We start from the raw sequence: 56,917 nt of genomic DNA on the forward strand, positions 1-56,917 counted from the left end.
TTGAAGCCTTCGAGCCGGTCGCCCCAGATGATGTAGGCGAGCATGGCGAGGCCGAGCGGCCAGAACACCATGAAGCCGATCACCATCAGCGCGATGGTCGCCGGCGTCCAGGCCGGACGGATCAATGCGGTTGTGTTCATTTTCTCCCAATCCTTCCGTTGGAGACAGCCATTCCGGCTGCGTGGAATCGAAATGGGAAGGCGAAATCGGCGATTCAAGGCAAGTTCGGCCAAAACCGGCGAAGAGCCTGAAATGATTATCGCTTTTTGAGTTTTTCCAGGAAAAGCACGACCATTCCGGCGACCAGCCCCCAAAACGCCGCGCCGACGCCGAACATAGTGAGCCCCGAGGCGGTGACCGCGAAGGCGACCGTGGCCGGCATGCGCTCGCCGGCGTCGTGAAGCGCGATGGACAGCGCGTTGGCTAAAGGCGCCGTCAGCGCCAGGCCGGCGACCAGCACGATCAGGCTCTGCGGCAGGACGGCGAAGATTGCCACCAGCGAAGCGCCGAAAATGGCGAAGACCAGATAGGCAAGTGAATAGAACGGCCCCGTCTTCCAGCGCTCGGCAGGGTCGGGATGAACATCCGGGCCGGTGCAGATCGCCGCCGAGATCGCCGCCAGATTGGTGGTCGAGGCGCCGAACGGCGCCGAAAGCAGCGAAAACAAGCCGGTGACGCCGATCAGCGGGGCGGGTTCCGGGTGATATCCGGCGGCTTTCAGCACGGCGAGGCCGGACAGGTTCTGCGAGGCCATGGTGACGAGGTAGAGCGGCAAGGCCAGGCCGATGATCGCCGAGGCGCTGAACTGAGGCATGATCAGCGTCAGCGTCGACAGTTCCGGCGCCGGCAGGCCGCCGACGCGGCCGGTGAGGAAGGCGGCAAGGCCGCCGCCGATCAGCACCACCAGCACCGAGACCGCCGGGTTGAACAGCCGGATGACGAAGAAGGCGGCGATCAGCGGCAGGATCAGCCATGGATCGGCTGGAACGGCCTTCACCGCATTGATGGCGAAGCCGACCAGGATGCCGGCCAGCATGCCGGACGCGACCGAGGCCGGAATCTGCGCGATCAGCCAGGTCAGCGGCTTGAACAGGCCGGTGGCGATCAAGAGGATGCCGGTGACGACAAAGGCGCCGACGGCTTGCGACATGGTGAAGCCGCTGGAGGCGGCGATCAGCGCGAGGCCGGGCGTCGACCAGGCCGTGATGACCGGCATCTTCGTGCGCCATGACAGCCACAGGCATTCGATGGCCATGGCCAGGCAGATCGTCGTCACCCCGCTCGCGGTCTCGATCTGGGTCGCGCCGACCGCCTTGGCGGCGGCAATGACGATGGCCAGCGTGCCGCCAAAGCCGACGATCGCCGCGACGAAGGCGGATATCGGGATGGAAACGCGCATCGTCAGGCGGCCCGCCGAACCATGTCGGCGACAGCGCGCCTGAGCATGTCGAGGTCCTCGGGGCGGGACAGGCGGTGGTCGCCGTCGGGGATCAGCGACAGCGTGACGTCGTCGGCCGGCAAAAGGGCGGCGAGCTTCAGCGCATGGCCCGACGGCACGTCGGGATCGGCCAGGCCCTGCAGGATATGCACCGGGCAATGGGTGTCGATCGGCCCGGCCATCACCCGGTTCGCCCGGCCGTCCTCGATCAGCGCACGCGTGTAGATATAGGGCTCGTCCGAATAGTCGGACGGTTCCTCAAAATATCCCTTTTTCGAAAGGTCGCGCTTTTGTGCCTTGGTCAGCACCGGCTCGATCAGTTCGACGGTGAAATCAGGCGCCGGCGCAAGCAGCACAAGGCCGACGACGCGGTCGTCGCCGGCCTTGCGCAATTCCTGCACCATGCGCAGCGCGATCCATGCTCCCATCGAGGAGCCGACCAGGATCTGCTTGCCCTTGCTGAAACGCCGCAAGACGGCGAGGCTCTCGGCCAGCCATTTCGAGATGGTGCCATCGGCGAAATCGCCGCCCGATTCGCCATGGCCGGAATAGTCGTGGCGCAGATAGGCGCGGCCTTCGCCGCTCGTCCAGGCCGACAGCGCCTCGGCCTTGGTGCCCAGCATGTCGGACTTGTAGCCGCCCAGCCAGACAATGCCAGGCGCTGCGCCCGGCGCCTGCCTGACGGCGATCGCCGAGCCGTCCACATTGATGAAAACTGGCGCGCTGACGTTCATGACCTCATCCCTTTCAGGCCGGTCTTTTGACACAACCGATGGTTCGCCGAAAAGTGCTCGCGACGTTTCTTCGCTTGGTACAGGCAATAGCAAGCTTTGAGGTGATTTCCTGGCGAGGCTGTGCTATTGACTCCGGCCGCGCGCTCACCACATAGGCGCGTCCAAGCAATTGAACTCAAAGAAACCCTGAACGAAACGGCCGAGGAGACCACGACCATTCGCAGACCTTTCAAAGCAGCGGCACCCACCAAGGACGGTCCGCGCTCCAACCGAGACATCCGGGTGCCCCGGGTCCAGCTCATCGACGCAGACGGCCACAATCGTGGCGAAGTTTCCATCAACGACGCATTGCTGCTTGCCGAAGAGGCGGGGCTCGATCTTGTCGAGATATCGCCCAACGCGCAGCCGCCTGTCGCCAAGATCCTCGATCTCGGCAAGCTGAAATACGCCAACCAGAAGAAGGCGGCCGAGGCGCGCAAGAACCAGAAGGTCATCGAGATCAAGGAGATCAAGATGCGCCCGAACATCGACAGCCATGACTACGAGACCAAGATGAAGGCCGTGCGGCGCTTCTTCGAGGACGGCGACAAGGTCAAGCTGACGCTGCGCTTCCGCGGCCGCGAGATGGCGCATATGGAACTCGGCATGCAGCTTCTGAACAAGGTGCGCGAGGAAGTCGCGCCGATCGCCAAGGTCGAGGCGGAGCCGAAGCTCGAAGGCCGCCAGATGATGATGGTGCTGGCGCCCCGCTGACAGCGGGCGCCCCCTACCTCCCCGACGGATGGCGACGAACTGCGAAACCCGGTTCTGCCCATCACGGTTTCGAGAAGGCGAATTGACCAGCCCCCTCGGCATCGTGCTCTAAAATCCGCCTGAATTGCGGAGCACGGGCGTCCGGACGATCGGCGGGGCGCCTATCCGATCGCCGGCAACTCTCGACGATCGGACTGCAATCATGGTCGATGAAGTCAAATTCGCGAACGACAACCCGCCCGCCGGGTTGGGCGGCTACCAGCAAATGCGCCGGATCGTGCTTGCGGTGCTGATCGCGGTGCTGTTCGCGGCATTGCTGTTCGGCCAGTCGACCTTTCCGCCGGATACGCCGGTCCACGAGTCGATCGAGATGTTCGGCGTGCTGCTGATCTTCCTCGGCGTCGTCGGACGCCTTTGGTCGACGCTTTATATCGGCGGACGCAAATCCTCCGAAGTGGTTACCGGCGGACCTTATTCGATCACCCGCAATCCGCTCTATGTGTTCTCGACCGTGGCCGCCGCCGGCGTCGGCGCGCAGATCGGCTCCTTCAGCGGCATCGTCCTGTTTGCGCTTCTATGCGCCGGCGCGTTCCACATCGTCATCCTGCGCGAGGAGAAGTTCCTCAAGCAGGCCCTCGGCGCCCCTTACGAGGCCTATCTGGCGCGCGTGCCGCGCTTCTTTCCGAAGCTCTCGCTCTATCAGGAAGGCGACACCGGCAGCTTCAAGCCGCGCCTCTTGTTGAACACGCTGCTCGACGGGCTGGTGTTCCTGGTGGCGCTGCCGGCCTTCGAGCTGATCGACGGGGCGCAGCAGTCGGGGATGCTACCGGTGTGGTTCAGGCTGCCTTAGGAGCGGATCGAAATTCAGGTGATGCCGGTCTGCAAATGGCGACTTCCTGCGCTTCCGGTGCTCACGTACTTCAAGTACGCTCCGCTCCGGTTCTCGGAAACCACCGTTTTCGACTCGGCCTGACTTGAATCTCAATCCGCTCCTGTCGGCGGCTGCTTTGCGTGCAGTCGGGACAGAGCGTCGCACGGCTTGAGGTGTTGCACGCGCGCCGTCTTTGATCTATAGGACCGCCGTTCTAAGAAAACCGCCCGGCAGGGCATGCCGTGGCGGTTTCATTTGCTTTTCGGGCTTTGGTCGGCCCGAAGCGAACAAGAAGCGCGATGGTGCGCCCACATTACGGAGTAGCAAAATGCCCAAGATGAAGACCAAATCGGCCGCCAAGAAGCGGTTCAAGATTACTGCCACCGGCAAGGTGCTGTCGGCTGCCGCCGGCAAGCGCCATGGCATGATCAAGCGTTCCAACAAGTTCATTCGCGATGCCCGCGGCACGATGGTTCTGGCTGAACCGGACGGCAAGAAGGTCATCAAGAATTTTCTGCCGAACGGCCTCTAACCCCTCGGCCTGGATAGCGTTTTAAGGAGATCATGACATGGCACGCGTAAAGAGAGGCGTCACCGCCCACGCCAAGCACAAGAAGGTCCTGAAAGCCGCCAAGGGCTTCTACGGCCGCCGCAAGAACACCATCCGCATCGCCAAGCAGGCGGTGGAGAAGTCGCTGCAGTACGCCTACCGCGACCGCAAGAACCGCAAGCGCTCGTTCCGCGCGCTGTGGATCCAGCGCATCAACGCGGCGGTGCACGAGCACGGCCTGACCTATGGCCGCTTCATTGACGGCCTCAACAAGGCCGGCATCGAGATCGACCGCAAGATCCTTTCGGACATGGCCATCCACGAGCCGCAGGCTTTCGCCGCGCTGGTCGCCAAGGCCAAGGTCGCGCTCGAATATCTGAAGAACACCACGCCGAATGCTTTTGAGAGCGCTGTCGCCTAAGCCAGCGCTTCCCAAGCATTCGCAAATCTGATTTTGGGGAACCCGCGCTGGCACGGCTGGCGCGGGTTTTTCTTATGCCTGATGTAACCAAAATGGTGACGCACCGAACGCAGGTGGTTACCCGATCGAGAGAGTTTCGCCGTGAACGCCACCGCTGGAAATCTTGAAACCCTTGAAGCTTCATTGCTTGCCGACATCGCGGCCGCATCCGACGAGCAGGCGATCGAGGCGGTGCGCGTCTCGGCCCTGGGCAAGAAGGGCTCGGTCTCCGAAATGCTGAAGACGCTCGGCGCCATGAGCGCCGAGGAGCGGCAGGTGAAGGGCCCGGCGATCAACGGCCTGAAGAACCGCGTCACCGACGCGCTGACGGCGCGCAAGGCGGAACTGAAGGATGTGGCGATCGCCGCCCGGCTCGCCGCCGAGACGGTCGACGTAACGCTGCCGGTGCGCCAGTCGCCGGCCGAGCGCGGCCGCATCCATCCGATCAGCCAGGTGATCGACGAGATCGCGGCGATCTTCGGCGACCTCGGCTTCTCGATCGCCGAAGGCCCGGACATCGAGACCGACTACTACAATTTCACCGCGCTCAATTTCCCCGAGGGACATCCGGCGCGCGAGATGCATGACACCTTCTTCTTCCAGCCCGACGAGAAGGGCGAGCGCAAGCTTTTGCGCACGCACACCTCGCCGGTGCAGATCCGCACCATGGAGCGGCAGAAGCCGCCGATCCGCATCGTCATTCCCGGCAAGACCTACCGGCAGGATTCGGACGCCACGCACTCGCCGATGTTCCATCAGGTCGAGGGGCTGGTGATCGACAGAACCGCCAACATCGCCAACATGAAGTGGGTGCTGGAGGAGTTCTGCAAGGCCTTCTTCGAGGTGCCGAGCGTGAAGATGCGCTTCCGGCCGTCCTTCTTCCCGTTCACCGAGCCCAGCCTCGAGGTCGACATCCAGTGCGACCGCTCGCGGCCCGGCGAAGTGCGCTTCGGCGAAGGCTCCGACTGGATGGAGATCCTGGGCTGCGGCATGGTGCATCCCAACGTGCTGCGTGCCGGCGGGCTCGATCCCGACGAATACCAGGGCTTTGCCTGGGGCATGGGCATCGACCGCATCGCCATGCTGAAATACGGCATGCCGGACTTGCGCGCCTTCTTCGACGCCGACGTGCGCTGGCTGTCGCATTATGGCTTCAGGCCGCTCGACCTGCCGACGCTGTTCGGGGGGCTTTCGACATGACGGCCCCGCACACCGGCGGCTGCCGCTGCGGCGCGGTGCGGTTCGAGGCGTCAGTCGAGCCGCACCACATCAGCTATTGCCATTGCAGCGATTGCCGGCGCGCCAGCGGCGCGCCGGTGTCGGCCTTCGTCGGCTTCATGACCGACCAGATCGCGCTCGAGGGCAAGGCGCTGAAGACGTTCGAGAGCGGCCCGGTGACGCGCTCGTTCTGCGGCATGTGCGGCTCGCCGATCGCCTATGCCGACAAAAGGCTCAACGGCCACATCTATTTCACCCTCGGCTCGATGGACATGCCGGCCTATTTCAAGCCGACGCTGCATGCCCATGTGCGCGAGCAGCTTCCCTTCCTGCATATGCCCGACGACTTGCCGCGCCATCTCAGGACCAGCGTGGCCAGGCCTGACGGGCAGAGACCAACCGGAACACAGTCATGAAATTCACCCTCTCCTGGCTCAAGGACCATCTCGAGACCGACGCCTCGCTTGCCGAGATCGTCGAGCGGCTGACCGCGATCGGCCTCGAAGTCGAACATGTCGACGACAAGGCAGGGCTGAAGCCCTTCGTCATCGCCAGAGTGCTGACGGCGGTGCAGCATCCCGATGCCGACCGGCTGCGCGTGCTGACCGTCGACACAGGCGACGGCAAGCCGCCGGTGCAGGTGGTGTGCGGGGCGCCGAACGCGCGGGCCGGCCTGATCGGCGCCTTCGCGGCGCCCGGCACCTACGTTCCCGGCATCGACGTGACGCTGTCGGTCGGCAAGATCCGCGGCGTCGAGAGCCACGGCATGATGTGTTCCGAGCGCGAGCTGGAAATCTCCGACGAGCATAACGGCATCATCGACCTGCCCGAAGATGCGCCGATCGGCACCAGCTTTGCCGCTTACGCGCATCTCGACGATCCCGTGATCGAGATCAACCTGACACCGAACCGTCCCGACGCGACCAGCGTCTACGGGATTGCGCGCGACCTCGCGGCAAGCGGGCTCGGCCGGCTCACCGGCGGCGCGATCATGCCGCATGCCGGCGAAGGCATGTGCCCGGTCAAGGTGAAGATCGAAGCGCCGGAACTCTGCCCCGGCTTCGCGCTGACGCTGGTGAGGGGCGTGAAGAACGGCCCGTCGCCGAAGTGGCTGCAGCAGCGGCTGCTTGCCATTGGCCTGCGCCCGATCAGCGCCCTGGTCGACATCACCAACTACGTCACCTTCGACCGCGGCCGGCCGCTGCATGTCTTCGACGCCGCGAAGGTTAATGGCAACCTCACCGTGCGCCGCGCCAGGGACGGCGAAAAAGTGCTGGCGCTCGATGGCCGCGAATACACGCTGACGCCGGAAATGTGCGTGATCGCCGACGAGGACGGCGTCGAGTCGATCGCCGGCATCATGGGCGGCGAGCATTCCGGCTGCGACGAGAACACCACCGACGTGCTGATCGAATCGGCGCTCTGGGACCCGATCACGACTGCCCGCACCGGCCGAGCGCTCGGCATCATCAGCGACGCGCGCTACCGCTTCGAGCGCGGCGTCGACCCCGAATTCATGGTGCCGGGCGTCGAGCTCGCGACCAAGCTGGTGCTCGATTTCTGCGGCGGCACGCCGACGGAAATCGAGGTCGCCGGCTATAACGGTCACAAGCCGATGATCGTGTCCCTCCCACTGTCGGAAGTGAAGCGGCTGACCGGCATCGAGGTGCCGAAGGAAGAAGCGCTCGGCATCCTGACGCGGCTCGGCTTCGAGCCGCAAGGGTCAAGCGACGTCGTCAAGGTGACGGTGCCGCCCTGGCGGCCGGATATCGACGGCAAGGCCGACCTCGTCGAGGAGGTGATGCGCATCCACGGCGTCGACAACATCGCGCCGCAGCCGCTGACCTCGCACGACGCCGTCAACGGCAAGATCCTGACCACGCTGCAGATCCGCACCCGCGCGGCCAAGCGCGCGCTTGCCGTGCGCGGCATGATGGAGGCCGTCACCTGGTCGTTCATCCCGGCCAGGCACGCCGAACTGTTCGGCGGCGGCCAGAGCGCGCTGAAGCTCGCCAATCCGATCGCCGCCGACATGTCCGACATGCGGCCTTCGCTGCTGCCGGGGCTGATCACGGCCGCGCAACGCAATGCCGACCGCGGCATCGGCGATGTCGCGCTGTTCGAGGTCTCCGGCACCTATGAAGGCGACCTGGCCGACCAGCAGCGGCGCGTCGCCGCCGGCGTGCGGCGCGGCACTGCCAAGCTCGACGGCTCCGGCCGCAGCTGGTCCGGCAATTCGGCACCCGTCGGCGTGTTCGACGCCAAGGCGGACGCGATCGCAGCGCTCGAAGCCTGCGGCGCGCCGGTCGACCGGCTGCAGATCGAGCCCGGCGGCCCGGCCTGGTATCATCCCGGCCGCTCCGGCACGATCAAGCTCGGGCCGAAGACCGTGCTCGGCACATTCGGCGAATTCCATCCGAAGACGCTCGAAGCGCTCGACGTCTCCGGGCCGATCTGCGGCTTCGAGGTCTATGTCGACGCCGTGCCGGAGCCGAAGGCCAAGCCGACACGCACCAAGCCGAAGCTCGAGCTGTCGCCGTTCCAGGCGGTGAAGCGCGACTTCGCCTTCGTCGTCGACAGGACGGTGGAAGCCGGCACGCTGGTGCGTGCGGCTTTGGCCGCCGACAAGAAGCTGGTCACCGGCGTTTCGGTGTTCGACGTCTTCGAAGGCGCTTCGCTGGGGGCGGCCAAGAAGTCGATCGCCATCGAGGTGTCGATCCAGCCGGTCGAAAAGACGCTGACCGACGAGGATTTCGAGGCGCTCGCAAAACGCATCGTCGAGAACGTCAACAAGCAGACGGGCGGCGTGCTGAGGGCTTAGCGAGGTTCTGTTTCCAACGCAATTCCGGACGGAAGACCGCCACGCGCTTTTCCTGGAATTGCTTCTTGGGATTGCCGGAGCATGGCGAATCGCCGTCCAAAGGGCGATGGACCATCTCCGCTATTCCGGCCTTGCCTTCGAGGAGCAGCGCGCGGCGTTCCTCGCTATCGTCGCGGCCGACCCGCTGCTGGCAGAGACGCTGGCGCGTGTGCGTGACCTTGCCCTGCCGGACTGGCTGGTGGTTTCCGGCGCGCTCTACAACAGCGTCTGGAACCACCTGACCGGAAAGCCATCGGGCTACGGCATCAAGGATGTCGACCTGTTCTATTTCGACGACGCCGACCTTTCCTACGAGGCCGAGGACGCGGTCATCCGACGGGCGGCGCGGCACTTCGAAGGGTTGCCGCTGCCGGTCGAGGTGCGCAACCAGGCGCGGGTGCATCTGTGGTATCCGCAGAAGTTCGGCCAGCCCTGCCCGCGCTATACGAGTTCCAGCGAACCCATCAGCTATTTTGCTTCGAAGACGCATGCGGTCGGGGTTCGATACGATGCTGACGGGCAGTTGGAGCTGGTGGCGCCGTTTGGGCTGGACCATATTTTTTCGTTCCGCATCGTTCCCAGCCGAGTGATGGACAATCGGCGCACGCATGAGGCGAAGGGCGCGCGAGCGAAGGAATGCTGGACGGAGATTGAGGTGGTGCCTTGGTAAGAAATGCCGGTGCGAGGCGCCCCTCTGCCCCGCCAGCCTCTCGCACTTTCAGGGCCGCACCGCGCAAAAAAGGGGCGCCGCGGCGCCCCTTTTTGCCTAGCCATTCACCAGCGCAAGCAGCTCCTCGGTGTAGCGCTTGCCGACCACCTTGTCGGGCGACAGCGCATCGCCGATCGCCGCCACCTCGGCTGGGCTCAGCTCGATCCCGGCCGCCGCCGTGTTCTGCTCCAGATGGCGTATCTTGCGCGCGCCGGGGATCGGCACGATGAAATCGCCCTGGTGCAGCACCCAGGCGAGCGCCAATTGCGCCGAGGTCACGCCCTTTTTTGCCGCCATCTTTTCCAGCACGGCGATGACGGCGTTGTTGGCTTCCATGGCTTCGGCCTGGAAGCGCGGCAGGCCGAGGCGCCAGTCGCCGACCCCGAGGGCGTCCGGCTTGGCGAGGGTGCCGGTGAGCAGGCCGCGGCCGAGCGGGCTGTAGGGGACGAAGCCGATGCCGAGCTCGCGGCAGACGGCAAAGACCTCGTCTTCGGGATCGCGGCTCCACAGCGAATATTCGCTCTGCACGGCGGCGATCGGATGCACGGCATGCGCCCGGCGGATGGTCGCAGCACTTGCCTCCGAGAGGCCGAGCGCGCGCACCTTGCCCTCGCGCACCAGCTCGGCCATGGCGCCGACCGTGTCCTCGATCGGCACGTTCGGATCGACGCGATGCTGATAGTAGAGGTCGATGACATCGGTGCCGAGTCGCTTCAGCGAGGCTTCCGCCACCGCCTTGACGTGCTCGGGACGGCTGTCGACGCCGGCCATGCGGTCGGTGCCGGTGCCTTCCTCGAGGATCTTGAAGCCGAATTTGGTGGCAATCGTCACCTGGTCACGGACCGGCTTCAGCGCCTTGCCGAGCAGGATCTCGTTTTCATAAGGGCCATAGACTTCGGCAGTGTCGAAAAAGGTGACGCCGATCTCGACGGCGCGCCGCAGCGTAGCGATCGCCTCCGCTTCCGGCTGGCCGCCATAGCCGAAGCTCATGCCCATGCAACCGAGGCCGACGGGCAAGACTTCGAGTTCAGTTCCGAGTTTGCGGGTTTGCATGGCGCGTCTCCTTGTTGCGATGAGGGAGAGATAGCGTCTTGCAGCGCGTTCGATAATTCTGTCTATTTTGCACGGGTTGCTCTATAAAATAGATCAATGAATCGAATGAACCTCTCTCAACTCGCGGTGCTCGCCACCGTCGCTCAATGCGCCAGCTTCCGTGGCGCCGCGCGCGAGCTCGGCATCGCACCGTCGGCGGTCAGTCATGCGGTGTCCAGCCTCGAGGCGCGGCTTGGCGTGCGGTTGCTCGCGCGCAGCACGCGCAGCGTCGCGCCGACCGAGAAGGGCGCGCAGCTGCTGGAGCGGCTGCGGCCGGCGCTCTCCGAGATCGACCTGGCGCTGGAAACGGCGGTCGAGGCGCGCGACCGGCCGGCCGGCAATCTCAGGCTCAGCGTGCCGCGCACCGCCGCGCATCTGGTGCTGACGCCGCGGCTCGCCGCCTTCACTCATGCCTATCCCGACATCGTGCTGGAGATCGTCATCGAGGACCGCTTCACCGATGTGGTCGAGGGCGGCTTTGACGCAGGTGTGCGGCTCGGCGAAAGCCTGCAGCGCGACATGATCGCGGTGCGCATCGGGCCCGACATCCGCGGCGCCGTGGTCGGCGCGCCGTCCTATTTCGCGGCGATGCCGAAACCGCGCCATCCGCGCGATCTGGCCGACCACCGCTGCATCCGCTTCCGTTTCTCCAGCGGCATCCTCTACCGCTGGGAATTCGAGAAGGACGGCGAGGAAATAGAAATCGCCGCGCAAGGGCCACTGATCCTCGACGAGGACCATCTGATCGCCCAAGCGGCCGTCGACGGCGCGGGCCTCGCCTTCGTCTTCGAAGCCTATGTGCGGGCGCCGCTCGCCGACGGCAGGCTGATCCGCGTGCTGGAAGACTGGTGCCCAACCTTCGACGGCTTCTTCGTCTACTATCCGAGCCGCCGCCAGATGCGGCCGGCGCTCCGGGCCTTCGTCGATTTCTTCAAGGTGAGCGGGTAGCGGAGCCCGGAAGAAAGCCGGAAGCGGGAGCGTTTGCGCACCATGCAGTCATCCATCACCAACACCGCGACCCGCTATGGCTGGGCGATGATCCTCCTGCACTGGCTGATCGGGGTCATCTTCATCGGCCAGTTCGTGCTCGGCTTCGTCATGATGCGGATCGAAAGCCAGCGCACCGCCTTCGAGCTGATCCAGTTGCACAAGTCCTTCGGCTTCCTGCTGCTTGGCCTGATCATCCTGCGCGTCGCCTGGCGGCTCGGCAATCAAGCGCCGGCATTGCCGCCTTCGGTCGGAGCCCTGGAGCGGCGGGCGGCGCCGCTGGCGCATTTCGCGCTCTACGCCTTCCAGATCGCCCTGCCCTTGTCCGGCTGGGCGCTGGTTTCGGTCTCGACGCTGGAAATCCCGACCATGCCGTTCAACCAATTCGTGATGCCGGACCTGCCGCTCGCCGAATCCGATGCCGCGGAGAGTTTCTGGACGGCGGCGCACTGGTATCTCGCCTATGCCGGCATCGCGCTGGTGGCGCTGCATGCGGCGGCGGCGTTGCGCCATCATTTCCTGCTGCGCGACAACGTGTTCAAGCGCATGATCACGCCTTCGTCAGGCGGGGAATAGAACTGCTCCATCATTCGTTGGTGGGGCGAGAACGCAAAAGAATGCGTGTCCGGAAGGAACAAACTCATGAAACCGCGCATCCTCGGATTGGCGGCATTTGCCGCTTGCCTTGCCATGCCTGTCTACGCGGCGGTCGCTCTCAGCGACGCCGCCGGAAGCTACACGATCAGCCCGTCGGGCTCCTCGATCCGCTTCACCATCGGCAAGGCCGGTGGCGGCGGCTTCGACGGCGCCTTCGGCCGCTTCAAGGGCACGATCCGCATCGATAACAGCGATGTCGGACGCTCGAGGGTCGACCTCACCATCTATCCCGAGAGCGTCGGCACCGGCCAGGGCCGCATCGACTCCTTCCTGCGCTCCGACGCGGTGTTCGACAGCGCCAACAATCCGGAGATCCAGTTCCGCTCGACCAGCGTCACCCGCACCGGCGACACAACCGCGCTGGTGACCGGCAGGCTGACCGCGCGCGGCAAGACGTTCTCGGAAAAGTTCAGCGCCGAGCTCGATGGGCTGAAGTCCGGCACGATCAAATTCCACGTCACCGGCAAGGTGCTGAGGTCCCGCTACGGCATGGATGTCGGCACGCCGCTCTATTCCAACGTCGTCGATTTCGACATGACGCTGATGGGGAAGAGGGGCTGAGGCGCGGCGCCTTTTCCTCTCCCCCGCAACGCTCGGGCGAAGCCGAGACGGAGCGGGGGACGCCCTCCACGACGGCAAGGCCCTTTAAAGCTGGTGGTCATAAAGCAGCTTCGACTCCCAAGTCGGCGCTCTACGAAGCCCCCTCTCCGTCCCGGCTTCGCCGGGCCACCTCTCCCTACTTCGTGGGGCGAGGAAGGGAGCTTCTCTTTCATTGGCTTTTCCATCGATTTCGGGCAAACCTCGTCGCCTGTAAAACCGACGTGGAGAAGCACAATGTTCCGATGGGGTGTTCTGTCGACGGCCAAGATCGGCCGCGAGCAGCTTTTGCCGGCAATCGTGGAGTCGGAAAACGGCGTGCTGTCGGCGATCGCCAGCCGCGATCTTTCGAAGGCCCGCGCGCTGGCCGACCGCTTCGGCGCCCGCCATGCCTTCGGCTCCTATGAGGAGCTGCTTGCCTCGAAGGAGGTCGACGGCGTCTACATCCCGCTGCCCACCTCGCAGCATGTCGACTGGACGGCAAAGGCGATCGAAGCCGGAAAACATGTGCTGGTCGAGAAGCCGCTTGCGCTCGACGCCAAGGACATCCCGCCGCTGATCAAGCTGCGCGACGAAAAGAAGGTGCTCGTCTGCGAGGCCTTCATGGTCGTCTACCACCCGCAATGGATCAAGGTGCGCGACCTCATCGCCAGCGGCGCCATCGGCCGGCTGCGCCACGTGCAGGGCGCGTTTTCCTATTACAATGTCGACCCCAACAACATGCGCAACCAGCTCGACCTCGGCGGCGGCGCATTGCCCGACATCGGCGTCTATCCGACGGTGTCGACGCGGTTTTCGACCGGCAAGGAGCCGGTCCGCGTCCAGGCCAGCATCGAACGCGACAAGACTTTCGGCACCGACATCTACTCCTCGATCCGAGCCGATTTCGGCGACTTCGAGCTGTCCTTCTACCTCTCGACGCAGATGGCGGCGCGGCAGGTGATGGTGTTCCACGGCGAGAAGGGTTTCATCGAGGTGTTTTCGCCCTTCAACGCCGGGCTCTACGACCACCACCGCGTCGAGCTGCACAACCAGAACCACACCGAGGCGCAGGTGTTCCGCTTCCCCGGCACGCAGCAGTACCGGCTCGAATGCGAGGCCTTCGTGCGCGCGGCCCAGGGTGGCAAGGACCGCGTCTTCACGCTGGAGGAATCGGTGCTCAACCAGAAGGTCATCGACGCCATCTTCCGCGCCGGCGGCAAGGACGGCTGGGAGCCCGTCTGAGACGTCGCTGGTATCTTTGAGGGGGAGGAGAAGATGGCTGACGCGGACATCATCATTGTCGGTGCGGGGCTGGCCGGCCTCGTCGCCGCAGCCGAGCTGGCGGAGGCCGGCAAGAAGATCATCATCGTCGACCAGGAACCTGAGCAGTCGCTGGGAGGCCAGGCCTTCTGGTCGTTCGGCGGGCTCTTTCTCATCGATTCGCCCGAGCAGCGGCGCATGCGCATCCGCGATTCTCACGACTTCGCGCTCGAGGACTGGATGGGCACCGCCGCCTTCGACCGTCCGGAGGATTTCTGGCCGCGCAAATGGGCGGAGGCCTATGTCGGCTTCGCCGCCGGCGAGAAGCGCTCTTGGCTGATCGAGCGCGGGATAAAGTTCTTTCCGGTCGTCGGCTGGGCCGAGCGCGGCGGCGGCAACGCGACCGGCCACGGCAATTCGGTGCCGCGTTTCCACGTCACCTGGGGCACCGGCCCCGGCGTGCTCGAACCTTTCGTGCTGCGTGTGCGCGAGGCGGAGAAGCGCGGGCTCGTCCAATTCAAGTTCCGCCACCGGGTCAACGAGATCACGCGCACCGGCAAGACCGTGACCGGCGTGCGCGGCGACGTTCTCGAGGCGAGCAGCGTCGAGCGTGGCCGCAAGAGCTCACGCGAGATCGTCGGCGATTTCGAGCTGCGGGCGCAGGCGGTGATCGTCGCTTCCGGCGGCATCGGCGCCAACCACGAATTGGTGCGCAAGAACTGGCCCGAGCGCCTGGGCGCGCCGCCGAAGCGCATGATCACCGGCGTGCCTGACCATGTCGACGGGCGCATGCTGGCGATCACCGAGCAGGCCGGCGGGTCGATCATCAACCGCGACCGCATGTGGCACTATGTCGAGGGCATCAAGAACTGGGCGCCGATCTGGACGGAGCATGCAATCCGCATCCTGCCCGGGCCATCGTCGCTGTGGCTCGACGCGCGCGGAAAACGGCTGCCGGTGCCGCTCTATCCGGGCTTCGACACTCTTGCCACGCTCAGCCACATCATGAGCACCGGCTTCGACTATTCCTGGTTCATCCTGACCAAGAAGATCATCCAGAAGGAGTTCGCGCTGTCGGGCTCCGAGCAGAACCCCGACCTGACTGGCAAAAGCTGGCGGCAGGTGCTGGGCCGCGCGACGTCTGGCATTCCCGGCCCGGTGAAGGCCTTCATGGAGAAGGGCGAAGATTTCATCGTCGAGGCCGACCTTTCGAGGCTGGTGGCGCGCATGAACGCGCTGGCCGGCGGCGAGCCGCTGCTCGAGGTCGCCCAGGTCGAGCGCGAGATCCGCGCCCGCGACATGCAGCTCGACAACCCGTTCTCCAAGGATGCGCAGGTCACCGCGCTGCGCGGCGCGCGCGCCTATCTTGGCGACAAGCTGATCCGCACGGCCAGGCCGCACAAGATGCTCGATCCGGCGAACGGCCCGCTGATCGCGGTGCGCCTCAATATCCTGACCCGCAAGACGCTTGGCGGGCTGCAGACCGATCTCGACAGCCGCGTGCTCGACGCCGAGGGCCAACCGGTGCCGGGGCTTTATGCAGTCGGCGAAGCTGCCGGCTTCGGCGGCGGCGGCGTGCACGGCTATGCGGCGCTGGAAGGCACCTTCCTTGGCGGCTCCATCTTCTCCGGCCGCAGCGCCGGGCGGGCCGCGGCCAAGGCGGTCGGCTGACGACGAAGTCCGGCGATCGATCGCCGCATCAGACACGCCCTCATCAAATGATCGTGAGGTCGCCTGACCGTCACGGATCGGCCATCAGAGCAGCAGCATAGGGCTCGCGGAATTCGGTCCAGCTCCGTTCCGACACGCCCGGCCAAGCCGGTCGGCCACGAGGGGACAACTGGTCCGACATCATCAACTTATTGTCTTTTACAATCACGGCATGTGCGAGCGAATACGAGCTCGCGGGGTCCCCAATGTCTGTCACTGAAGCAACCAAGCCCATCCGGCAAAACTCCCGCCTGGCCAAGGCAACGGCAGGATCGCCCGCCCGCCACCAGATCCTCATCGGCGCCGATTTCATCCAAAAGGGCGAGCCGCATGAGCGGCTCGACCGCTTCTTCGGCGATCTGGCGAGCCGTTTCGATGCCGCGCCGGCGGTCATTTCCCACGGCCGGCCCTGGTCCTATCGCGAGCTGAACAACCGCGCCAACCAGTTTGCGCATCTGTTGATCGAGCGCGGCGTGAAGCCGGGCGACAGGATCGGCCTTCTGCTGGACCGCTCCGCCGAAACCTATATCGCCATGCTGGCGGTGCTGAAGGCCGGGGCGGCTTTCGTGCCGCTCGCCACCGCGTTCCCCGAAGATCGCATGGTGATGATCATCGAGGACGCCAATGTCACGATGGTGATCAGCGTCTCCGGCTATGCGGCGCGCGTGGCGCGCCTGCCGGTTCCGCATATCTCGATCGACTCCGCGGAATCAGAAATCGCGCTTCAGCCGGAAACGGCGCCCTTGCCGGATACCAGCCAGGATCAGACCTGCTACATCCTTTACACGTCGGGCACCACGGGCAAGCCGAAGGGTGTCGTCATCACCCATCAGAGCTTCTGCAACTTCATCCGCGTCGCCGCGGCGTCCTACGGCTACCGGCCCGGCGACCGGGTGTACCAAGGCATGACCATCGCCTTCGACTTCTCCTCGGAGGAGATCTGGGTGCCGTTCGCCGCCGGCGCGACCGTCGTGCCGGCGGCCGGCCAGCAGCCTCTCGTGGGCGAGGAGCTGGCCGGTTTCCTGCGCGATCATGACATCACGTGCATGGCGTGCAGCCCGACGCTGCTGTCGTCGATCGAGAGCGACGCGCCAAGCCTGCGCGCGATCCTAGTCGGCGGCGAGGCCTGCTCGCACAAGCTCGTGGTCCGCTGGGCCAAGCCCGGCCGCCAGATCCTGAACACCTATGGCCCGACGGAAGCGACCGTCACCGCGACCATGGCCTTGCTGACGCCAGACGAACCGGTGACGATCGGCCGGCCGCTGCCTACCTATTCGATAGCCATTCTCGACCCGAAAAAGCCGCAGGTGCTCAGCGGCGATGAGCTCGGCGAAATCTGCATCGGCGGCATGGGCGTGGCGGTCGGCTATCTCAACCGGCCGGAACTGACCGACGAGAAATTCATCCCTGATTTCATCGGCGTGCCGAACAATCCAAGCGGCCGTATCTATCGAACGGGAGACCTTGGCCGCATCAACGACAAAGGCGAGATCGAATATCACGGCCGCATCGACACACAGGTGAAGATCCGCGGCTATCGCATCGAGCTGGGCGAGATCGAGGCCGTGCTGCTGGATCAGCCGGGCATCGCGCAAGCGGCGGTCACGACATGGGAGATCGAACCCGAACGCACGGAGCTGGTCGGCTACTACGCACGCAAGAGCGGCGCGGAGGCAGTGGATCGCACAATGCTCGTGCAGGAGCTGAAGCGACGGCTGCCCGACTACATGGTTCCGGCCTATCTGGAACAGTTGCCCGCCATCCCGATGACGGTCTCTAACAAGGTCGACCTGCGGAAATTGCCGAAGCCGACCAGCGCGCGCGTCGCCGCCGGCCATGCGATGATCGACCCCCGCAACGAGGACGAGAAGTTTCTCGTCGACACGCTGGCGGACGTGCTGAAATTCGAGGACATCTCCATCGAGGACCACTTCTTCGACGATCTCGGCGCGAACTCGCTTTTGATGGCCCGGTTCTGCGCGCGCATCCGTTCCCGCACGACCTGGTCTACGACCTCCATGCGCGACATCTACCTGCACCCCACGGTCGCGAAGCTCGCCGATCACCTGCGCGCGCCGCAGATGGCTGCGGTTGCCGCAAGCGAGCCCATGCTGACGCATCGCGCCTCCAACCTTGCCTATTGGGGGACGGGGTTCGGCCAGCTGCTGTTTTACGCGGTCTACAGCTATGTCGCGCTGTGGGTGATCAATGACGGCCTCAACTGGGTCTATGACGCGCTTGACGACCCGCTGCTCCTCTATCTGCGCTGCGTTCTTCTATCCGCCGGCGTGTTCTTCGGGCTCAGCGGCTTCGCCATCGTCGCCAAATGGCTGCTGGTCGGCCGCTGGAAGGCCGAGACGTTCCCGATCTGGGGCTGGCGGTACTATCGCTTCTGGATCGTCAAGACGCTGGTCCGCTCGGCGCCGGTCGTCCTGTTCCGCGGCAGCCCGCTCTACAGCCTCTATCTGCGCCTGCTCGGCGCGCGGCTCGGCAATCGCACGGTCATCGAATGCCGCTCGGTTCCGGTCTGCACCGACTTGATCACGATCGGCGACAACTCGATCCTGCGCAAGGATTCGATGATCCTCGGCTTCCGCGCCCAGGCCGGCTACATCCATACCGGCGCCGTCGACATCGGCAACGACGCTTTCATCGGCGTCGGCTCGACCCTGGACATCGACACGCGCATGGGCAACGGCGCGCAGCTCGGCCACGCCTCCTCGCTGCATCGCGGACAGGTCATTCCGGCCGGCGAACGGTGGCACGGATCGCCGGCGATCCCGACCGAGGCGAACTATTGCACGGTCCCCAATGTCCCGCTGTCGAGGGTGCGCCGGTTCATCTACGAGGCGATCCAGCTCTTCATCCTCTTCGCTGTTGTCACGCCGTTCCCGCTCCTGTTCCACACCTACTGGGAAAATGTCGGCGACGACTACCAGGAGACCATCGGCATCGTGGCGATCGGCACCACGGTCACGGTGGCGGGCTTCATCATCGGCGGCGTGCTGTTGGCGGCGATCGTGCCGCGGCTGTTCAACCTGATGCTGAAGCCCGGCCGAAACTATTCGCTCTACGGCTTTCACTACTGGCTGCAATCGATGCTGGAGCTGGTCAGCAACGTGCGGCTGCTGAACGTCCTGTTCGGCGACAGCTCGGCCGTCGTCTACTATCTGCGCGCCATCGGCTGGCGGCTGAACAAGGTGGATCAGACCGGCTCGAACTTCGGCACCAACCAGCGGCACGAGAATCCGCAACTGAGCGAGATCGGCTCGCATACGATGGTGTCCGACGGCCTGTTCATGGTCAACATGCAGAAGTCGGCCAACTCTTTCCGCCTCGAGCACACGCGGGTCGGCGAACGCAACTTCTTCGGCAACAACATCATCTATTCACCGGATTCGCGCACGGGCGACAATGTCCTGCTCGGCACGAAGGTCCATGTCCCGGTGGATGGCCCCGTCCGGGAAAATGTCGGGCTGCTGGGCTCGCCGCCCTTCGAAATCCCACGGATGGTCAATCGCGACAAGGAACTTCTCGGACTGATTTCCGACAGGGAGCGCCACCGCCGCCTGCCGCTGAAGAACCTCCACAATCTGGTGACCGCGCTGCTGTTCGTGGCCGCGCAATGGCTGATCCTGTTCCTGACGCTCGCCATCTGGGACCGGGCGCTGAACTACTATAGCGAGTGGGCTCAGACCGCCCTGTTCGTGGCGGTGGTGCTGACCTCGGTCATCGCAATTCCGTTCTACATCTTCCTCGAACGTGTCAGCCTCGGTTTCCGCCGGCTGAAGCCGCGAATGGCCACGATCTACGACCCTGTCTTCTGGCGGCACGAGCGCCATTGGAAATTGTCGGATTCACCGATCATGGGCCTGTTCACCGGTACCCCGTTCAGGCCGCTCATCCTGCGGCTGATCGGTGTGAAGGTCGGGCGGCGCCTCTATGACGGAGGAAGCATCATAACCGAACGGTCGCTGGTGGAGATCGGCGACGACGTGACGCTCAACGAGGGCTGCGTCATCCAGGCGCACTCGCTGGAGGAAGGGGCATTCAAGTCCGACTACATCCGCATCGGCGACGGCTGCACGCTCGCGCCGGCCGCCTTCGTCCACTACGCGGTGGTGATGGGCAAGGGATCCGTCGCGGATGTCGACTGCTTCGTGATGAAGGGCGAAGTGCTGGAACCGAACACGATCTGGCGGGGCAACCCGGCGAAGCTCTATGGCGTCGTGACGCCGATCGATGCCGGCGCGATCAAGATTGGGCAGGAACGGTGACGCCTGCCGCATGGACGCGCGACCCGTCGGTGGTCCTGGAACCCGTCGGCGAGGGTAACCGGCGGGCGGTCCAGGAGCTAGAGCTGCTGCCTGAGCAGCAAGACTTTGTCGCCTCCAATGCCGACTCGCTTGAAGAAGCCGAAGAGGACGACGAAGCCATTGCCCGCGCCGTCGTCGCGGCCGGACACGTCGTCGGATTCCTGATGTACAGCGCCCCGGACGACGATGACGAGGCAACCATCTACCGCTTCATGATCGACCGCCGCGAGCAGGGCAAGGGCCTGGGCCGTGCCGCGGTCGCCAAAGTGCTGGAACAGATTGCGCGCCTTGGCCATATCCACCGCGTTGCGATTTGCTACGAGCCGAACAATGAGGCCGCTCGTCGCCTTTATGCCGGCTTCGGTTTCGTGGAGCAGGGATTTGACGAGGACGACGACATGATCGCCGTGCTTGAATTGAGCCGATAGCGCGTGCACGCCCGGTCGGACAGCACGCTGCTTGCCATCGCCGTGGATCGGGCGCTGGTCAGCTTTGCGCCACCCGGTCTGCTGACCGGCTGCCGTCGCATTGAGATGGGGGATGAACGATATCTCGTGCCGGCGGAACGCGCCTCAATCGCCACACGCGAGCACAAAGCCCGCGCTGCCAGCGGAGCGGGCCGCAGGATCGCGCACGAATTGCTGGGACGTTTGGGCTCTGCCGATATCGCGGTGTCGCGCGGCGGCTTGGGAAATCCGATTTGGCCGCCGGGCACCGTCGGTTCGATCGCGCATGACGACGAGATGGCCGTGGCGGTCGCCGCGCGCACGGATGCGATGAGAAGCGTCGGCGTCGACATCGAGCCTGCCTTGCCATTGCCTGCCGACCTGCGGCCCATGGTGGCCGCGCCGCAAGACCGCCTGGGCGATCTCGACCCGGGCATCGGCAGCCGCATTCTGTTTGCCGCCAAGGAAGCGGTCTACAAGGCGTCGTTTCCGCTCGACGGCCGCGTGCTGGGCTTTGAGGACATCGCCGTCGATTTCGAATCGGGCGAAGCCGTCACGTCATCCGGCCGGCGGCTGACGGTGCGTTTCACCGTCTCCCCAAGAATCCTGACGCTGGCTTATCCGGCGCGCTGAGAGTTCCCGCCGAGGCGCGTCGCCCTGTCGGGCTCCGAGCAGGACCCGGACCTCTGGGAAGAAGCTGGCTGCAGGTGCTGGGCCGCGCCACGTCGGGCATTCCCGACCTGGTGAAGGCGTTCACGGAAAAGGGCGAGGATTTCATGTCGAGGCCGAGTTGCGAAGGTCGGTGGCTCGCATGAACGCGCTGGCCGGGGGCGAGCTGTTGCTCGATGCGGCGCAGGTCTGAGCGTGAGATCCGCGCCCGCGACATGCAGCTCGACGGCGCGGCGCGGCGCGCGCACCTAACTCGGCGACAAGCTGATCCGCACGGCCAAGCCGCACAAGATGCTCGATCAGGCGAACGGCCCGCTGATTGCGCTGCGTCTCAATATCCTCGCCCGCAAGACGTGACGATGCGCGGAGACTCCTACGGGGCCGCCTCCGGCAACTTTGGACACTTTCCTTAAGCAAGACCGCCTCATGCCGTGGGTACCCACGCGCTTTAACAGATGCTAATATTCTCCGTTACTCGGGAACGTCGCAATGTCCAAGATTTGCTTGTTGTGCGCGTGCCTTCTTTTTCTGGCCGGCTTGTCGACACCGGCTGCCTCTGAAGCCCAAATAGGTCAACGCAGCCACAGATATGCACTTGTGATCGGCAACTCCGCCTACCGCTATGCGCCATCGCTCCCTAACGGGGTGAATGACGCCAAAGCGATCGCTCAGGTTTTGCGAGAGACAGGTTTTGAGGTCACCCTCGGATTGGACGCTGAGGCATCAACGTTCAGGCAACTCATCGGAAAATTCAGGCGAAACTTGCAGCCGGGTGACGTCTCCCTTTTTTACTACGCAGGACACGGGCTCCAAGCGAACGGCGAAAACTACTTATTGCCTGTTGATGCCGCCCTTCAACGTCCCGCCGACTTGGCTCTGGAGGCTGAGCGCCTGCAAGACATTATCGCCGTCATGACGGCCGAGGAAAATACCGCAATCGTCCTTCTCGATGCCTGCCGGGACAATCCTTTCGTCAAACAATTGAGTGGACAGGGTCAAAGTCGCGGCCTTGCCATAGGGAAGGGGCTGGGAGCCCTGGATGCTGGCAGGGGAGTCTTTATCGGCTTTGCAACACAGCCCGGCAACGTCGCCCTCGATGGGGCCGTCAATCATAGCCCGTTTGCAGACTCTCTCGTGAAGCGCATAAAAACTCCTTCGATCGACATTGAAATCCTTATGCGTCGCGTCCGGTTGGACGTCATGAACGCCACCTCTGGGAAGCAGGTGCCCTGGAGCAACTCATCCCTGGTGGAGCCGGGGTTCTCATTCAACCCAGATGCCGCGTCTAGTCAGTCTCCGGCAGAACCCTATCAGCCACACATCAACACGGCGACGGAGCTCGAATTTTGGAAATCGATCGAGGATACATCCGATGTCTCGATGTATCGCGCCTATCTAGCGGCATTTCCGAATGGGGCATTCATCGAAATTGCAAAGAGCCGAATTGCCAAGTTCGAAGCACCTGCGCCGCTACGCAAAAAAATCCTGCCGAAGAAAGTCAGTCGCAAACCGCTAACCTCGTTGCCTGTCAATGAACCCTCCGCCAATCGTTCGGCGGAAACGACCGCACCTGCTAAACCAGAATCCATTGGCCGATGCAGGGATGGCAACAAAGAGAGATGTCGCCAGAGATGCCGTGAGGGCGCAAGGCGTGCCTGTCGTAAGCTGCAACAGCTAGGGGGTTAACAACGCCGACGACCGCCTCATGGGGCGACTGAGGGCGCGTCGCGGCGGGCGTGGTTGACCCGCGATCCGACGACACGATGTGAGGGTATGCCGCCAAACTATCTGCTGGCAAGCATCATGCGGTTGCCTTCGCTGTCGCGGAATTCGGCCACGGTGCGGCCCGGCTGCCACGGCGCTTCCTGCGGTTCCGTCACGATCTCGACGCCTTTGGCCTTGAGCGACGCGCCCGTTGCCTCGACATCATCGTCGACCAGGACGAGCACCGACTCGGCGCTCGGTACCGCATTGGCGCGCCTGATGAAATGCAGATTGGTGACCGCGAAGGGAAAAGCCACCTCGACCCAGCGCCAGCCACCATCGCCCATCGGGTGATCGGCAATGACCTGGCACGCAAGGTTTTCGGTATAGAACGCCTTGGCGCGGTCCTGGTCAGCTACGGGCAATTCGGCAAACTGGATATGCACAATGTCTCTCCTCATCGCGGCCGCGGGCGCGGCCTCTACGCGTCAAAGACGTTTGCCCCGAGCAAAAAGATTCGCGAGCCGATGAGAATCTTTTCGGCGGCACGAAGCGTCTTGCTCACGTGGATACGTCAAACAGGAGACGACAAATGAACTGCAACCTTATCCGCTACGGCGTGAAGGACACCAGCATCGCCGAGAACCGGGAGATGGTGGCAAAGGTGTTCGAGGCGCTCGATGAAGCGAAGCCGCAATCGGTCCGCTATCTTGTCCTCGAACTGGAGAACGGCGAATTCGTCCATCTCGTCGGCTATGACAAGGACAGTTCGGAACTGACAGGGCTCGAAGCGTTCAAGGCCTTCGTGGCCGATCACGCCGGGCGGCGCTCGACACCGCTGGCCAGGTCGCCGGCGAAGGTCATCGGCAACTATCATATGCTGTCGAATGCCGACGAGGCCGTGCCGGCCTGACCGGCGTGGTATGGCCCAGTAGCGGCGGATGCGAGAAACGAGAACGATGAGCACAGCGAAATTCGACCGGATGGCGCTTGAAGCGATGCTCGTCAGCCTGCGTCCTAGACTGCACCGCTACGCCGCCCGCATGGCCGGCTCGACGGTCGAGGGCGAGGACATCGTGCAGGAGGCGGTGGTGAAGGCGCTTGCTGCGCATGACGGCGGCGCCACGGTCGAGCGTCCCGAACAATGGCTGTTCCGCATCGCCCACAATGCGGCGCAGGATCATCTGCGCCGCCGCCAGCGGGAGCGCTCGCGCATGAGCGAGGCCGACATGACCGGAATAGAGGACCTCTCCGCCGGCGCGGAGACGCGGCTTGCGGCGGCGACCAGCCTGCGCAGCTTCATGCAGCTTACACTGGCGCAGCGCAGCGCGGTGATCCTGGTCGATGTGCTCGGCCTCAACTTGCATGAGACCTGCGAGGTGACGGGCGCGACGCTTGCCGCCACCAAGGCGGCACTGCATCGCGGCCGAGCCGAGCTGAAGGCACTGTCATCGGCGCCGGACGACGTGGCTATCCCGAAGCTCTATCCGGAAGAAGAACGCCGGCTGCGCCGCTACATCGATCTCTTCAACGGCCGCGACTTCGATGGCGTCAAGGCGCTGATTGCCGAAGACATCCAACTCGACGTCGTCAACCGCATCCGCCTGCGCGGCAAGAGGGAGGCCTCGACCTACTTCGGCAACTACGACCGCGTCAGCGACTGGGCGCTGTCGCTCGGCTTCGTCGACGGTCAGCCGGCGATCCTGATCAACAACCCGCAGGCGGACGATGCTGTGCGCGGCTTCGTGCTGATCGACTGGCGCGGCGATGAGGCAGTCCGCATCCGCGATTTCCGCTATGCGCCTTATTGCGTTGCCGATGCAGACATCCGCTTCGTTGCAGATTGAGCCGAGGTGGTGCGAGCAGGTGCCGCACAGCGCTTGCTGACAGGGATCGGCAGGCGCTTACCGGGGGGCATCCTTGGGCCGCCCCATGGATACGACAGACGTCTAGCTCTCGCTCCTCGCCGTCGATTCCCTCTTTTTAACGAAAAATAGTTCGGCTATTGTGACGACCATGAAGCTCAAGGACGAGAAAAAACTGGATGCCGTTATTGCCGCGACCTGTCGCCTGGCGGCTGAGCGCGGGCTGTTCGGCCTGACCCTGGCCGAAATCGCCAAGGCGGCCGGCATCGGCACCAGCACACTCTATGTCTATTTCGCCGACAAGGAGGCGCTGTTCAACGAGGTCTTCCGCCGCGCCAAGCGCGACGCGGTGGATTTCTATGGCGGCGAAGTCGACGCCACGGCGCCGCTCAAGGCAAGAGTGCGCAGCGTATGGGCCAGAATGCTTGATCATCGCCTGCGTCGGCACGACGAGGTCAGCTTCATGGAGCAATTTGTCGGCTCTTCCTTCATGAGCGATGAGACCCGCGACTACAGCTCGCGGCTCAGCGACGGGCTGATGCAGATCGTCACCGAGGGACAGGGAGCGGAGCTGCTAAAAGATGTGCCGGCACCTTTCCTGACCTCGCTGTTCATCGGCTCGGTCCGCGAGACGGCGCGGCTGATTCGCGCGGGGGCGATCACCGACACGGACGAAAGCCGTGCCATAGCCTTCCAGCTTTGTTGGGATGGCATCCGGTCCTGACCATCTTTTTTGCTTGTTAAGCGAATAAATTTTCGGTAATGATTGGCGAATAAATTTTCGCCAAAGGAGCAATGTCATGTCTGTTGAAGGTTCTCCCGTCGTCCTGATCACCGGTGCCTCGACCGGAATCGGCCACGCCGCCGCGCATCTCTTCGCCGAACGCGGCTGGCGCGTCGCCGCCACCATGCGGAACCCTTCCGCCAGCGCTGCGCCGGCGCAAGATCAGCACGTTGCGGTGCTGCCGCTCGACGTTACCGATCCTGCTTCGGTCAAGACGGCGGTTGCGGCGACGTTGGAGCAATTCGGCCGGATCGATGTCGTCGTCAACAATGCCGGCTATGGTCTGTTCGGCCCGTTCGAAACAGCGAGCGACGAACAGATTCGCCTGCAGTTTGCCACCAATGTCGATGGCGTCTTCGCCGTGACCCGCGAGGTCCTGCCGGCAATGCGGCGTCAGGGCAGCGGCACGATCATCAATGTCGCCTCGCTTGGCGGTCTGATAACTCTTCCCTTTTTCTCCCTCTATCATGCGACCAAATTCGCAGTGGTCGGCTTCACCGAGTCCTTGTCCTTCGAACTCGCGCCGCTCGGCATCCGCGCCAAGGTCATCGCGCCGGGCGGGGTGGCCACCGATTTCGCAGGTCGATCGCTCGCACAGACATTCGCAGAGGGTGAGCATGCCTATGGCAACACCCTGTCCAAGGTCATGGCGGCAATGACCGCGCGACGCGGCAATTATTCCAGCCCCAAGTCAATCACCGAGACCATTTTCACGGCGGCGACCGACGGCACCGGCCGGGTTCTGTATCTCGCCGGTCCCGATGCCGAACAGGCCTTCGCACTGCGCCAAAGCTTGTCGGAGGCGGAAAGGCTGGAAATGGTCAGGCAACATTCCGGCCTGTGACGGGCGCTCGCCGCCTCCCATGACGTGCCAACCGAGCGCTGGGCTCGGCCATAGTCGCCGGCGCCGGAGCCCAGCGATCGCTCCCACCGAGAATCGCGGTTTTCTACGATGGTAGTGGCCATGGCAGATGCGCGTGGGTTCGAGGTGATCATCTACGGCATCCTTGGCCATAGGGCCGGCTGATCGCCGCGCGTCTGCTGAAGACCCATGGTGCTTCCGGCAATCTGGCCGGGCCATGGCCGAGCGCAGCGCGGCTTGATTGACGCCCCAGCGGCGGTGAAGACGCTGCAGGCACGTGACGGCGGCGCAACGCTCGAACGGCCCGAGCAGCTCTGCGGCGCTCGCGCGCACGCGCTGCCATGCGCCGGCTTCGCGATGGCTCGCACCACCCTCTGAGTATCCCATGGCTCCCGCCCGCAAAGAACACAGATCGCGCCATGCATTGCCATCAAGATAGATGTTTGAGACATCAATCCTTGACGATAGAACCTTTTAATGTATGCTGTAGCGTGTAGACCTCATATCTCAGAACTGATCAAAAGAGTCGCCGGTGATAACCGCACCGCAGTTGCGCGCCGCCAGATCGCTGCTTGGCATCGACCAGCGCCGGCTTGCCGAATTGTCCGGCCTGTCGGTGCCGACGATCCAGCGCATGGAGGCCAGCGGCTCGATCATCCGGGGCAATGTCGATTCGCTGATGAAGCTGATCGCCGCGCTTGAGGTGGCCGGCATCGAATTGATCGGAGAAGGCACGGTCAGCCAGGGCGGCGGTCGCGGCGTGCGGCTGAAGGTCGGTTTCGGCTCGGCCAGGGCATCCGATGCCGACGATGCCGGGTCCGGCGGGAGCCTGCCGTGATCTCGACCATTGCCCTTTTGCTATGCGGTCCTGCGGCATTCCTGGCAACAGCCATACTGGCCGGAACCGTCGGCCGGCGCGCCTCGGCGACGCGCCTTGTCTATGGCGCGGCGCTCGCCATTTCGATCGCCCTGCTCGTAATCGTCGCAGGGCATCTCGCGGGCAGTCCAGGCGCGGTATCCACCATCACCTTGCCGCTGGGGCTGCCGTGGACCGGCGCCCGATTCCGCCTCGACAGCCTGTCGGCGTTCTTTCTCGTCGTCGTCAACCTGGGCGGCACCGTCACCAGCCTCTATGCCCTCGGCTACGGGCGGCACGAACTCCAGCCGCATCGCGTGCTGCCGTTCTATCCGGCCTTCCTCGCCGGCATGAACCTCGTCGTGCTGGCCGACGACGCCTTCAGCTTCCTGTTGTCCTGGGAATTCATGTCGCTCGCTTCCTGGGCGCTGGTCATGGCGCATCACCGCGACGAGGCGAACAGGCGGGCCGGCTACATCTATCTGGTGATGGCAAGCTTCGGCACGCTGGCGCTGCTGCTTGCCTTCGGCCTGCTGGCCGGACCAGCGGGAAACTATGCGTTCGACGCGATGCGGGCGGCAGAGCCAGGCCCGCTCGCCGCCGGCGCGGTGCTTGCCCTCATGCTGCTCGGCGCCGGCTCCAAGGCCGGCCTCGTGCCGCTGCACGCCTGGCTGCCGCTTGCCCATCCGGCGGCGCCAAGCCACGTCTCGGCGCTGATGAGCGGCATCATGACGAAGGTCGCCATCTATGGCTTCATCCGCGTCGTGTTCGACCTGCTAGGCGCGCCGGCTTGGTGGTCGGGCGTCGTCGTCCTTCTTATAGGCGGCCTGACGGCGGTCCTCGGCATCCTCCACGCGCTGATGGAAAAAGACCTCAAGCGGCTGCTTGCTTACTCGACCATCGAGAACATCGGCGTCGTCTTTGTCAGCCTGGGCCTGGCGCTTGCCTTCAAGGCGAACGCCATGCCGTCGGCCGCGGCGCTGGCCTTCACCGCCGCGCTCTTCCACGTGCTGAACCATTCCTTCTTCAAGAGCCTGCTGTTTTTCGGCGCCGGCGCCGTGCTGACGGCGACCGGCGAACGCGACATGGAGAGGCTGGGCGGCCTCATCCATCGCATGCCGTTGACCAGCTTCGTTTTCCTCGTCGGCTGCGTCTCGATCTCGGCGCTGCCGCCCTTCAACGGCTTCGCCTCCGAATGGCTGGCCTTCCAGGCCATATTGCAGAGCCCCGACCTGCCGCAATGGGGGCTGAAGGTGATCGTGCCTGCCGTCGGCGGCATGCTGGCGCTGGCGGCGGCGCTTGCCGCGGCGTGCTTCGTCAAGGCATTCGGCATCACCTTCCTCGGCCGGGCGCGATCGACGGTGGTGGAAGAGGCGCATGAGGTCGACCGCTGGTCGCTCGCGGCGATGGCCGTGCTTGCCGTCTTGTGCCTGCTCGCCGGGATTCTGCCGGGCTTCGTCATCGACAGCCTGTCGCCGGTGACGCTTACGCTCATCGGCGACCGGATGCCGGTGCAGACAGCCGATCCCTGGCTGTCGATCGTGCCGATCGCCGAGAGCCGCAGCTCCTACAACGGCCTCTTGGTGTTCGTCTTCATCACCATCTCGGCATCGCTCGCGGCCTTCGTCATCCACCGCTTCGCCTCGCATGCGCTGCGCCGCGGCCCGGCATGGGGATGCGGCTTCGCGGACGCCGCGCCCGCCGCGCAATACACGGCCGTCAGCTTCGCGCAACCAATCCGCCGAGTCTTCGGCAGCTTCGCCTTCCGCGCTCGGGAAACGGTGGAAATGCCGGCGCCGGGCGCGCTGGAACCGGCGCGCCTCAAGCTGGACATGCACGACGTGGCCTGGGAGACGTTCTACCAGCCGATCTCCGGGGCGATCGACTATGCCACCGAACGGCTGAACCACCTGCAATTCCTGACCATCCGCCGCTATCTGACGCTGGTCTTCCTCTATCTCGTCATCCTGCTTCTGGTGCTTGCGCTATGGCCGTGATCTTCGAGCTGGCCGTGCAGGGCGCGCAGATGCTGCTGGTGCTTTTGCTGGCGCCGCTGCTGATCGGCTTCGTGCGCAAGGTGAAGGCGAGGCTGGTCAGGCGGCAGGGACCTTCGCTGATCCAGCCCTATCGCGATCTGATCCGGCTGATGCGCAAGGAGGTGGTGCTGGCGGACAACGCATCCTGGCTGTTTCGCGTGACGCCCTACCTGATCTTCGCCGCCACCTGGGTCGCGGCGGCGCTGGTTCCGACATTCGCCGCCGGCCTCCAGTTCAGCTGGACCGCCGATCTCATCGTCATCGTCGCGCTGCTCGGCAGCGCGCGCTTCTTCCAGGCGCTGGCCGGAATGGACGTCGGCACCAGCTTCGGCGGCATCGGCGCCAGCCGCGAGGTGATGATTGCTTCGCTGGCCGAACCCGCGATGCTGCTCATCGTGTTCAGCCTGGCGCTGGTGGCCGGCGCCACGCAGCTTTCGACGGTCGCCGCCTTCATGAGCTCGTCCGAGGTCGGGCTGCGCGTGTCGCTCGGCATGTCGCTGATCGCCCTGGTGATGGTGGCGATCGCCGAGAACGCGCGCATCCCGGTCGACAACCCCGCCACGCATCTGGAGCTCACCATGGTGCATGAGGCGATGATCCTGGAATACTCCGGCCGCCATCTGGCGATGATCGAGCTCGCAACCTTCCTCAAGCTGCTGCTCTATGTGTCGCTGATCTCCTGCGTCTTCCTGCCGTGGGGGCTGGCGAGCGTCGGGGCGGGGCCGGAAGCGCTGGCCTTCGGGGCCGCCGCCTATCTCGGCAAGCTTGCGGTCCTTGCCGTCCTGCTCGCCGTGTTCGAGACGGCGGTCGCCAAGATGCGCGTCTTCCGCGTGCCGGACTTCCTCGGCGCGGCGCTGATGCTGGCGCTGCTCGGCACCCTCCTGCTGTTCGTCTCACGGAGCCTGTGATGAACGGTCTCACCTTCGACATCGCCCATCTGCTCGCCGGCAGCCTGGTGCTGGTCTCCTTCATGATGCTCTACCAGGACCGGCTGTTCGCGCTGATCAACGTCTTTGCGCTCCATGCCGTCGTGCTTGCGCTCTCGGTGGCCTGGCAGGCCTATATCCAGGACGCGCATCATCTCTACATCACCGCTGCAATAGCGCTTGTCTTCAAGGCGATCGTCATCCCCGTCGGGCTGCATCGCATCATCCAGCGGCTCGGCATCCACCGCGATATCGAGACCGCCGTCGGCATCGGCCCGACCATGCTCGCGGGCATCGGGCTGGTGACGCTCTCCATGGTGCTGATGCTGAGGGTGACCCCCGAGGCCGATCCGCTCGCCCGCGAAGACCTCGCCTTCGCGCTGTCGATCATCTTGCTGGGGCTGCTGGTGATGGTCACGAGGCGCAACGCCGTCAGCCAGGTCGTCGGCTTCATGTCGCTGGAAAACGGGCTGGTGCTGGCCGCCACCGGCGCCAAGGGCATGCCGCTGGTGGTCGAGATCAGCGTCGCCTTCTCGATCCTGATCGCCTTCATCGTCATCGGCGTCTTCCTGTTCCGCATCCGGGAGCGGTTCGATTCGGTCGATGTCGGCGCCCTCGACGACTATCGCGGAGAGCGCCGATGACCGCCTTCTCCTTCGATGCCGTGGCCGCGATCCTTTTGATCCCCGCGGCCGCCGCGGCCATTCTGGCGGCACTGCCGAACTACAAGATGACGGCAATCGTGAACGTCATCGCCAGCCTGCTCACGTTGCTCGCCGCGCTGTCGCTGTTCGTCACCGAGCGGCCGGCGCCGGGGCAATATCTCATTGTCGACGACCTCAACATCGTCTTCATCGTGCTCAACACATTCGTCGGCTTCACCACCAGCGTGTTCAGCGCATCCTATATCGCGCATGAGCTGGAGACCGGCCGTCTGACCGCGCCGAACCTGCGTTTCTACCACGCGATGTACCAGATCATGATGTTCGGCATGAACCTGGCCTTCGTGTCGAACAATATCGGCCTGATGTGGGTCGCGGTGGAGCTCGCCACGCTGACCACCGTGCTGATGGTCGGCATCTACCGCACCCATGAAGCACTGGAGGCGGCCTGGAAATATTTCATCCTCGGCAGCGTCGGCATCGCGCTCGCCTTGTTCGGCACCATCCTCGTCTACATGGCCGCGCAGCCGGTGGTCGGCGAGGGTACCAATGCCATGGTCTGGTCGGTGCTGATCGAAAAGGCGGCTCATTTCGACCCGGCCCTGCTCAGCGTCGCCTTCATCTTCCTGCTGCTCGGCTACGGAACCAAGGTGGGCCTCGCGCCGCTGCATGCCTGGCTGCCCGATGCGCATGCCGAAGGCCCGACGCCGATCTCGGCGGTACTTTCGGGCCTGCTGCTCAACGTCGCGCTCTACGCCGTGTTGCGCTTCAAGCTCCTGCTCACTGCCAGCCCGGAGGCGATCGGCCCGGGACCGCTGATGGTCACGATGGGACTGACCTCGCTGATCTTCGCGGCCTTCATGCTCTATCGCCGCCGCGACATCAAACGCCTGTTCGCCTATTCCTCGATCGAGCATATGGGCATCATCGTCTTCGCCTTCGGCATGGGCGGCCCGCTCGCCAACTTCGCCGGCCTGCTGCACATGGTCATGCACAGCCTGACCAAGTCGGCGATCTTCTTCGCTGTCGGTCATATCGCGCAGGTCAAAGGCACGCAGAAGATCTCCGAGATCAGGGGGCTGACCGAAAGCCATCCCGGGCTTGGCTGGGCGCTGGTCATCGGCGTCGTGGCCATCGCCGGCCTGCCGCCGCTCGGCATCTTCATGAGCGAATTCCTGGTCGTCAGCTCGACCTTCGCCAGGCATCCGTGGCTGGCGATCCCGCTGGTGTTCGGGCTGCTGATCGCCTTCGGCGCGCTGTTGCTGCGGCTGACCGGCCTCGCCTTCGGCGAACCGCGCGGCGGCACGGCGCCGGTCGAGGCGTCCTACGTGCCGATGTACTCGCACCTCGCTCTGGTGTTTGCCGCCGGCGTCTATCTGCCGGCGCCGCTGGTCGCGTGGTTCCAGCATGTCGCTGGCATCCTGGGGTGAGCCTGATGAGCAGGAAAACCATGCCCGTCCTCAGCGATCTCATCGACGCCGGCCGCCGGATCGAGCATCACGCCCCCTGGCCGCGCGCGCTGGTGAGCCCCAAGGCCTGGAGCCTTGCCGTCGAGCAGCTCGCCTATGGCCGCTGGAGCCTGGTCGGCCTTTGGGGCGAGCCGGACAGAGTGCACATGACGCTTCTTGACGAGGCGCGCGACATCGGCGTCATCAGCCTCGACTGCCGCGGCGGCCGCTACCCGTCGGTCGGCCAGCATCATCCGCCGGCCTTGCGGCTGGAACGCGCCGCTGCCGATCTCTTCGGGCTCGCGCCGCAGGGCCTCCCCGACACCCGCCGCTGGCTCGACCACGGCCGATGGGGCGTGAGCCACCCGCTGGCGGCGCGGCCCGGCGGGCCGGCGGCTGCGTCCTCCTACCGGTTCCTCCCGGCCGAGGGCGAGAGCCTGCACCAGATCCCGGTCGGGCCGGTGCATGCCGGCATCATCGAGCCGGGCCATTTCCGCTTCACGGCCAGCGGCGAGACGGTGGTGCGGCTGGAGGAGCGGCTGGGCTATGTGCACAAGGGCATCGAAGGCCTGATGGCCGGCGCGCCGGTCGAGCAGGCCGCCAGGCTGGCGGGCAGGACATCCGGCGACAGCACGGTCGCCTATTCGCTTGCCTTTGCCCGCGCCGTGGAAGCGGCGCTCGGCGTCACGCCGCCGCCGCGCGCAATATGGCTGCGGGCGCTGATGGCCGAGCTGGAGCGCCTGGCCAATCACCTCGGCGATATCGGCGCCATCTGCAACGACGCCGCCTTTGCGATCATGCATGCGCATTGCGGCGTGCTGCGCGAACGCGTGTTGCGCGCCGCCGATGCGGCTTTCGGCCATCGCCTGATGCGCGACCGCATCGTGCCCGGCGGCGCGGCAAGCGATCTGAACGAGACGGGGACCGGCTCCATCCGGTCGCTTGTCGCGGAGATCAGGCAGCGCTTTCCGCATCTGGTCGAGCTCTACGACAACACAGCATCGCTGCAGGACCGGACCGTCGCCACCGGTCGGGTCAAGGTCGAGCTCGCCAGGCAATATGCCGCCGGCGGCTATGTTGGCCGCGCCTCCGGCCGCGATTTCGATGCGCGGCGCACACCGGGCTACGCGCCCTACGACCAGCTCGCCTTCGATGTGCCGGTGCTGCAGGAGGGCGACGTCAACGCCCGCGTCTGGATCCGCGTGCGCGAGGTCGAGCAGAGCCTGTCGCTCGTCGACCAGATTCTCGGGCGGCTGCCCGCCGGCCCGATCCGCGCCGAGGTCGCCGCGGCGGACAATGCCGCGGACGGGCCGCGCGAGGGCATGGCGCTGGCCGAGGGGTTTCGCGGCGACATCCTGGCCTGGCTGCGCCTCGGCGCGGACGGCACGATCGAGCGCTGCCACCTGCGCGATCCGTCATGGTTCCAGTGGCCGCTCCTGGAAGCGGCGATCGAAGGCAACATCGTCGCCGACTTCCCGCTCTGCAACAAATCGTTCAACTGCTCCTATTCCGGCCATGATCTCTGAAGGCCTGCCGTCATGCGCAAGCTCCTCTTCGAAAGCCTGATCCGCCCGCCGCTGACCGAGCGCCCGCCGCGATCGAGCGACGCGGCGGTGGACGAGCTGGCGCGGGCCCTCGACGGCATCGCCCGCAAGAGACTGGGCCGGAGCCTATCGATCCGGGCGATCGACGCCGGTTCCTGCAATGGCTGCGAGCTCGAGATGCATGCGCTCAACAACGCCTTCTACGACATCGAGCGCTTCGGCTTCCGTTTCGTCGCCTCGCCGCGCCACGCCGACGTGCTGATGGTCACCGGGCCGGTCACCAAGAACATGCGCGAGGCGCTGAAGCGGACCTGGGACGCGACCCCCAACCCGAAATGGGTGGTCGCTCTCGGCGGCTGCGCCAAGGACGGCGGCTGCTTCGCCGGCAGCTATGCCGTGGTCGGCGGCGTGTCGGAGGTGGTGCCCGTAGACCTGCATATCCCGGGCTGCCCGCCGCCGCCGATCGAAATCCTGAAGGGATTGATCGCGCTGCTCGACGGGGCGAATGGGAAGGCCGGCGCTTCCAAAGGGTGAGTGGCGATCGGCCGTCCCGCCTACTGATCGACAACCAGCCGCAGCGCGCGTGACGCCGGCGACAGTTGCGCCTGCCTGCCCCAGTCGAAGGCGATGAAATCCTGCTCGATGCCGTCGGCGAAGATCACGCCGCCCTCATTCATGCGCGAGGTGATGAAGAGCGGGTTTTCCGTGATCTTGCCGGCGCGCAATTTTGTGGCCGTGGCAATGCTCGGAAAAGGCTCGCGCACCCAAAAACCGACCGCATGCTCTTCGCAGCCGAGCGACAGTTCCAGATGCGTCGCCTCCATGATCGAGCGCGCCCAGCCGGTCGCGCCGGTGCCGGAGGCAACGATGAGGCCGCTGGAGGAATGGTCCTCTGTCTTGCCTTCCACTTCGATCTTGTAGCGGGCCGACTGGTGGCTGCGATGGCCAACGAAGATCTCGTTGAGCGCGAGAAGTATCTCGCCGCCGTCGAGTTCCGCCTGGACCATGGTGCGCGCTTCCATCCCGGCCTCGCCGGCGATGCTGGCGACAAGCAGCCTGGCCAGCCGGTCGACGCCGATCCGCACCAGCACACCGTCATAGAGGTCCGGCGCCGGATTGACACCCAGCACCGGCTGGCCATTGAGATATTTGGCGACGTTGGCCACCAGTCCGTCCTGCCCGACGGCGACAACGACGTCGTCGGGCGCGAACAGGAAGCGGTTGAGGTCGGCACGCGTCACCAGGGTCTGCCGCCAGTCGGCCGGCACCGCGGCGCGGGCGGTGCGGAGCACCGCGTGGAAACGTTCGTGCCGAGCCTCGACATCCTGGAGCCGCTGGCCGCGCGTCTCGAGGAAGAAACGGGCCTGACCGCACGTCGCGTGATGTGCGATCAGAAGCTCGTATTCGGTCTCGCGGGTCACGAAGACCGCGCGTGGACGGTTTGCGGCCATGTCCGTTCCCTCAGCGCGCCTCGATCACCGCAGGACCCTTGCGGAACTCACCGAGCATGGTGGCAAGCAGGTCGGGCGTGACGTTGACGTGCTCGATCTTGTCGAGCTTGCCGGCGAGCTGCTGCGCTGCAAGGCCGAGCAGGATAGCGGGGGGCAGGTCGCGGTAGATGGCGATATGCTGCCGTTCTGTCTCGGCCTTCGCGCCTTCGATTGTGCGAATCCGCTCGGCCTCGGCGCCGGCTTCGATCTGCTGCGCTTCGGCCGCGCCCGTGGCGCGGTTGCGGGCGTTCTCGGCTTCCTCGGCGATAAGCAGCTTCTCGCGCCGTGCCAGTTCGGTCTTGTTCGCCAGCTCGTTCTCGGCGATCGCCCGCTCCTTCTCGACAGCCAAAGCGCGGCGCTGGAAGGTCGCCTCGTCGGCCTTCTGTTGCAAGGCCTCGAAGGTCGGCGTCTGCAATGCCCGCTCGAGCTCGCTGGTCGGCGTCAGGTTGGTGAGACGCACGGCAACGGCGGCGACGCCGATGTCGGTCAGCGCGGGATCCGCCGCGACCACTGCCTGCAACCGCTCGCGCAGGGGCGCCGGGCCGGCGTCGAGCAGCGCCCGCACCGGCGCCTGGCCGAGATATTGCTGCACCGCCTGGTTGGCGATGCCGGCGATGCGCGCCTGGATCTTTTCGATCGGCTCGCCGCGCAACTTGCCGTTCCGGAGATCGATGCTGAAGTCGACCCGCTCGGCGAGCTGTGCGGGATCGACCACATGCCAGCCGATCGTGCCCTGCACGGCAACGGTCTGGAAATCCTGGCTGCGGCCCTTGACGAACAGTGTCATCTCGCGGTCGTCCATCGGCAGTTCGGCAATGCTGGCGGTTTCGGGCACGAACCAGAACACCAGGCCGAGGCCGCTCTCGATCGCCCGGCCGTTGCGGTAGCGAATGACGTGGCTGCTTGCCTCGCTGCGAAGCTGGGCAACGAAGCCGAAACTGCGGATGGTGGCCATGATGGTTTCTCCCTCAATCTGCCATGTGACGGCGAAAGCGATAGAGCTCGGCCGGGCGAAAGGCAGTGCCCGATTCATAGGCGCCGGTCGCCGCCAGCCAGCCCTTGTCGAGCTGGCGCCGGCGGAAGGCCGGCTTGTTGAGCGCTGTGCCGAGAACGGCCTCGTGCACGTCCTGCAGCTGGCGCAGCGTGAAGAGGTCGGGCAGCAGCGCGAAGGCGACATCGGAATAATCGAGCTTGCCACGGAGCCTGAGCATCGCCATCGCCAGGATTTCGGCATGGTCGAAGGCGAGCGTCAGCGTCTCGTTCTCCGGTGAGAGCACGTCAACCGGCCCGCCGGCCTCTCCGGCCCAGGGCACATGGATCGCGGCCGGCAGCAGCGCCGGCATTGCGCGAAGGGCAGCGTCGAAAGCCTGCTCGGTGAGCAGCGCCAGATAGGCGACGCTGATGATGCGCATGCGCGGGTCGCGGTCGACGGCGCCGAAAGTGTAGAGCTGTTCGAGATGCGCCTCGTCCATGCCGGCCTTCTCGCGCAGCACGCGCGCGGCGGCCGCTTCAAGGGATTCGTCGATGCCGACGAAGCCGCCCGGCAGCGCCCAGCGGCCCGCATGAGGGTGCTGGGCGCGCCTGACAAGCAGAACCGACGGCCGGTTTTCGCGCAAGCCCAGAAGGACCAGATCGACCGTCACCGACGGACGCTGGAAGGCGCCGGGGTCGTATTGGCTGAGGAAATCGGTCTCGTTCATCGCCGAGTCTCGAATCTAATATGCGGATTACATATATCTATAATGAATATATGTCAACAGCGTCGATCTCGTACCCGCTACGGGGGCGCGATAATGCTCGATAGTTGGGAATAGATGGAGGGTACGCCGCTACCGCCGACGCGACCTCCATCGTGCATCCAATGGCGCCACTCGCCTCGACGCCCTCCGGGGGCGCCGAGGCCGCCACTCGAAACGCCGCGGCGGAACGCCACGCAAATTCGTGCGTTGGCACATCAACCTGTCCGGTGAACGAAGGAGCGCGCGCATGGCATCCATCAGATACATTGTGACGGACATAGACAGATCGGTCGAATTCTATCGCGACAAACTCGAGTTCTTGGTGAACATGCACAATCCCGGCAAGTTCGCAGCGCTCAACCGTGGAGATCTGACGCTCTATCTGAGCGCCCCGGGAGCAGGCAGCGGAGGAACCGCCGGCGGCGATCCGGAGCCAGGTGGATGGAGCCGGTTCATGATTATTACAAAGGACTTGGACGGTCTCATCAGCCGGTTGAACGCCGGTGGGGCCGAATTTAAGGGAGCAGTCAGTGAGGCGGGGGCCGGTCGAGCCAGGCTTCTGAAAGATCCTTCGGGCAACCTGATTGAGCTGTTTGAATTCAAGTAGGATAAATGATGCCGCTGACCATCTATTCTGCAGGGATGCGGTGGCGGCAGAGAGTATCGCTTCCCGCGTCCAGCCGAATCCGCCCCCGCGCAGCCGGGTTCGAGAGCCTCATATGACGGTTCTCATCCACGTCAGGAAAGATTCCATCACCGCGGATCGCGGATTGTGGTGCATCCAGACGACGTAGAAACTGTAGCCCGGCAGGGACAATGGATGCGCCTTGACGAGCGTGCCGTTCTCCAGCTCGCGACCGACCACGACGTCACTTAAGATCGCAATGCCCTGCCCGGCGACAACCGCGTCGATCGCGTGCAGTTCCTCGCGAAAGCTCAAATCCCAGGCCTTGTCCGGGATCAGCTCCGGATCGATCGAACGGGCCGTCGCCAGCCATCGGCGCCAGGTGGGCGCGTCCGGATCCCGGTTCATCCAATCAAAATGGATCAACGGATAGCGCAGGAGATCGGCGGCACGCTCAATCGGCCGCCCATCACTTGCCAACAATCGGGGACTGCAAACAGGAAAAAAGGCATCGCGCCACAGCTCTTGCGCTGCAAGGCCCAAAGGCGGGCGACGTGTGTAGCGGATCGCCACATCCGCGGCCCCGGCGCGCAGGTCGAGCACCGCGTCCGTCCCGATGATCTCCAGTGGCACGGTAGGGTTGGCTTCTCGCCATTTCGGCAGCCGGGGCACCAGCCATCGGCTTGCGAAAGCGTTGGGGCTTGTCACCCGCAATGGCGCCTGAAAGTCCGGCTCGGCGACCGCGGCAAGGGAGCCGGCGAGAAGATCAAAGCCGTTGCGCACGATCGGAAACAGCCGCGCTCCCGCACTCGTCAGCACGAGCGGGCGGGGCCGGCGCTGGAACAGCTTCACACCGCATATCTCTTCCAACGAACGGACCTGGTGGCTGATCGCTGTCGGCGTCACGCCGAGCTCGGCCGCTGCTGCCTTGAAGCTGCCGTGCCGGGCAGCTGTCTCGAAGGCCTGCAGAGCGCGGAGCGGCGGGCGGTTCCTCATGCTGGCAGTGTAGATGAATTTTGCTCATCCAGTAGCGAAGAATTTCGCTTTTGCAGAAGGTTGGGCCCTGTGAGACCCTAGCCCTGTTGGAGCCGCGGGGTGACAACGATGGAGAGTCCACGACAGACCGATGTGCTATCGGGCCGACCCCATTCGGTGAGTGGGGCGATAGGGCAGTTGCGGCAAGGCTTGCGGGGCGAGCTGGTAATGCCGACGGACGCGGCCTACGACCAGGCGCGCAGCGTCTGGAACGGGGCGATCGACAAACGCCCTGCAGCGATTGTCTTTTGCGCCAATCCCGATGACGTCGTCCATGCCGTGACCTATGCCAGGTCACGAGGCTGTCTCGTGGCAGTTCGCAGCGGCGGCCACAATGTCGCCGGCCTGTCGGTCTGCGACGATGGGCTGGTGATCGATCTCTCCCGCATGAAGAGGATCGCAGTCGATCCCGAACGCCGCATCGCCAGGGCCGAAGCCGGTCTGACTCTCGGCGAGTTCGACGCAGCCACACAGGCCCACGGTCTTGCGACCACCATGGGCGTCAACAGCGACACCGGCATTGCCGGCCTCACGCTTGGTGGAGGCTTCGGCAAGCTCGGGCGAAAGCATGGTCTGAGCTGTGACAATCTGATCGCGGCTGAAATTGTCACGGCCGACGGACAGCTGTTGCGAACAAGCGCCAGTGAGCATCCCGATCTGTTCTGGGCCTTGCGCGGCGGCGGCGGCAATTTCGGCATCGTGACGGCGTTCGAATACCGGTTGCACCCGCTCGCCCCGGCGCTTCTCGTGGGCTCGGTGCTTCACGCCTACGACCATGCGCGCGAGGCCATGCGGTTTTACGACGAATTTTCCCGCGACGCCCCGGACGAGGTGAGCGTCGACGCCGCGCTCGTCACACTGCCCTCGGGCGACCGTGCCTTCAGCATCTCGGCCTGCTATGTCGGGGCACCCGAAGCGGGCGAACCCGTCATCGCACCGCTGATGAAATTCGGATACCCCATCGAAAGCCGCCTTCAAGCCGTTCCGTATCTCCAGATTCAATCGGCGGGTGATTGCCTCTTTCCACGCGGACGTCGCTACTATTGGAAAGCCCAGTTCCTGCGCGAGATCAGCGATGGTGCGATCGACGCGCTGCTCGACAGCTACGCGAGGGCTCCCAATCACTCGTCCCTGCTGGCTTTCCAACAGGTCGGTGGAGCGATCGCTCGGGTTCCCGCGTCGCACTCGCCCTATGCCAATCGCGATGCGGCCCTTGACTGCTTCCCGATCGCTATCTGGGACGATCCGGTCGATGACGAGGCAAATATCCGCTGGGCACGCGACCTGTGGAATGCGGTCAGGCCGTTCTCCACCGGCGGTGTTTATGCCAACAATCTCGGCGAGGAGGGTGAGGAGCGGGTGCGTGACGCCTATGGCGGAAACTATGCGCGCCTCGCTGCTATCAAGAAGCAATACGATCCGACCAATTTCTTCCGATTGAACCAGAATATCTTGCCTGGATAATTCCAATTCCGTGAGGGAACCGTGCACAGTCGCTGGACGATCCTTGCAGTGCTCTTTGTTGCCCGGGCGGCGATGGCGGTGCAGTTCCAGAGCATCGCGGCCATTGCGCCGGAACTAGGCAAGGACCTGAACGCCAACCTCGCCGATATCGGCGTGCTCATCGGCCTCTACTTCGCGCCGGGCGTTGCGCTCGCGCTTCCCGGCGGCGCGATCGGCAAGCACTTCGGCGACAAGGCGGTCGTGCTCGCAGGCCTGGCGCTGATGCTGGCGGGGGAAATCCTGCTGTGCGCCTCGTCTTCGTGGAGCATGCAGATCACCGGCAGGCTGATCTCCGGCGTGGGCGGCGTCCTGCTGAACGTGTTGATGACCAAGATGGTCGTCGACCGGTTCGCCGGCCGGCAGATCGCCACGGCAATGGCGATCTTTATCAACTCATGGCCGTTGGGCATTGCCCTCACGCTTATCGTGCTGCCGCTGATCCAAGCGGAATTCGGCACGGCCGGGACGCAGATCGCGGTGATGGCACTCATCGCCGCGGCGCTGGCATTGGTCGGGTTTTTCTACCAGCGGCCCGACCAGACCGCCGCTCCGGTTTCGGCCGAAACCTCGCGACTGGCGAAGCCAGCCGCCTGGGCCGTGCTGCTGGCAGGCTCGATATGGGCTTTCTACAATGTCGGCTTCGCCATGATCTTCAGTTTCGCGCCGTCCATGCTGGTCGAACGCGGCTGGTCAACCGCCGCTGCCGGCTCCGCGGTCAGCATCGTGCTGTGGCTCGCCGCGCTGTCCGTTCCAATCGGGGGCTACCTCGCGGATCGCACAGGGAGCCGCAATGCGATGCTGGTGGCCGGCTGCCTCGCCTTCGCGGCATTGGTTCTCGCGCTGTGGCGCGGTTCCGAGACGCTGCCCACCCTGGTTGCTCTCGGCCTGGTCTGCGGCCTGCCGGCCGGGGCGATCATGAGCTTGCCGACACGCGCCCTGACACCGTCGACGCGGGCGGTTGGAATGGGCCTTTTCTACACGGTGTACTACGCCACGATGCTCGTCGCTCCCTGGCTCGGCGGCAAGTTTGCGCTGTGGACAGGCAGCGCCGGCGCAGCCCTCGGCCTTGGCTTGGCCACGCTTCTGGCGTGTCCGATCCTGCTGTGGGAGTTCGAACGTCGGCTGCTCCTGCCGGAGCGGGCGGCACCGCAGGTCATTTGAAGCCCGGCGACAGCCTGGTCCGGCAGTTCGTCGACACGGCCGGCCGCCATCTGGAGTGTCCCTGACGAGCGAACGATGCATGCCTTGACCTCGATCAAGGCATGCCAGCCCCATGGACCTACCTTTGCGGCATTCACAAAGGAGCAGACGATGGCAAAGACGATGAAGGCCGCGGTGGTGCGCAATTTCGGCAAGCCGCTCGCAATTGAGGACGTGCCGGTGCCCGCGCCGGGATTCGGCGAACTGCTTGTCAAGGTGATCGCCTGCGGCGTGTGTCACACGGATCCGCACGCGGCCGAGGGCGACTGGCCAGTGAAGCCGGCGCTGCCTTTCATCCCTGGCCATGAGGTGGTGGGCGTCGTGGCCGCGCTCGGCCCCGACGTGGCCGATTTCAAGGAAGGCGATCCCGTCGGCGTTGCCTGGCTGCATGACGCATGCCTGCGTTGCGAATATTGCGAGACCGGCTGGGAAACGCTGTGCGAGCACCAACACAATACGGGCTACAGCTGCAACGGCGGCTTCGCCGAATATGTCATCGCCTCGGCGGCCTTCGCCGCGCGTCTTCCGGCCGGCGTCGATTTCGCGCAGATGGCTCCGATCCTGTGCGCGGGCGTGACGACCTGCAAGGGCCTGAAGGAGACCGACGCGCGCCCGGGTGAGTGGGTTGTGATCTCCGGTATCGGCGGTCTCGGCCATGTGGCGATCCAGTACGCCAAGGCAATGGGCTTCAAGGTCGCGGCTGTCGACATTGCGGCGGACAAGCTCGCGCTGGCGCGCGCGACCGGAGCGGAGGTGATCATCGACGCCCGTTCGCCAGACGCGGTGGGCGATGTGCTCAAGGCGACCGGCGGCGGCGCGCATGGCGTTCTGGTGACGGCCGTCTCGCCGCCTGCCTTCTCGCAGGCGCTGCGCATGGTGCGCCGCAAGGGCACTGTCGCCCTTGTTGGCCTGCCGCCGGGAGAATTCCCGACCCCGATCTTCGACGTGGGTGCTGAAGCGCATCACACTGCGCGGGTCGATTGTCGGCACGCGACGCGATCTCGACGAGGCCATCGCCTTCGCGGCCGAGGGCAAGGTGAAGGCCGAGATCACCAAGGCGCCGTTGGGCGACATCAATGCGATCTTCGCCAGGCTCAAGGCGGGCAAGATCGACGGTCGCATGGTGCTGGATCTAACCAGCTCCGACACCGCAAGCGCGAGGAAGACCGAAGCGCCAAGTGTAATGGAAGCCGCGGGAGTGTAACTCGTGTGGCATTGAGCGAAATGGCATTCTGGATCGCAGGAAGACCGAATGATCCAGAATGCCACCTCTAGCGCATTTGTTCTTACGCAATTCCGGACGGAAAACCGTTACACGCTTTTCCTGGAATTAGCGCAGCGTCGCCAGCAGCCGTCCGGCAGACTTCAGATCGGCCGTATCCAAGCCCTCCGCGAAGCGCTCGGCCAGCGGTTGGAGCAAAGCTCGGGCGCTGTCGTATTGGCCGCGGGCGGCGAGAAGGGCAGCCAGGTCGCTCGCGGCGCGCAGCTCCCAACCGCGCGCGCCGTGATCACGGCTCGTCTCAAGCGACCGCCCAAGATACGATTCCGCTTCGTCATCGGCACCGGGCTTCGCTGCGCGAACAAGGTTTCCCTTTACGCGCAGCAACTCCGGCATGTAGCAAAGATCCCCATTTGTCTCGACCGACCGGATTGTCTCGTCGATCGTTGCAAGGGCTTCGGCGGACCGGCCTGTCGCGGCGAGACCCTGAACGAGCGCGATACTGAGCGGCGTTGTAAGCAGTTCGTACGGGGCTGCGTGAAGGTTCTGCAGAGCGCCTTGCAAGCCACGAACCCCGCTTTCCGCATCGCCTCTACGAATAGCGAGTTCGCCTTGGACGCCTTGCCCCACGGCGAGGTAAGGCCTGAGAGCGTGCAGCTCGGCACAGGAGAAGAGACGATTCAGGTGCTCCTCCGCGCGGTCGATGTCGCCGACCCAAACGAATACGGAGATGGCCCAGACCAGGGCGATGGAGAGCGTCAGGGGGTGGTCCAAGGCTTCCGCGTCCCTGACGGTCAGCAGCGCGCGCTCGACGGCCCGATCGGGATGGCCTTGCAGCCAGAGCGTCCTCGCCAGGATCGCGCCGGCGAGAATTCTGCCATCGAAGCCGAGATAGTTCGTCGTGGTCCGGTCGGAACGAGGCCCGTACCGCAACGCCTCCTCGAGCGCGGTCCGCGCACGGCCATGCTCTCCGCTCAGATGGAGCGAAATCCCCATCAACGAATGCGCCAATGTCGTGGAAACGGAGTCTTCGAGGGTGCCAGCGATGGCGGAACAGCGCTGCGCATAGTTGAGCGCCGTCCTGAACCCTCCCGTGCGGAGGTGGAACATCTGCAGTGGACCCAAAACCTGGAGCTGATCGAGCGCGTTGCCCCGCTCCTCGGCAATGGCGAGGCTTCTCTTCAAGGCCACACGCGCCGCGTCCTGGCCTCCGCGCGTGAACATCAGGGACACACCCGAGGCCGCCTGAAGACGCATCTCGTCGGGCCCCCCATGCGTGCTGTCGTCCAGAGCAAGAATTGCCTGGGCAGCCCAGCGGTGGCATTCGGTGAGCAAGGACATCGACAGCAAGACCGGAGCTGCGGCAGTGGCAAGCCGGATGCCGAGCTGGGTGTTCCTGCCGGGCCCGAAGCACCATTCCAAGGCCGCCCGCACATTTGCAAGGCCGGCGAGGTGAAGAGCCCGCTGTGCCGCACTCGACAAGGTTGGCCATTCAGTTCCGGTCTCCTCAAGCCATCGCAGGTAGTAGGTGGCGTGGCGGGCGGCCAGTTCCTTGAGCTCGGCATCGTGGACGTCGAGCTGGAGGGCACAGGCCCGCGTGGTATCGAGCAGCCGATAGCGCATCGTTGCGCCGGCCGGTCTTGCCGCGACCATCGACTTGGCCACGAGGCTGTCAATGGCGCCAAACACCAAAGTCTCGTCGACAGCAGGGCTCGTCACGATCGCCAGGGCGGCCTCAATCGAAAAGTGGCCGACGAACACCGCAAGCCGGCGAAGCACCAGACGCTCGAACTCGGACAGAAGCCCGAAGCTCCAGTCCAAAGTGGCCTGGAGGGTCTTCTGGCGCGGCGGGGCGGTGCGCTGCCCCGGCCACAGCAGGGTCAGCCTTTCGTCGAGAAGGGCCGCGGTCTTGCGAAGGCCGTAGCTTGCAACCCGTCCGGCCGCCAGCTCGATCGCGAGTGGCACGCCGTCAAGCTTCCGGCACATGTTGGCCACGACCTTGGCATCCGCGTCATCGAGATCGAGGCGCGCGCCGCTGGCCGCGGCGCGTTCCACGAACAGCTGGGTCGCAGGGAAGTGCTGCGCAACGGATACCGTGAGCTCTGGATCGTCCGGTGGGTATGCCAGCGGCGGCAGCTTGTAGACGTGCTCCCCTTCGACAAGAAGCGGCTCGCGGCTCGTCGCGAGGATGTGGGTCTGCGGCGTCGTGGCGAAGATGCGGGTTGCCAGCTCTGCGGCCGCATCGATGACATGCTCGCAGGTATCGAGGACCAGGAGGATCCGCCGCCCCGCGAGATAGGCGATCAACTCGGAGACGGCGTCGTCGGACTGCGGTGACAGCCCAAGCGTCGAGGCCACTGTCGCTGCAACCAGGTTTGGATCGCTGAGCGCGCCCAGATCGACGAAATGCACGGCGCCGGCGAAGACCTCGATCAGATCATGCCCCACCGCCACAGCAACAGTGGTTTTGCCGACCCCGCCCGTGCCAACGATTGTGACGAAGCGCGTGGCAATGAGCTGGGTCGAAAGCGCGACGGCATCATCGGCCCTCCCCACCATGCGGACGAGCCGGTTTGGCAGATTGGCGTGCGGATAGCTGTCGGCGACCTCCCTTTGCACGTCTTTCCGACCGCCCGATCGCGAGATCGGCGCCACAAAGCAGTAGCCTCGTCCGGCCAGGGTTGCGATGTAGCGCGCGCCGTCCTGGCCGTCGCCCAGCGCTTTTCGCAGGTTGGCCATGTGAAATCGCAGGCTACCCTCCTCCACGGTGACATCGGGCCAGACATGAGCCAGCAGATCCTTCTTGCTGACGACCTCGTTTGGGCGGGCAGCCAAAGTCGCCAGGATGTCGAAGGCGCGTGCACCGAGATCAACCGGCACGCCCTGGCGCAGAAGGAGCCGTTCGTTCGCAACCAGAGTGAAGGGACCAAACGAAATCATGTCGCTTGTCGCGGCTCCGATCGTATCATGGAGTCATCCTTCGCCTGATTGAGGAGGATCCCGGCTCGCAGAAGGGCTTTCCCTCAGGACAGATTCGCGCCGAGTGACGATCTGCGGCGAGACTTGCTGCTGCTGGCGAGCACTAACAGCTCCTCATAACGCATAACGGGCCAGCAGGGCGACCTCTCTCTATGTGTCGAAGCAGCACAGCCTTCCATCGACCAACGGAGAGTGATCATGCCCGCACAAACAAAACGACTTTACACCGGGAAAGTCCGCACCACCGGTGGTCGCGATGGAGCATCCCGCAGCTCCGACGGGAGGCTGGACATCCGGCTCTCGCCACCCGGAGGCCCGGGCAGCGGCACCAATCCCGAGCAGCTGTTTGCCGCGGGCTGGTCGGCCTGCTTCGAGGGCGCGATGGCGATCGCCGCCCGCAAGATGAACGTCGCGCTGCCCGCCGGATCGGCAATCGAGGCGGAGGTGGACCTCAACGTCGACGAAGGCGCCTATTTCCTCGGCGCGCGTCTCAGCGTGAGCCTGCCAGGTGTCGACCGCAGCGTCGCGCGAGCGGTCGTCGATGCAGCCCATCAGACCTGTCCCTATTCGAAGGCCACACGCGGCCACATCGATGTCGAAATCAACCTGATCTAGCCTGATGCCGACCGTCGGGTCGGCCCTGGCCAAACCTCGCAGCAAGGTGGCTTACCCAATGAACGCAATCAGAACTCCGGAAGAAATCGACCATTCCCGCCGGCGGCTGTTCGGCATCGCCGCCGCGACCTTCGCGGCTGCGCAACTCGGCGCGATCAATGGTGCGAGCGCGCAAGGCGGCCGGACGGACGCCACCGCCTCCGGCACCAGACAGCCCAGGACCTCGTTCGCCTCGCTGAAGCAGATCAACGCGGGCCTGCTGAACATCGGATATGCCGAGGACGGCCCTGCAGGCGGTCCCCCGGTCATCCTTTTGCACGGCTGGCCCTATGACATCTACAGCTATGTCGATGTCGCGCCGTTGCTTGCGGCCGCAGGATACCGTGTGATCATGCCCTTTCTGCGCGGCTACGGCACGACGCGCTTCCTGTCGGACGCCACCGTGCGAAACGGCCAGCAGGCGGCGCTCGCCGTCGACATCATCGCCTTGATGGATGCCCTCGGCATCCAGACGGCGGTCGTCGCGGGCTACGACTGGGGGGCGCGGACCGCCAACATCGTCGCCGCTCTGTGGCCGGAGCGCTGCAAGGCCATGGTGTCCGTCAGCGGATATCTGATCGGCAGCCAGGCGGCCAACATGGCGCCGCTACCACCGCAGGCCGAGCTGCAATGGTGGTACCAGTTCTATTTCGCTACCGAGCGCGGCCGTGCAGGCTACGCGAAAAACACGGACGACTTCGCCAGGCTGATCTGGCGGCTCGCGTCCCCGCAATGGAAGTTCGACGACGCCACTTTCGCGCGCAGCGCGGCAGCCTTCGCCAATCCGGACCATGTCGACATCGTCATCCACAATTACCGGTGGCGCCTCGGCCTGGCCGCAGGCGAACCCAGATATGACGACCTGGAAAAGAAGCTCGCCACGGTTCCGGCGATCGGCGTGCCGACGATCACCATGGAGGGCGACGCCAATGGCGCGCCGCATCCGGACCCCAGCGTCTACGCCAAGAGATTCTCCGGCAAGTATGAGCACCGGCTGATCACGGGCGGCATCGGGCACAACCTGCCGCAGGAGGCGCCCCAGGCCTTCGCCCAGGCAGTCATCGACGTCGACCGGTTCTAGCCTCTCGAGAGAAGGAGCATTGCGATGGGACGCCTTGGTCTCGCATTGGCCGGGCTGGCGGCGACATTGGTCGCAACCGCGGGCGCTACGCTCGAAGCCGGCGCGGGTTCGGACGCGACGAACGCCTCGCCGATCTACGGCGTGACGATCCCCGACGGCTACCGCGGGTGGGAACTGGTCGCGCCGGCACTCGAAGCGGACCCGCTGAACGAGCTTCGCGCAGTCGTCGCGAACAGGGTTGCGATCGAAGCATATCAGGCTGGCAGGCTGCCGTTTCCGGACGGCACTGTCCTCGTCAAGCTCGCGTGGAAACGGGCGCAATCGGCCGAATTCGAACCCGCTTCCGTTCCCGGCGCGGCGACGACAGTCCAGGTCATGGTCAAGGACTCGAAGAAATACACGGCTACGGGCGGATGGGGCTTCGGCAGGTTCGTCGACGGCAAGCCGGTCGATGAAGCTCAGCACCAGACCTGCTTCGCTTGCCATGAGGCGCGCGTTCAGGGTCACGATTATGTCTTCACGCGGCTTGCGCCGTAGTCGAACCATGAACACATTCCGACGAAAACACTCATGAAGGACATTCAGATGAAAACACTGCTTGCAGCCTTGGCGATCGCCAGCGCCTTTTTCGGCAATGCGTACGCGCAGGCCGACAAACCCACCATCGTCCTGGTTCACGGCGCGTTCGCGGATTCGTCGAGCTGGAACGGTGTCGTCAAAATCCTGGAGAAGGATGGCTATCCCGTCGTGGCTGTCGCCAATCCGTTGCGTGGCGTGAAAAATGACGCCGGCTACGTCGCCGACATCCTTGGCTCTATCAAATCGCCTGTCGTCCTCGTTGGGCATTCCTACGGCGGTTCGGTCATCAGCGAAGCGGCCGACGGCCATGCGACCGTCAAGGCGCTGGTCTATGTCGCGGCCTTCGCGCCGGATGCGGGCGAAACAGCCGCGCAACTCGCCGGCAAATTTCCCGGCAGCTCCCTCGGTCCGACCCTCGCGCCGCCGGTCACCCTGTCAAGCGGTGGGAAGGACCTCTACATCCGGCAGGACAAGTTCCACGAGCAGTTCGCCGCCGACGTCCCCGAAGCCGAAGCCAGGCTTATGGCCGCGGCGCAGAGGCCCATTGAGGAAGCCGCGCTGAACGAAATCCAAACTGAAGCGGCGTGGAAGAAGGTTCCGAGCTGGTTCATCTACGGAGACGGCGACAAGAACATACCGGCCGAGGCCTTGGCATTCATGGCTGCTCGGGCCCACTCACGGGATACCGTGGTCATCAAGGGCGCCTCGCATGTGGTGATGGTGTCGCACCCTGAACCCGTGGCGCGGCTGATCGAGAAGGCTGCTACGAAGGCATCACAATGAAAGCGGTCGTGATGACCGCGCAAGGCAGACCGTGATTGAACTTTGTCGAGTTGCCCGGGCCTGTTGGCCCGGGCGAGGTCCTTGTCGAGGCCGCCGATGCAGACGCCATTTCATGGATACCGGCGTGCGACGCGGGCTGGCCTGGACCGACATCCCCAATCCGAAGGTTCCCGGCGTCGAGGGCGATGGCGGTTCCATCCAGGTAGGCGACCAGGCGCGCCGCCAGCACGCTCGATGGCGCGGGAAATGGCGGTTGCAGGACAATTTGGAAGGGAATGGCGCGCCCTGAAGTCAGAAGGTCGAAGCATCCAAGTGTAGCCCAGACCACCACAAGCCGCAGCCTCCTGGCGTGGTGACGCCTGTGATCAACCTTCGGGAGCAGTCGGCGCCCAGGGGCCTTCAATGACCGTCGCCTCCTTGTCACTGGGCCAGCGCGGCATAGTGATGCAGAGGAACTTGAGCGGTTCGGCACCGGTGCAGCGATACTGGAATGCGGTCCCGACCGGAATGTCGATGGATACGCCAGCCGTCAGAACGGTCGTCTCCTCACCAGTACCGTCGCGCCGCCATATCTGCCCCTCGCCCGAGAGAATGTGCCAGAACTCGCTCACCGTGGCGTGGACGGTGGCCCGATTCACCTGACCTGGTGGAACGGTGGAGTGGATCATGCCGCCGGTCTCGCCTTCGATCAGGTGACGCACCTCCGCTCCAGCGGGGGAGCGGGCATCCGGAGCGAACGGAAACGGGCGGGTCTGCATGGGGAACCTCCTCCCAACCATACGACATCCGGCGCTCCTGGGTGAAGCGGTGGTTCCCGATCCTTTCGGCGGTTGCCCGGCAGTTGGCTCATTCTCGCCCTCGCGCCAGATGGCACCATGCCAGCACCACACGAAATTCACGCGGACTTTGATTTCTTCACCTTGTCCGCGGGCTGGCCGGAAGGTGTGTGAAGCTGCCTAGAAGAGGGTTGCCAACTTGGCAGCCGGCGGTCGACATCGATCGCTGGCTTGCCGCCCGAATACTGCTTTGGGCCGACAGCGGGCATGAGAACGCCGCCCGCTCAGCAGGTCCGGCGGCTTGAGTGCCCGAGTCAACGATTGGCCCTTCCCAGGGGGCCGCCGGACCGTTGAGTCGTTAACAATTCATGCAATATGGCGCAGATATTGTCGGCCCGCAGCAGCTCTGGGAAGTGAGCCTTTACAGTGCGCGACACATCCGCCGAAACATTACAACTTGTCGTTCACAACGACGACCAGACTCCGTGGCCGTTTGTCGTCAATCTCATCCGCTCGGTCTTTGGCCGATCGGAGACGGAGGCCGAGACCTTGACCGCGACGGTGTCGCAGCAGGGAAAGGCGGTGTGCGGCAGCTATCCTTCGGCCGTTGCGAAAGCCATGCTGGACACGGCAAAGCAACGCATCAAAGCGGCTGGCCACCCACTTCGCATCACTACCGCTCCGGGCGGAACGGAGGACGCGACCGCCTCGGGCCATCCGACACAGGCCTCGCGCGACAGAAAGTTCAAATATGCCCACGAGGCAATCGCTTGGCATTTCGGCGGACTGGCGCATGACGAGATCATCGCAACGTCCCGCCAGTTTCCCGGTCATATGCGCGCCGATGTGCAGGTGGCGCTCGACAAATTGTTCTCGGCCTCGCCTCTCCGTTTCTTCGGCCTCTACGAGCAGCACCGCTATGAGACCCTGACCTATGCCGCGTTGACGAAGGACGGGCAGTACGCCGTCACCATCTCGGCGGCGCAGTACCAGGACGTCGATATCGGCGAAAGTGAGCCGATCAAGTGCCTCAACAATGGTCTATGGCTGAATCGGGACGGAGACCTGCCCTACGCGGTCGTGCTGTCTTTTCACCGCGAGTACGGCCGCGAGGCCGGAACTTGCGTCGAGATCGCCGTGCCGGCCGGCGAGGCCGGGGTGGCGCTGGTGAACCGCTGCTTTCTGGAATTGGAGGCTGCAATCCATGACGCGCGTTCCTACCGCGGCAAGGTTCTCTCCCTCGAAACGGAAGATGACTATCAGGGCCGAGCGAAAGGCGTGATGGTCCATCGCTTGCCGCAGGTATCGCGCGACGCGATCATCCTGCCGGAGCGGACCCTGAAGCTTCTCGACCGCAACGTGATCCGCTTCATCGAGACCCGGGACGCACTGAGGCGGCTTGGGCAGTCGACGCGCAAGGGCATATTGCTCTACGGCCCGCCGGGCACCGGCAAGACGCACACCATCCGCTACCTCGCCGCCAATCTCCCTGGACATACGACGCTGATCATAACGGCCGGCCAGATGGGTATATTGTCGCAATACATGACCCTGGCGCGCCTGCTGCAGCCGGCAACCGTCGTGATCGAGGATGTGGACCTAATTGCCCGCGACCGCGAGAACATGGGCGGTTGCGAAGAGTCCCTCCTCAACACGCTGCTCAACGAGATGGACGGATTGAAGGACAATGCCGATATCCTATTCGTCCTGACCACCAACCGGCCCGAGCAGCTTGAAGGCGCGCTCACAGGGCGTCCGGGACGCATCGACCAAGCCATTGAGGTGCCGCTGCCGGACGACGACTGCCGGGAGAAGCTGGTGCGCCTCTATGGCGGCGGGCTAAAGCTTTCCGACAAGATCGTGGCCGAGGCCGTGACACGCACCAAGGGTGTCAGCGCGGCCTTCATCAAGGAGCTTATGCGCCGTACCGCGCAAACCAGCATCATGCGCGGCGACGGTAAGGTCGTGACCTCCAAGGATCTTGCCGAGGCCGTGGACGACATGCTGTTCACGGGCGGCCGACTCAATATCAAGCTGCTCGGCGGAGCAATCGATGGGCTGTCAAATGGCTGAGAAACAATGGCGTGTCGAACACGTCGACAGTGAATTGGCGCGCCCGAAGAGATTCGAACTCCTGACCCCCAGATTCGTAGTCTGGTGCTCTATCCAGCTGAGCTACGGGCGCGCAACAGGCCGTGCATGACACAAGCCTCGCAATCCGGTCGACACGGCCGGTCGCGATGTGGAAGTGTTCCCTAACGACTGAATTTCGGAAAAGCAAGCCGATCCGGCAAAAGTTTTGTCGCAGGCATATCGCCAGGCGCATGGAGCGGCTCTCGACCCCAAGCAATCTCGAAGGAATGTCGTTTCTGGGACCTGCGCACCTAGGCAGGGCGGCGCAAGCTTCCGCGCGCCTGGTCGAGCCGCACCGGCTGGTCGGGGATGGTGACGGCGAAGACGGTGCGGCCGCCGATCGATTCGACCAGCTCCACCGTGCCGCCATGGGCGCGGATCAGCTCATGGGCGATCGCCAGGCCAAGGCCGGTGCCGCCACTGCGCGCCGAGCCGCGGAAGGCGGCGAACAGGTTCTCGCGCGCCTTGGGCGGCAGACCCGGACCGGTGTCGGTGACGGTGATGCGGCTGACGCTGCCAAGCCGCTCGGCCGAGACGGCGAGCCGGCGCACCACCGCGCTCTCGGTATCGGCCGCCATCGCCTGCACCGAATTGCGGCACAGATTGGTGAGCACGCGGAACAGCTGGTCGGAATCGGCGTCGACCTCGAAGGTGAGGTCGACGGCGTTGATGAACTCGATGCCTTCCTCGATGTCGAGCAGGCCGTGCACGTCGTCGACCAGCTGGCGCAGCCTGAGGCGGCGGCGCGACGGCGCCGGCTCCTGCGTGCGGCCATAGGCAAGCACACCTTCCGAATAGGCGACGGCGCGGTCGAGCGCGCGCAGAAGCTTGGGCGCGAAGGACTGCACGGTCGGGTCCTTCACCTGGCGCAGGCGGTCCGACATGAGCTGCGCGGAAGCCAGGATGTTGCGCATGTCGTGGTTGATCTTCGACACCGCGAGCCCGAGGTCGGCGAGGTGCTTCTGCTCGGAGAGCATCTTCTGCAGCCGATCCTGCATCTGCGCCAGTTCGCGCTCGGCCACCCCGATCTCGTCGGCGCGCTCGGTCGGACAGATTATGCGGCCGGGGTCGTCGGGCGCTTCGGAGAAGGACAGGATCGAGCGCGTCATGGTGCGGATCGGGCCGATCATGATCAGGTCGATCGCCGCATAGACGAGCATGGCTGTGAACAGCGAGATCAGCAGCGAGACGACGGCGACGTTGCGCGAATAGCGAAGCATCGCATTGTGCAGGCTGCGGTCCGGCATGATCAGCTCGAACTCCTTGTCGCTGTCGCCGACCGGACCGAAGACGCGCAGCATGCGGTTGCCGCCGGCGAACAGCGTCTCCAGCGCGCCGGTCATGCCGTTGACCAGGCCGACATTGGCGATATCGACATGCTCGTCGACCTTCGGCGGCATGTCGGCCACGACCAGCAGCCGCGAGACGCCGCCGTCGCGCACCGCGATCGCCTTGGCGCCGATCGCCATCAGCACGTCGTTCTGGGCGGCATGCGACAGCGAGTTCGGCTCACCCTGCAGCAAGACGATCGAGACCGCAGCGGCGGTGCTCAGACGCTCCTTCAGCCAGTTCACCCGGTAGCTGGCGATCCAGGGCAGGAAGATCAGGATTTCGGCGAGCAGCACGAAGACGATGGTCAGAAGCAGAAGCTTGGTCGACAGGCCGCGCGACAGCGGCACCCGGCGCGGCGCGCTCACCGCCGCCGGGCGTGCCTTATCTTCCGTGGACAGGACTTCACTCGTCATGACGCGGTCTTCACGAAGGCTTGATCGGCCAAGGTTATGCGATTTGCGGCTTTTTTGCCAATTTCGTCCCTGGCCCCGCGAAAAAACGCCGGGGACGGGCCGGATTGACTTCCAAAAACCTTCTTTCTATAAGCCCGCTCACGCTCGGGCCATCCGTCCCGGCGCGGTTTCGATCGCGCCTAAAACCGGCCCGGCAAAGCTCCTGTTACACAGTGACAGAATCAAGAAGGGCCGCACGCCGCGGTATTAAAACAAATGAAGCGTACCTACCAACCGTCCAAACTCGTCCGCAAGCGCCGGCACGGTTTCCGTGCCCGCATGGCCACCAAGGGTGGTCGCGGCGTCGTCGCCGCACGCCGCAACCGCGGCCGCAAGCGGCTCAGCGCCTGAACGAAAGACGAGATCGTTGCCCGCAACCGGTAAGCCAAAGGGACAAACTCCCGGGCGGCTTCTGAAACGCGCGGATTTCCTGGCTGTGCGCGGCGGCGAAAAGCGCCGCGGGCGGCTTTTTCTCGTTGAAGTTCTCGACCGAGGCGACGACCTTTCGCCGCGCGTCGGCTACACCGTCACCAAGAAGGTCGGCAACGCCGTGGTGCGCAACCGCGTCCGGCGGCGGCTGAGAGAAGCCGTACGCACGCATGCCGCCGATGACATGGCGCTCGGCAATGACTATGTCATCGTCGGGCGCGAAGACGTGCTTGCCATTCCGTTCGGCCAGTTGAAGGCCGAGCTCTCCCGCCGGCTGCGCGGCACACGATAGGCCAAGGCTTTCGATGGAAAACAACCGCAATTTCTTCATCACCATCGCACTGTCGGTGCTGATCCTGACGCTGTGGCAGGTGTTCTACATGAACCCACGCATGGAGCAGCAGCGCGAGCAGGCCCGCATCGAGCAGCAGCGCGCCGAAGCGCAGAAGAAGGAAGCGGGCGGCACCGCCAATTCAGGCGCGGCCGGAACGCCGGCGCCGGCGCCGGCGGCCGGCAGCGTGCCCGGCGCGCCCGGCGGTGAAGCGGTGACGGCGGCCAGCCGCGACCAGGCCATTGCGGCGACCAAGCGCGTCAAGATCGACACGCCGAGCCTCGAGGGCTCGATCAACCTCACCGGCGCGCGCCTCGACGACCTGAAGCTCAAGCACTACACCGAGACCGTCGACAAGAACTCGCCCAAGATCGAGCTGCTCAACCCGTCGTCGCTGCCCAATGGCTATTTCGCTGAAATCGGCTTCGTCGGCAATGACGCGACCGGTAAGGTGCCGGGCGCGGACACGGTGTGGAGCGTAGAGGGCAGTCCGACGCTGACGCCGTCGTCGCCGGTGACGCTGACCTTTACCAACGACAAGGGCCTGACCTTCAAGCGCACCGTCTCGGTCGACAACGACTACATGTTCACGGTGTCCGACACGGTGCAGAATTCGGGAACCGCCGCCGTCTCGCTGTTCAACTACGGCCGCGTCACCCGCTTCGACAAGCCGGCCGTCGCCAGCACCTACGTGCTGCATGAGGGCCTGATCGGTGTCACCGGCACGGAGGGGCTGGAGGAATACAAATACGCCTCGATCGAAAAGGAGAAGGAGTACAAGCCCGGCAAGTCGACCGACGGCTGGCTCGGCATCACCGACAAATACTGGGCGGTGACCCTTATCCCGACCGAGAAGCAGCCCTTCCAGCCGAAGTACTCCTATTTCGAGTTCAAGGACGGCCCCCACTCGCACAGCTATCAGTCCGACTTCCTGTCGGATGCCATCAGCGTCGGCCCCGGGCAGTCGACCACGATCGAGTCGGAGATATTCGCCGGCGCGAAGGAAGTCTCGACGATCAACGCCTATGCCAAGGACAGGCAAATCCGCCAGTTCGACCTGCTGATCGACTGGGGCTGGTTCTATTTCATCACCAAGCCGATGTTCTGGCTGATCGACACGCTCTACAAATTCTTCGGCAATTTCGGGCTGGCGATCCTGGCCACCACCGTCATCGTCAAGGCCATCTTCTTCCCTTTGGCCAACAAGTCCTACGCTTCGATGGCGAACATGAAGAAGGTGCAGCCGAAGATGCTGGAGATCCGCGAGAAATACGCGGACGACAAGATGAAGCAGCAGCAGGCGATGATGGAGCTCTACAAGACCGAGAAGATCAATCCGCTGGCCGGCTGCTGGCCGGTGGCGCTGCAGATTCCGGTCTTCTTCTCGCTCTACAAGGTGCTCTACATCACCATCGAGATGCGGCATGCGCCGTTCTTCGGCTGGATCCACGACCTTGCGGCGCCCGATCCGACCTCGGTGTTCAACCTGTTCGGCCTGCTGCCTTTCGCGCCGCCGGCTTTCCTGCCGCATCTGGGCGCCTGGGCGGTGGTGATGGGCATCACCATGTTCCTGCAGATGCGCATGAACCCGGCGCCGCCGGACCCGACGCAGGCCGCGGTGTTCACCTGGATGCCGGTGATCTTCACCTTCATGATGGGCAGCTTCCCGGCCGGCCTCGTCATCTACTGGGCCTGGAACAACCTGCTTTCGATCCTGCAGCAAGGCGTGATCATGAAGCGCCAGGGCGCCAAGATCGAATTGTGGGACAATCTGGCGGCGATGTTCCGCAAGAAACCATCACCGGCAGAGTAGCCGGCATCATGTCACCGAGAACGAGAACCCCGGGCTTGCCCGGGGTTTTTCGTTGTCGCCTGAAACTCAGGCAGCGCATTCCTCGTGGATTCTTACAATCCTGCCCATAACGCCGTGACGGCTTCCGGCGCAGCGCCGCCGGTGTTTGGGAGGTCGTGCGGCAGATCGGGGTCCCGCGCTGCCTCGCGGGATCCTGGTTGCGCGGGTAGACCGCACAGCCGCATGCCCATATAAGCTCCGCTGTCGCTGCAAGGCGGACGGAGCAGCCCATGACCGGACCCAACCCCAACCTCAAGCATCCCATAGCGATGCATCCGCGCGTCGGCTTCCTGAAGGGGCTGGTCAATGCGCCGAATATCGAGATCGGCGACTTCACCTATTACGACGATCCCGACGGTCCCGACAAATTTGCCGAGAAATGCGTGCTGCACCACTATCCCTTCATCGGCGACAGACTGATCATCGGCAAATTCTGCGCCATCGCCGAGGGCGCGCGCTTCATCATGAACGGCGCCAACCACGCGATGTCCGGCTTCTCGACCTATCCGTTCAACATCTTCGGCCATGGCTGGGAGGAAGGGTTCGACCCGCAGACCTGGTCGAAGGAGATTCGCGGCGACACGATCGTCGGCAATGACATCTGGATCGGCATGGACGCGGTGATCATGCCCGGCGTGAGGATCGGCCATGGCGCCATCGTCGCGGCGAAATCGGTTGTCACGCACGACGTGCCGCCCTATGCGATCGTCGCCGGCAACGCGGCCAAGG

Annotated in this window: 54 protein-coding genes, 1 tRNA gene and 2 pseudogenes (2 of these 57 only partly in view); 44 read left to right on the plus strand and 13 right to left on the minus strand. The window is 64.6% G+C overall.

What is annotated here, in order from left to right; genetic code table 11:
- The 3 genes from EN853_RS09250 to EN853_RS09260 all read right to left on the minus strand — a co-directional run.
- Positions 1-140, minus strand: partial view of a DUF2852 domain-containing protein gene (locus EN853_RS09250; RefSeq protein ID WP_127859393.1) — the 5' end (the start) only. 343 nt of this gene lie to the left of the window's left edge; the window shows 140 of its 483 coding nt (coding positions 1-140); the start codon lies at positions 138-140; its stop codon lies off the left edge, out of view.
- A 116-nt stretch (positions 141-256) separates the two neighbouring features.
- Positions 257-1,399, minus strand: coding sequence for a benzoate/H(+) symporter BenE family transporter (locus EN853_RS09255; protein WP_127859392.1), 1,143 nt, complete (start codon positions 1,397-1,399; stop codon positions 257-259).
- Positions 1,400-1,401: 2 nt separating this feature from the next.
- Positions 1,402-2,172, minus strand: a complete 771-nt coding sequence (locus EN853_RS09260; RefSeq protein ID WP_127859391.1) for an alpha/beta hydrolase — start codon at positions 2,170-2,172, stop codon at positions 1,402-1,404.
- Positions 2,173-2,388: 216 nt separating this feature from the next.
- Between EN853_RS09260 and infC the strand changes: the two genes are divergently transcribed.
- The 8 genes from infC to EN853_RS09300 all read left to right on the plus strand — a co-directional run bounded on the left by infC (position 2,389) and on the right by EN853_RS09300 (position 9,554).
- Entirely contained in the window at positions 2,389-2,925 is a 537-nt protein-coding gene (infC, locus tag EN853_RS09265; protein WP_127859550.1) for a translation initiation factor IF-3, read from the plus strand.
- Positions 2,926-3,127: 202 nt separating this feature from the next.
- Positions 3,128-3,775, plus strand: a complete 648-nt coding sequence (locus EN853_RS09270; protein WP_127859390.1) for an isoprenylcysteine carboxylmethyltransferase family protein — start codon at positions 3,128-3,130, stop codon at positions 3,773-3,775.
- Positions 3,776-4,124: 349 nt separating this feature from the next.
- Positions 4,125-4,328 carry a 50S ribosomal protein L35 gene (gene rpmI / locus EN853_RS09275; RefSeq protein WP_027166935.1) on the plus strand — a complete coding sequence of 68 codons (204 nt, stop codon included), beginning with the start codon at positions 4,125-4,127 and terminating at the stop codon, positions 4,326-4,328.
- A gap of 37 nt (positions 4,329-4,365) precedes the next feature.
- Entirely contained in the window at positions 4,366-4,767 is a 402-nt protein-coding gene (gene rplT / locus EN853_RS09280; protein WP_071100686.1) for a 50S ribosomal protein L20, read from the plus strand.
- 141 nt (positions 4,768-4,908) lie between these two features.
- Complete coding sequence (gene pheS, locus EN853_RS09285) at positions 4,909-6,006, plus strand: phenylalanine--tRNA ligase subunit alpha (protein ID WP_127859389.1); 1,098 nt, start codon at positions 4,909-4,911, stop codon at positions 6,004-6,006.
- Positions 6,003-6,440, plus strand: coding sequence for a GFA family protein (locus tag EN853_RS09290; protein WP_127859388.1), 438 nt, complete (start codon positions 6,003-6,005; stop codon positions 6,438-6,440). The genes pheS and EN853_RS09290 overlap by 4 nt, the downstream gene beginning before the upstream one ends.
- Entirely contained in the window at positions 6,437-8,845 is a 2,409-nt protein-coding gene (gene pheT / locus EN853_RS09295; RefSeq protein ID WP_127859387.1) for a phenylalanine--tRNA ligase subunit beta, read from the plus strand. Before EN853_RS09290 ends, pheT begins: the two co-directional genes overlap by 4 nt.
- A gap of 106 nt (positions 8,846-8,951) precedes the next feature.
- Complete coding sequence (locus EN853_RS09300) at positions 8,952-9,554, plus strand: nucleotidyltransferase family protein (RefSeq protein ID WP_127859386.1); 603 nt, start codon at positions 8,952-8,954, stop codon at positions 9,552-9,554.
- A gap of 96 nt (positions 9,555-9,650) precedes the next feature.
- On the opposite strand, the gene EN853_RS09305 is transcribed toward EN853_RS09300, so the two are convergent.
- Positions 9,651-10,646 (minus strand): aldo/keto reductase, encoded by a 996-nt coding sequence (locus tag EN853_RS09305; RefSeq protein ID WP_127859385.1) that lies wholly within the window; start codon positions 10,644-10,646, stop codon positions 9,651-9,653.
- A gap of 96 nt (positions 10,647-10,742) precedes the next feature.
- Here EN853_RS09305 and EN853_RS09310 point away from each other — a divergent pair, with 96 nt between their 5' ends.
- The 10 genes and pseudogenes from EN853_RS09310 (at position 10,743) to EN853_RS09355 (ending at position 22,995) form a co-directional block, all read left to right on the plus strand.
- Entirely contained in the window at positions 10,743-11,633 is an 891-nt protein-coding gene (locus tag EN853_RS09310) for a LysR family transcriptional regulator (protein ID WP_127859384.1), read from the plus strand.
- Between the two features lie 42 nt (positions 11,634-11,675).
- Entirely contained in the window at positions 11,676-12,248 is a 573-nt protein-coding gene (locus EN853_RS09315) for a cytochrome b (protein WP_127859383.1), read from the plus strand.
- Between the two features lie 66 nt (positions 12,249-12,314).
- Entirely contained in the window at positions 12,315-12,890 is a 576-nt protein-coding gene (locus EN853_RS09320; RefSeq protein WP_127859382.1) for a YceI family protein, read from the plus strand.
- Positions 12,891-13,163: 273 nt separating this feature from the next.
- On the plus strand, positions 13,164-14,150 hold the full coding sequence (locus EN853_RS09325; RefSeq protein WP_127859381.1) for a Gfo/Idh/MocA family oxidoreductase: 987 nt from the start codon (positions 13,164-13,166) through the stop codon (positions 14,148-14,150).
- Positions 14,151-14,162: 12 nt separating this feature from the next.
- Positions 14,163-15,839 (plus strand): FAD-binding dehydrogenase, encoded by a 1,677-nt coding sequence (locus EN853_RS09330; protein ID WP_281061498.1) that lies wholly within the window; start codon positions 14,163-14,165, stop codon positions 15,837-15,839.
- Positions 15,840-16,084: 245 nt separating this feature from the next.
- Positions 16,085-20,155: a Pls/PosA family non-ribosomal peptide synthetase gene (locus EN853_RS09335; RefSeq protein ID WP_127859379.1), complete on the plus strand. Its 4,071-nt coding sequence runs from the start codon at positions 16,085-16,087 to the stop codon at positions 20,153-20,155.
- Positions 20,152-20,622 carry a GNAT family N-acetyltransferase gene (locus EN853_RS09340; protein ID WP_245516878.1) on the plus strand — a complete coding sequence of 157 codons (471 nt, stop codon included), beginning with the start codon at positions 20,152-20,154 and terminating at the stop codon, positions 20,620-20,622. The genes EN853_RS09335 and EN853_RS09340 overlap by 4 nt, the downstream gene beginning before the upstream one ends.
- A gap of 42 nt (positions 20,623-20,664) precedes the next feature.
- Positions 20,665-21,273 carry a 4'-phosphopantetheinyl transferase superfamily protein gene (locus EN853_RS09345; RefSeq protein WP_245516879.1) on the plus strand — a complete coding sequence of 203 codons (609 nt, stop codon included), beginning with the start codon at positions 20,665-20,667 and terminating at the stop codon, positions 21,271-21,273.
- 21 nt (positions 21,274-21,294) lie between these two features.
- Positions 21,295-21,663, plus strand: a pseudogene (locus tag EN853_RS34520) (FAD-binding dehydrogenase); the annotation flags it as partial.
- Positions 21,664-21,798: 135 nt separating this feature from the next.
- The gene (locus tag EN853_RS09355) at positions 21,799-22,995 is read left to right on the plus strand and encodes a caspase domain-containing protein (protein ID WP_127859378.1); all 1,197 of its coding nucleotides are present in this window, start codon (positions 21,799-21,801) and stop codon (positions 22,993-22,995) included.
- Positions 22,996-23,093: 98 nt separating this feature from the next.
- Here the strand turns inward: EN853_RS09355 and EN853_RS09360 are convergent, their stop codons facing one another.
- The gene (locus EN853_RS09360; protein ID WP_127859377.1) at positions 23,094-23,459 is read right to left on the minus strand and encodes a VOC family protein; all 366 of its coding nucleotides are present in this window, start codon (positions 23,457-23,459) and stop codon (positions 23,094-23,096) included.
- A gap of 146 nt (positions 23,460-23,605) precedes the next feature.
- On the opposite strand from EN853_RS09360, the gene EN853_RS09365 reads away from it, so the two are divergent.
- The 12 genes from EN853_RS09365 to nuoB all read left to right on the plus strand — a co-directional run bounded on the left by EN853_RS09365 (position 23,606) and on the right by nuoB (position 34,530).
- Complete coding sequence (locus EN853_RS09365) at positions 23,606-23,926, plus strand: hypothetical protein (protein ID WP_245516880.1); 321 nt, start codon at positions 23,606-23,608, stop codon at positions 23,924-23,926.
- Positions 23,927-23,972: 46 nt separating this feature from the next.
- Positions 23,973-24,860 carry an RNA polymerase sigma factor gene (locus EN853_RS09370; RefSeq protein ID WP_127859376.1) on the plus strand — a complete coding sequence of 296 codons (888 nt, stop codon included), beginning with the start codon at positions 23,973-23,975 and terminating at the stop codon, positions 24,858-24,860.
- A 169-nt stretch (positions 24,861-25,029) separates the two neighbouring features.
- Positions 25,030-25,602, plus strand: a complete 573-nt coding sequence (locus EN853_RS09375; protein WP_127859375.1) for a TetR/AcrR family transcriptional regulator — start codon at positions 25,030-25,032, stop codon at positions 25,600-25,602.
- Between the two features lie 76 nt (positions 25,603-25,678).
- Positions 25,679-26,506, plus strand: coding sequence for an SDR family oxidoreductase (locus EN853_RS09380; protein WP_127859374.1), 828 nt, complete (start codon positions 25,679-25,681; stop codon positions 26,504-26,506).
- Between the two features lie 255 nt (positions 26,507-26,761).
- Positions 26,762-26,902, plus strand: coding sequence for a hypothetical protein (locus tag EN853_RS33885; RefSeq protein ID WP_167524428.1), 141 nt, complete (start codon positions 26,762-26,764; stop codon positions 26,900-26,902).
- A gap of 154 nt (positions 26,903-27,056) precedes the next feature.
- Positions 27,057-27,362 carry a helix-turn-helix transcriptional regulator gene (locus EN853_RS09385; RefSeq protein ID WP_127859373.1) on the plus strand — a complete coding sequence of 102 codons (306 nt, stop codon included), beginning with the start codon at positions 27,057-27,059 and terminating at the stop codon, positions 27,360-27,362.
- Positions 27,362-29,377: a hydrogenase 4 subunit B gene (gene hyfB / locus EN853_RS09390; RefSeq protein ID WP_167524438.1), complete on the plus strand. Its 2,016-nt coding sequence runs from the start codon at positions 27,362-27,364 to the stop codon at positions 29,375-29,377. Before EN853_RS09385 ends, hyfB begins: the two co-directional genes overlap by 1 nt.
- Positions 29,368-30,324, plus strand: a complete 957-nt coding sequence (locus EN853_RS09395) for an NADH-quinone oxidoreductase subunit H (RefSeq protein ID WP_127859371.1) — start codon at positions 29,368-29,370, stop codon at positions 30,322-30,324. Before hyfB ends, EN853_RS09395 begins: the two co-directional genes overlap by 10 nt.
- A complete protein-coding gene (locus EN853_RS09400; protein ID WP_059186827.1) occupies positions 30,324-30,986 on the plus strand; it encodes a hypothetical protein in 663 nt (220 codons plus the stop codon). The genes EN853_RS09395 and EN853_RS09400 overlap by 1 nt, the downstream gene beginning before the upstream one ends.
- A complete protein-coding gene (locus tag EN853_RS09405; protein WP_127859370.1) occupies positions 30,983-32,434 on the plus strand; it encodes a hydrogenase 4 subunit F in 1,452 nt (483 codons plus the stop codon). The genes EN853_RS09400 and EN853_RS09405 overlap by 4 nt, the downstream gene beginning before the upstream one ends.
- A 20-nt stretch (positions 32,435-32,454) precedes the next feature.
- Entirely contained in the window at positions 32,455-33,978 is a 1,524-nt protein-coding gene (locus EN853_RS09410; RefSeq protein WP_127859546.1) for an NADH-quinone oxidoreductase subunit C, read from the plus strand.
- A gap of 12 nt (positions 33,979-33,990) precedes the next feature.
- Entirely contained in the window at positions 33,991-34,530 is a 540-nt protein-coding gene (gene nuoB, locus EN853_RS09415; protein ID WP_127859369.1) for an NADH-quinone oxidoreductase subunit NuoB, read from the plus strand.
- A 20-nt stretch (positions 34,531-34,550) separates the two neighbouring features.
- On the opposite strand, the gene EN853_RS09420 is transcribed toward nuoB, so the two are convergent.
- The 3 genes from EN853_RS09420 to EN853_RS09430 are packed head-to-tail and all read right to left on the minus strand — an operon-like array spanning position 34,551 to position 37,186.
- Complete coding sequence (locus EN853_RS09420) at positions 34,551-35,447, minus strand: NAD(+)/NADH kinase (protein WP_127859368.1); 897 nt, start codon at positions 35,445-35,447, stop codon at positions 34,551-34,553.
- 10 nt (positions 35,448-35,457) lie between these two features.
- Positions 35,458-36,441, minus strand: coding sequence for an SPFH domain-containing protein (locus EN853_RS09425; protein WP_127859367.1), 984 nt, complete (start codon positions 36,439-36,441; stop codon positions 35,458-35,460).
- Positions 36,442-36,454: 13 nt separating this feature from the next.
- Complete coding sequence (locus tag EN853_RS09430) at positions 36,455-37,186, minus strand: NUDIX domain-containing protein (RefSeq protein WP_127859366.1); 732 nt, start codon at positions 37,184-37,186, stop codon at positions 36,455-36,457.
- Positions 37,187-37,472: 286 nt separating this feature from the next.
- Between EN853_RS09430 and EN853_RS09435 the strand changes: the two genes are divergently transcribed.
- A complete protein-coding gene (locus EN853_RS09435; protein ID WP_127859365.1) occupies positions 37,473-37,832 on the plus strand; it encodes a VOC family protein in 360 nt (119 codons plus the stop codon).
- A 108-nt stretch (positions 37,833-37,940) separates the two neighbouring features.
- Here the strand turns inward: EN853_RS09435 and EN853_RS09440 are convergent, their stop codons facing one another.
- Complete coding sequence (locus EN853_RS09440) at positions 37,941-38,846, minus strand: LysR substrate-binding domain-containing protein (protein WP_127859364.1); 906 nt, start codon at positions 38,844-38,846, stop codon at positions 37,941-37,943.
- A gap of 207 nt (positions 38,847-39,053) precedes the next feature.
- Between EN853_RS09440 and EN853_RS09445 the strand changes: the two genes are divergently transcribed.
- The 3 genes and pseudogenes from EN853_RS09445 (at position 39,054) to adhP (ending at position 42,792) form a co-directional block, all read left to right on the plus strand.
- A complete protein-coding gene (locus EN853_RS09445) occupies positions 39,054-40,349 on the plus strand; it encodes an FAD-binding oxidoreductase (protein ID WP_245516881.1) in 1,296 nt (431 codons plus the stop codon).
- A 48-nt stretch (positions 40,350-40,397) separates the two neighbouring features.
- Positions 40,398-41,549 (plus strand): MFS transporter, encoded by a 1,152-nt coding sequence (locus EN853_RS09450; RefSeq protein WP_281061499.1) that lies wholly within the window; start codon positions 40,398-40,400, stop codon positions 41,547-41,549.
- Positions 41,550-41,699: 150 nt separating this feature from the next.
- Positions 41,700-42,792 (plus strand): annotated as a pseudogene (gene adhP / locus EN853_RS09455) (alcohol dehydrogenase AdhP).
- A gap of 126 nt (positions 42,793-42,918) precedes the next feature.
- On the opposite strand, the gene EN853_RS09460 reads toward adhP, so the two are convergent.
- Positions 42,919-45,747, minus strand: a complete 2,829-nt coding sequence (locus EN853_RS09460) for a winged helix-turn-helix domain-containing protein (protein WP_127859362.1) — start codon at positions 45,745-45,747, stop codon at positions 42,919-42,921.
- 237 nt (positions 45,748-45,984) lie between these two features.
- Here EN853_RS09460 and EN853_RS09465 point away from each other — a divergent pair, with 237 nt between their 5' ends.
- From EN853_RS09465 to EN853_RS33890, 5 genes are all read left to right on the plus strand, one after another.
- A complete protein-coding gene (locus EN853_RS09465; protein ID WP_127859361.1) occupies positions 45,985-46,401 on the plus strand; it encodes an organic hydroperoxide resistance protein in 417 nt (138 codons plus the stop codon).
- A gap of 58 nt (positions 46,402-46,459) precedes the next feature.
- Positions 46,460-47,521 carry an alpha/beta hydrolase gene (locus tag EN853_RS09470; protein WP_127859360.1) on the plus strand — a complete coding sequence of 354 codons (1,062 nt, stop codon included), beginning with the start codon at positions 46,460-46,462 and terminating at the stop codon, positions 47,519-47,521.
- A gap of 24 nt (positions 47,522-47,545) precedes the next feature.
- Positions 47,546-48,058: a cytochrome P460 family protein gene (locus EN853_RS09475; protein ID WP_127859359.1), complete on the plus strand. Its 513-nt coding sequence runs from the start codon at positions 47,546-47,548 to the stop codon at positions 48,056-48,058.
- A gap of 33 nt (positions 48,059-48,091) precedes the next feature.
- On the plus strand, positions 48,092-48,883 hold the full coding sequence (locus EN853_RS09480; protein ID WP_245516883.1) for an alpha/beta hydrolase: 792 nt from the start codon (positions 48,092-48,094) through the stop codon (positions 48,881-48,883).
- 112 nt (positions 48,884-48,995) lie between these two features.
- Positions 48,996-49,172: a hypothetical protein gene (locus EN853_RS33890; protein WP_167524429.1), complete on the plus strand. Its 177-nt coding sequence runs from the start codon at positions 48,996-48,998 to the stop codon at positions 49,170-49,172.
- A gap of 76 nt (positions 49,173-49,248) precedes the next feature.
- Here EN853_RS33890 and EN853_RS09485 read toward each other — a convergent pair whose 3' ends face one another.
- Positions 49,249-49,641: a cupin domain-containing protein gene (locus EN853_RS09485; protein WP_127859358.1), complete on the minus strand. Its 393-nt coding sequence runs from the start codon at positions 49,639-49,641 to the stop codon at positions 49,249-49,251.
- A 444-nt stretch (positions 49,642-50,085) separates the two neighbouring features.
- Here EN853_RS09485 and EN853_RS09490 point away from each other — a divergent pair, with 444 nt between their 5' ends.
- Positions 50,086-51,732: an ATP-dependent Clp protease adaptor ClpS gene (locus tag EN853_RS09490; protein ID WP_127859357.1), complete on the plus strand. Its 1,647-nt coding sequence runs from the start codon at positions 50,086-50,088 to the stop codon at positions 51,730-51,732.
- A gap of 35 nt (positions 51,733-51,767) precedes the next feature.
- Here the strand turns inward: EN853_RS09490 and EN853_RS09495 are convergent.
- Together EN853_RS09495 and EN853_RS09500 are read right to left on the minus strand one after the other, a co-directional pair.
- Positions 51,768-51,844 (minus strand) — tRNA-Arg (locus EN853_RS09495).
- 199 nt (positions 51,845-52,043) lie between these two features.
- A complete protein-coding gene (locus EN853_RS09500) occupies positions 52,044-53,537 on the minus strand; it encodes a HAMP domain-containing sensor histidine kinase (protein WP_127859356.1) in 1,494 nt (497 codons plus the stop codon).
- A 255-nt stretch (positions 53,538-53,792) separates the two neighbouring features.
- On the opposite strand from EN853_RS09500, the gene rpmH reads away from it, so the two are divergent.
- The 4 genes from rpmH to EN853_RS09520 form a co-directional block, all read left to right on the plus strand.
- Positions 53,793-53,927, plus strand: a complete 135-nt coding sequence (gene rpmH / locus EN853_RS09505; protein ID WP_008833937.1) for a 50S ribosomal protein L34 — start codon at positions 53,793-53,795, stop codon at positions 53,925-53,927.
- 16 nt (positions 53,928-53,943) lie between these two features.
- Positions 53,944-54,297: a ribonuclease P protein component gene (gene rnpA / locus EN853_RS09510; protein ID WP_127859355.1), complete on the plus strand. Its 354-nt coding sequence runs from the start codon at positions 53,944-53,946 to the stop codon at positions 54,295-54,297.
- A 13-nt stretch (positions 54,298-54,310) separates the two neighbouring features.
- A complete protein-coding gene (gene yidC / locus EN853_RS09515) occupies positions 54,311-56,149 on the plus strand; it encodes a membrane protein insertase YidC (protein ID WP_127859354.1) in 1,839 nt (612 codons plus the stop codon).
- Positions 56,150-56,418: 269 nt separating this feature from the next.
- Positions 56,419-56,917 carry the 5' portion of a CatB-related O-acetyltransferase gene (locus EN853_RS09520; RefSeq protein WP_127859353.1) on the plus strand. 140 nt of this gene lie beyond the right edge of the window, so only the first 499 of its 639 coding nucleotides appear in the window; it begins with the start codon at positions 56,419-56,421; the stop codon falls past the right edge of the window.

The organism is Mesorhizobium sp. M1C.F.Ca.ET.210.01.1.1 (assembly GCF_004791585.1).
In the GTDB taxonomy this organism is placed as follows: domain Bacteria; phylum Pseudomonadota; class Alphaproteobacteria; order Rhizobiales; family Rhizobiaceae; genus Mesorhizobium.

Coding starts and splice junctions, on each gene's coding strand:
- EN853_RS09255 (WP_127859392.1), bottom strand. CDS start 1,399: ATGCGCGTTTCCATCCCGATATCCGCCTTCGTCGCGGCGATCGTCGGC.
- EN853_RS09260 (WP_127859391.1), bottom strand. CDS start 2,172: ATGAACGTCAGCGCGCCAGTTTTCATCAATGTGGACGGCTCGGCGATC.
- EN853_RS09270 (WP_127859390.1), top strand. CDS start 3,128: ATGGTCGATGAAGTCAAATTCGCGAACGACAACCCGCCCGCCGGGTTG.
- rpmI (WP_027166935.1), top strand. CDS start 4,125: ATGCCCAAGATGAAGACCAAATCGGCCGCCAAGAAGCGGTTCAAGATT.
- rplT (WP_071100686.1), top strand. CDS start 4,366: ATGGCACGCGTAAAGAGAGGCGTCACCGCCCACGCCAAGCACAAGAAG.
- EN853_RS09290 (WP_127859388.1), top strand. CDS start 6,003: ATGACGGCCCCGCACACCGGCGGCTGCCGCTGCGGCGCGGTGCGGTTC.
- pheT (WP_127859387.1), top strand. CDS start 6,437: ATGAAATTCACCCTCTCCTGGCTCAAGGACCATCTCGAGACCGACGCC.
- EN853_RS09300 (WP_127859386.1), top strand. CDS start 8,952: ATGGACCATCTCCGCTATTCCGGCCTTGCCTTCGAGGAGCAGCGCGCG.
- EN853_RS09305 (WP_127859385.1), bottom strand. CDS start 10,646: ATGCAAACCCGCAAACTCGGAACTGAACTCGAAGTCTTGCCCGTCGGC.
- EN853_RS09310 (WP_127859384.1), top strand. CDS start 10,743: ATGAATCGAATGAACCTCTCTCAACTCGCGGTGCTCGCCACCGTCGCT.
- EN853_RS09315 (WP_127859383.1), top strand. CDS start 11,676: ATGCAGTCATCCATCACCAACACCGCGACCCGCTATGGCTGGGCGATG.
- EN853_RS09320 (WP_127859382.1), top strand. CDS start 12,315: ATGAAACCGCGCATCCTCGGATTGGCGGCATTTGCCGCTTGCCTTGCC.
- EN853_RS09325 (WP_127859381.1), top strand. CDS start 13,164: ATGTTCCGATGGGGTGTTCTGTCGACGGCCAAGATCGGCCGCGAGCAG.
- EN853_RS09335 (WP_127859379.1), top strand. CDS start 16,085: ATGTCTGTCACTGAAGCAACCAAGCCCATCCGGCAAAACTCCCGCCTG.
- EN853_RS09355 (WP_127859378.1), top strand. CDS start 21,799: ATGTCCAAGATTTGCTTGTTGTGCGCGTGCCTTCTTTTTCTGGCCGGC.
- EN853_RS09365 (WP_245516880.1), top strand. CDS start 23,606: ATGAACTGCAACCTTATCCGCTACGGCGTGAAGGACACCAGCATCGCC.
- EN853_RS09370 (WP_127859376.1), top strand. CDS start 23,973: ATGAGCACAGCGAAATTCGACCGGATGGCGCTTGAAGCGATGCTCGTC.
- EN853_RS09375 (WP_127859375.1), top strand. CDS start 25,030: ATGAAGCTCAAGGACGAGAAAAAACTGGATGCCGTTATTGCCGCGACC.
- EN853_RS09380 (WP_127859374.1), top strand. CDS start 25,679: ATGTCTGTTGAAGGTTCTCCCGTCGTCCTGATCACCGGTGCCTCGACC.
- EN853_RS09395 (WP_127859371.1), top strand. CDS start 29,368: ATGGCCGTGATCTTCGAGCTGGCCGTGCAGGGCGCGCAGATGCTGCTG.
- EN853_RS09400 (WP_059186827.1), top strand. CDS start 30,324: ATGAACGGTCTCACCTTCGACATCGCCCATCTGCTCGCCGGCAGCCTG.
- EN853_RS09405 (WP_127859370.1), top strand. CDS start 30,983: ATGACCGCCTTCTCCTTCGATGCCGTGGCCGCGATCCTTTTGATCCCC.
- EN853_RS09410 (WP_127859546.1), top strand. CDS start 32,455: ATGCCCGTCCTCAGCGATCTCATCGACGCCGGCCGCCGGATCGAGCAT.
- nuoB (WP_127859369.1), top strand. CDS start 33,991: ATGCGCAAGCTCCTCTTCGAAAGCCTGATCCGCCCGCCGCTGACCGAG.
- EN853_RS09420 (WP_127859368.1), bottom strand. CDS start 35,447: ATGGCCGCAAACCGTCCACGCGCGGTCTTCGTGACCCGCGAGACCGAA.
- EN853_RS09425 (WP_127859367.1), bottom strand. CDS start 36,441: ATGGCCACCATCCGCAGTTTCGGCTTCGTTGCCCAGCTTCGCAGCGAG.
- EN853_RS09430 (WP_127859366.1), bottom strand. CDS start 37,186: ATGAACGAGACCGATTTCCTCAGCCAATACGACCCCGGCGCCTTCCAG.
- EN853_RS09435 (WP_127859365.1), top strand. CDS start 37,473: ATGGCATCCATCAGATACATTGTGACGGACATAGACAGATCGGTCGAA.
- EN853_RS09440 (WP_127859364.1), bottom strand. CDS start 38,846: ATGAGGAACCGCCCGCCGCTCCGCGCTCTGCAGGCCTTCGAGACAGCT.
- EN853_RS09445 (WP_245516881.1), top strand. CDS start 39,054: ATGCCGACGGACGCGGCCTACGACCAGGCGCGCAGCGTCTGGAACGGG.
- EN853_RS09460 (WP_127859362.1), bottom strand. CDS start 45,747: ATGATTTCGTTTGGTCCCTTCACTCTGGTTGCGAACGAACGGCTCCTT.
- EN853_RS09465 (WP_127859361.1), top strand. CDS start 45,985: ATGCCCGCACAAACAAAACGACTTTACACCGGGAAAGTCCGCACCACC.
- EN853_RS09470 (WP_127859360.1), top strand. CDS start 46,460: ATGAACGCAATCAGAACTCCGGAAGAAATCGACCATTCCCGCCGGCGG.
- EN853_RS09475 (WP_127859359.1), top strand. CDS start 47,546: ATGGGACGCCTTGGTCTCGCATTGGCCGGGCTGGCGGCGACATTGGTC.
- EN853_RS09480 (WP_245516883.1), top strand. CDS start 48,092: ATGAAGGACATTCAGATGAAAACACTGCTTGCAGCCTTGGCGATCGCC.
- EN853_RS33890 (WP_167524429.1), top strand. CDS start 48,996: ATGGATACCGGCGTGCGACGCGGGCTGGCCTGGACCGACATCCCCAAT.
- EN853_RS09485 (WP_127859358.1), bottom strand. CDS start 49,641: ATGCAGACCCGCCCGTTTCCGTTCGCTCCGGATGCCCGCTCCCCCGCT.
- EN853_RS09500 (WP_127859356.1), bottom strand. CDS start 53,537: ATGACGAGTGAAGTCCTGTCCACGGAAGATAAGGCACGCCCGGCGGCG.
- rpmH (WP_008833937.1), top strand. CDS start 53,793: ATGAAGCGTACCTACCAACCGTCCAAACTCGTCCGCAAGCGCCGGCAC.
- yidC (WP_127859354.1), top strand. CDS start 54,311: ATGGAAAACAACCGCAATTTCTTCATCACCATCGCACTGTCGGTGCTG.